The organism is Streptomyces sp. NPDC006691 (genome assembly GCF_042869955.1).
In the GTDB taxonomy this organism is placed as follows: domain Bacteria; phylum Actinomycetota; class Actinomycetes; order Streptomycetales; family Streptomycetaceae; genus Streptomyces.
On the sequence record NZ_JBIAGW010000009.1, the window covers coordinates 1 to 57,671 of the forward strand.

At 71.6% G+C, this 57,671-nt stretch carries 44 protein-coding genes and 1 pseudogene; 22 read left to right on the forward strand and 23 right to left on the reverse strand.

Annotated elements, in window-relative coordinates:
* The first annotated feature begins 611 nt into the window (after positions 1-611).
* The 3 genes from ACFYNP_RS20735 (at position 612) to ACFYNP_RS20745 (ending at position 4,593) form a co-directional block, all read left to right on the forward strand.
* Positions 612-1,346 carry a 4'-phosphopantetheinyl transferase family protein gene (locus ACFYNP_RS20735; protein ID WP_388787042.1) on the forward strand — a complete coding sequence of 245 codons (735 nt, stop codon included), beginning with the start codon at positions 612-614 and terminating at the stop codon, positions 1,344-1,346.
* 506 nt (positions 1,347-1,852) lie between these two features.
* A complete protein-coding gene (locus ACFYNP_RS20740) occupies positions 1,853-2,626 on the forward strand; it encodes an ABC transporter ATP-binding protein (RefSeq protein ID WP_388787045.1) in 774 nt (257 codons plus the stop codon).
* Positions 2,626-4,593 carry an FtsX-like permease family protein gene (locus tag ACFYNP_RS20745; protein ID WP_388787048.1) on the forward strand — a complete coding sequence of 656 codons (1,968 nt, stop codon included), beginning with the start codon at positions 2,626-2,628 and terminating at the stop codon, positions 4,591-4,593. Before ACFYNP_RS20740 ends, ACFYNP_RS20745 begins: the two co-directional genes overlap by 1 nt.
* A 162-nt stretch (positions 4,594-4,755) precedes the next feature.
* Here the strand turns inward: ACFYNP_RS20745 and ACFYNP_RS20750 are convergent, their stop codons facing one another.
* The 3 genes from ACFYNP_RS20750 to ACFYNP_RS20760 form a co-directional block, all read right to left on the reverse strand.
* Positions 4,756-6,738 (reverse strand): BTAD domain-containing putative transcriptional regulator, encoded by a 1,983-nt coding sequence (locus ACFYNP_RS20750; protein WP_388787050.1) that lies wholly within the window; start codon positions 6,736-6,738, stop codon positions 4,756-4,758.
* A gap of 396 nt (positions 6,739-7,134) precedes the next feature.
* On the reverse strand, positions 7,135-10,125 hold the full coding sequence (locus ACFYNP_RS20755; RefSeq protein ID WP_388787053.1) for a BTAD domain-containing putative transcriptional regulator: 2,991 nt from the start codon (positions 10,123-10,125) through the stop codon (positions 7,135-7,137).
* Between the two features lie 249 nt (positions 10,126-10,374).
* Positions 10,375-11,172 (reverse strand): hypothetical protein, encoded by a 798-nt coding sequence (locus ACFYNP_RS20760; RefSeq protein WP_388787055.1) that lies wholly within the window; start codon positions 11,170-11,172, stop codon positions 10,375-10,377.
* A gap of 308 nt (positions 11,173-11,480) precedes the next feature.
* Between ACFYNP_RS20760 and ACFYNP_RS20765 the strand changes: the two genes are divergently transcribed.
* Positions 11,481-11,777: a hypothetical protein gene (locus ACFYNP_RS20765; protein WP_388787058.1), complete on the forward strand. Its 297-nt coding sequence runs from the start codon at positions 11,481-11,483 to the stop codon at positions 11,775-11,777.
* 30 nt (positions 11,778-11,807) lie between these two features.
* On the opposite strand, the gene ACFYNP_RS20770 is transcribed toward ACFYNP_RS20765, so the two are convergent.
* Positions 11,808-13,886 carry a UvrD-helicase domain-containing protein gene (locus tag ACFYNP_RS20770; RefSeq protein WP_388417724.1) on the reverse strand — a complete coding sequence of 693 codons (2,079 nt, stop codon included), beginning with the start codon at positions 13,884-13,886 and terminating at the stop codon, positions 11,808-11,810.
* 360 nt (positions 13,887-14,246) lie between these two features.
* Here ACFYNP_RS20770 and ACFYNP_RS20775 point away from each other — a divergent pair, with 360 nt between their 5' ends.
* Positions 14,247-18,644 (forward strand): hypothetical protein, encoded by a 4,398-nt coding sequence (locus ACFYNP_RS20775; protein WP_388787061.1) that lies wholly within the window; start codon positions 14,247-14,249, stop codon positions 18,642-18,644.
* Positions 18,641-19,519, forward strand: a complete 879-nt coding sequence (locus ACFYNP_RS20780) for a hypothetical protein (protein WP_388787064.1) — start codon at positions 18,641-18,643, stop codon at positions 19,517-19,519. Before ACFYNP_RS20775 ends, ACFYNP_RS20780 begins: the two co-directional genes overlap by 4 nt.
* Positions 19,520-19,601: 82 nt before the next feature.
* On the opposite strand, the gene msrB is transcribed toward ACFYNP_RS20780, so the two are convergent.
* The 4 genes from msrB to ACFYNP_RS20800 all read right to left on the reverse strand — a co-directional run bounded on the left by msrB (position 19,602) and on the right by ACFYNP_RS20800 (position 22,980).
* Positions 19,602-20,009 (reverse strand): peptide-methionine (R)-S-oxide reductase MsrB, encoded by a 408-nt coding sequence (gene msrB / locus ACFYNP_RS20785; protein ID WP_388417716.1) that lies wholly within the window; start codon positions 20,007-20,009, stop codon positions 19,602-19,604.
* Positions 20,010-20,048: 39 nt separating this feature from the next.
* Positions 20,049-21,443: a UDP-N-acetylmuramate--L-alanine ligase gene (gene murC / locus ACFYNP_RS20790; RefSeq protein WP_388417714.1), complete on the reverse strand. Its 1,395-nt coding sequence runs from the start codon at positions 21,441-21,443 to the stop codon at positions 20,049-20,051.
* A 98-nt stretch (positions 21,444-21,541) separates the two neighbouring features.
* Positions 21,542-22,009, reverse strand: a complete 468-nt coding sequence (locus tag ACFYNP_RS20795) for an indole-3-glycerol phosphate synthase (RefSeq protein WP_388417711.1) — start codon at positions 22,007-22,009, stop codon at positions 21,542-21,544.
* Between the two features lie 152 nt (positions 22,010-22,161).
* Positions 22,162-22,980, reverse strand: a complete 819-nt coding sequence (locus ACFYNP_RS20800; RefSeq protein ID WP_388417708.1) for a pyrimidine reductase family protein — start codon at positions 22,978-22,980, stop codon at positions 22,162-22,164.
* Here ACFYNP_RS20800 and zapE point away from each other — a divergent pair.
* The 3 genes from zapE to ACFYNP_RS20815 all read left to right on the forward strand — a co-directional run bounded on the left by zapE (position 22,979) and on the right by ACFYNP_RS20815 (position 25,540).
* On the forward strand, positions 22,979-24,085 hold the full coding sequence (zapE, locus tag ACFYNP_RS20805; protein ID WP_388787066.1) for a cell division protein ZapE: 1,107 nt from the start codon (positions 22,979-22,981) through the stop codon (positions 24,083-24,085). The genes ACFYNP_RS20800 and zapE overlap by 2 nt on opposite strands.
* Before the next feature lie 66 nt (positions 24,086-24,151).
* Positions 24,152-24,577, forward strand: coding sequence for an OsmC family protein (locus tag ACFYNP_RS20810; protein ID WP_161251737.1), 426 nt, complete (start codon positions 24,152-24,154; stop codon positions 24,575-24,577).
* A gap of 78 nt (positions 24,578-24,655) precedes the next feature.
* On the forward strand, positions 24,656-25,540 hold the full coding sequence (locus ACFYNP_RS20815) for a PPK2 family polyphosphate kinase (protein WP_388787069.1): 885 nt from the start codon (positions 24,656-24,658) through the stop codon (positions 25,538-25,540).
* A 120-nt stretch (positions 25,541-25,660) separates the two neighbouring features.
* Here ACFYNP_RS20815 and ACFYNP_RS20820 read toward each other — a convergent pair whose 3' ends face one another.
* The gene (locus tag ACFYNP_RS20820; RefSeq protein WP_388417697.1) at positions 25,661-25,828 is read right to left on the reverse strand and encodes a hypothetical protein; all 168 of its coding nucleotides are present in this window, start codon (positions 25,826-25,828) and stop codon (positions 25,661-25,663) included.
* 21 nt (positions 25,829-25,849) lie between these two features.
* The gene (locus ACFYNP_RS20825) at positions 25,850-25,990 is read right to left on the reverse strand and encodes a hypothetical protein (protein ID WP_388787071.1); all 141 of its coding nucleotides are present in this window, start codon (positions 25,988-25,990) and stop codon (positions 25,850-25,852) included.
* Positions 25,991-26,061: 71 nt separating this feature from the next.
* Here ACFYNP_RS20825 and ACFYNP_RS20830 point away from each other — a divergent pair, with 71 nt between their 5' ends.
* Positions 26,062-26,949 (forward strand): polysaccharide deacetylase family protein, encoded by an 888-nt coding sequence (locus tag ACFYNP_RS20830; protein ID WP_388417694.1) that lies wholly within the window; start codon positions 26,062-26,064, stop codon positions 26,947-26,949.
* A gap of 35 nt (positions 26,950-26,984) precedes the next feature.
* On the opposite strand, the gene ACFYNP_RS20835 is transcribed toward ACFYNP_RS20830, so the two are convergent.
* The 4 genes from ACFYNP_RS20835 to ACFYNP_RS20850 form a co-directional block, all read right to left on the reverse strand.
* Positions 26,985-27,191, reverse strand: a complete 207-nt coding sequence (locus ACFYNP_RS20835) for a hypothetical protein (RefSeq protein ID WP_388787073.1) — start codon at positions 27,189-27,191, stop codon at positions 26,985-26,987.
* Positions 27,192-27,266: 75 nt separating this feature from the next.
* Positions 27,267-27,944: an ABC transporter gene (locus ACFYNP_RS20840; protein WP_388787076.1), complete on the reverse strand. Its 678-nt coding sequence runs from the start codon at positions 27,942-27,944 to the stop codon at positions 27,267-27,269.
* Positions 27,941-28,765 carry an ATP-binding cassette domain-containing protein gene (locus ACFYNP_RS20845; protein ID WP_388787080.1) on the reverse strand — a complete coding sequence of 275 codons (825 nt, stop codon included), beginning with the start codon at positions 28,763-28,765 and terminating at the stop codon, positions 27,941-27,943. Before ACFYNP_RS20845 ends, ACFYNP_RS20840 begins: the two co-directional genes overlap by 4 nt.
* A complete protein-coding gene (locus tag ACFYNP_RS20850) occupies positions 28,762-29,439 on the reverse strand; it encodes an AIM24 family protein (protein ID WP_388787083.1) in 678 nt (225 codons plus the stop codon). The genes ACFYNP_RS20845 and ACFYNP_RS20850 overlap by 4 nt, the downstream gene beginning before the upstream one ends.
* 70 nt (positions 29,440-29,509) lie before the next feature.
* Here ACFYNP_RS20850 and ACFYNP_RS20855 point away from each other — a divergent pair, with 70 nt between their 5' ends.
* The 6 genes and pseudogenes from ACFYNP_RS20855 to ACFYNP_RS20880 all read left to right on the forward strand — a co-directional run bounded on the left by ACFYNP_RS20855 (position 29,510) and on the right by ACFYNP_RS20880 (position 36,169).
* A complete protein-coding gene (locus ACFYNP_RS20855) occupies positions 29,510-30,259 on the forward strand; it encodes a peptidyl-tRNA hydrolase (RefSeq protein ID WP_388787086.1) in 750 nt (249 codons plus the stop codon).
* A gap of 290 nt (positions 30,260-30,549) precedes the next feature.
* Positions 30,550-31,143, forward strand: a pseudogene (locus ACFYNP_RS20860) (DUF4142 domain-containing protein); the annotation flags it as partial.
* 217 nt (positions 31,144-31,360) lie between these two features.
* The gene (locus ACFYNP_RS20865; protein ID WP_388787089.1) at positions 31,361-32,641 is read left to right on the forward strand and encodes a DUF692 domain-containing protein; all 1,281 of its coding nucleotides are present in this window, start codon (positions 31,361-31,363) and stop codon (positions 32,639-32,641) included.
* Positions 32,642-32,821: 180 nt separating this feature from the next.
* Positions 32,822-33,631 (forward strand): DUF4142 domain-containing protein, encoded by an 810-nt coding sequence (locus ACFYNP_RS20870; RefSeq protein WP_388787092.1) that lies wholly within the window; start codon positions 32,822-32,824, stop codon positions 33,629-33,631.
* A gap of 74 nt (positions 33,632-33,705) precedes the next feature.
* Positions 33,706-34,464 carry a TIGR04222 domain-containing membrane protein gene (locus ACFYNP_RS20875; protein WP_388787095.1) on the forward strand — a complete coding sequence of 253 codons (759 nt, stop codon included), beginning with the start codon at positions 33,706-33,708 and terminating at the stop codon, positions 34,462-34,464.
* A gap of 106 nt (positions 34,465-34,570) precedes the next feature.
* A complete protein-coding gene (locus ACFYNP_RS20880) occupies positions 34,571-36,169 on the forward strand; it encodes an alpha/beta hydrolase (protein ID WP_388417666.1) in 1,599 nt (532 codons plus the stop codon).
* A gap of 63 nt (positions 36,170-36,232) precedes the next feature.
* Here ACFYNP_RS20880 and hemQ read toward each other — a convergent pair whose 3' ends face one another.
* Both hemQ and hemG read right to left on the reverse strand, forming a co-directional pair.
* The gene (gene hemQ / locus ACFYNP_RS20885) at positions 36,233-36,949 is read right to left on the reverse strand and encodes a hydrogen peroxide-dependent heme synthase (protein WP_388417663.1); all 717 of its coding nucleotides are present in this window, start codon (positions 36,947-36,949) and stop codon (positions 36,233-36,235) included.
* 4 nt (positions 36,950-36,953) lie between these two features.
* Entirely contained in the window at positions 36,954-38,384 is a 1,431-nt protein-coding gene (hemG, locus tag ACFYNP_RS20890) for a protoporphyrinogen oxidase (RefSeq protein ID WP_388787098.1), read from the reverse strand.
* A gap of 206 nt (positions 38,385-38,590) precedes the next feature.
* On the opposite strand from hemG, the gene ACFYNP_RS20895 reads away from it, so the two are divergent.
* On the forward strand, positions 38,591-39,967 hold the full coding sequence (locus tag ACFYNP_RS20895; RefSeq protein WP_388787101.1) for an FAD-dependent oxidoreductase: 1,377 nt from the start codon (positions 38,591-38,593) through the stop codon (positions 39,965-39,967).
* A gap of 53 nt (positions 39,968-40,020) precedes the next feature.
* Here the strand turns inward: ACFYNP_RS20895 and hemE are convergent, their stop codons facing one another.
* Positions 40,021-41,088: a uroporphyrinogen decarboxylase gene (hemE, locus tag ACFYNP_RS20900; protein WP_388417654.1), complete on the reverse strand. Its 1,068-nt coding sequence runs from the start codon at positions 41,086-41,088 to the stop codon at positions 40,021-40,023.
* Between the two features lie 377 nt (positions 41,089-41,465).
* On the opposite strand from hemE, the gene ACFYNP_RS20905 reads away from it, so the two are divergent.
* The 5 genes from ACFYNP_RS20905 (at position 41,466) to ACFYNP_RS20925 (ending at position 48,657) form a co-directional block, all read left to right on the forward strand.
* Complete coding sequence (locus ACFYNP_RS20905) at positions 41,466-42,119, forward strand: DUF3000 domain-containing protein (RefSeq protein ID WP_388787103.1); 654 nt, start codon at positions 41,466-41,468, stop codon at positions 42,117-42,119.
* Between the two features lie 261 nt (positions 42,120-42,380).
* On the forward strand, positions 42,381-43,043 hold the full coding sequence (locus ACFYNP_RS20910; RefSeq protein WP_100576041.1) for a response regulator transcription factor: 663 nt from the start codon (positions 42,381-42,383) through the stop codon (positions 43,041-43,043).
* Between the two features lie 78 nt (positions 43,044-43,121).
* Positions 43,122-44,405, forward strand: a complete 1,284-nt coding sequence (locus tag ACFYNP_RS20915) for an HRDC domain-containing protein (RefSeq protein WP_388787106.1) — start codon at positions 43,122-43,124, stop codon at positions 44,403-44,405.
* An 896-nt stretch (positions 44,406-45,301) separates the two neighbouring features.
* Positions 45,302-46,528, forward strand: coding sequence for a thiolase family protein (locus tag ACFYNP_RS20920; protein ID WP_388417644.1), 1,227 nt, complete (start codon positions 45,302-45,304; stop codon positions 46,526-46,528).
* Positions 46,525-48,657 (forward strand): 3-hydroxyacyl-CoA dehydrogenase NAD-binding domain-containing protein, encoded by a 2,133-nt coding sequence (locus ACFYNP_RS20925; RefSeq protein WP_388787108.1) that lies wholly within the window; start codon positions 46,525-46,527, stop codon positions 48,655-48,657. The genes ACFYNP_RS20920 and ACFYNP_RS20925 overlap by 4 nt, the downstream gene beginning before the upstream one ends.
* A 220-nt stretch (positions 48,658-48,877) precedes the next feature.
* On the opposite strand, the gene ACFYNP_RS20930 is transcribed toward ACFYNP_RS20925, so the two are convergent.
* From ACFYNP_RS20930 to ACFYNP_RS20955, 6 genes are all read right to left on the reverse strand, one after another.
* Positions 48,878-50,029, reverse strand: coding sequence for a hypothetical protein (locus ACFYNP_RS20930; RefSeq protein ID WP_388787111.1), 1,152 nt, complete (start codon positions 50,027-50,029; stop codon positions 48,878-48,880).
* A gap of 201 nt (positions 50,030-50,230) precedes the next feature.
* The gene (locus ACFYNP_RS20935) at positions 50,231-51,727 is read right to left on the reverse strand and encodes an ArnT family glycosyltransferase (RefSeq protein WP_388417634.1); all 1,497 of its coding nucleotides are present in this window, start codon (positions 51,725-51,727) and stop codon (positions 50,231-50,233) included.
* A 72-nt stretch (positions 51,728-51,799) separates the two neighbouring features.
* A complete protein-coding gene (locus ACFYNP_RS20940; protein ID WP_388787113.1) occupies positions 51,800-53,293 on the reverse strand; it encodes an amino acid permease in 1,494 nt (497 codons plus the stop codon).
* Between the two features lie 149 nt (positions 53,294-53,442).
* Complete coding sequence (gene dxs, locus ACFYNP_RS20945) at positions 53,443-55,368, reverse strand: 1-deoxy-D-xylulose-5-phosphate synthase (RefSeq protein WP_388417628.1); 1,926 nt, start codon at positions 55,366-55,368, stop codon at positions 53,443-53,445.
* A gap of 177 nt (positions 55,369-55,545) precedes the next feature.
* Positions 55,546-56,850: a sugar ABC transporter permease gene (locus ACFYNP_RS20950; RefSeq protein WP_388787115.1), complete on the reverse strand. Its 1,305-nt coding sequence runs from the start codon at positions 56,848-56,850 to the stop codon at positions 55,546-55,548.
* On the reverse strand, positions 56,847-57,635 hold the full coding sequence (locus ACFYNP_RS20955; protein ID WP_100576034.1) for an ATP-binding cassette domain-containing protein: 789 nt from the start codon (positions 57,633-57,635) through the stop codon (positions 56,847-56,849). Before ACFYNP_RS20955 ends, ACFYNP_RS20950 begins: the two co-directional genes overlap by 4 nt.
* Positions 57,636-57,671: the final 36 nt, after the last annotated feature.

The window sequence follows — 57,671 nt, forward strand, 5'->3', positions numbered from 1 at the left end:
CATGAATGTTTACCCGTAATCGGGTGCACACATCACGTAAGAGCGGGACGGAACCACCGGAATAAGGCGGCCCGTCCACAGCGTCCTCGCTGTGTTGTCGCCTGCCGGTCACAAGGACCGACAGGACTTTTCAAAGGAACCTCGATCCGCCGGAGCGGATACGGGGTTGTCAATCTGGCGTTGACTTTTGGCACGCTGTTGAGTTCTCAAGGAACGGACGCTTCCTTTGTACTCACCCTCTCGGGCTTTCCTCCGGGCGCTTCCCTTCGGTATTTCGTGTTCCCGACTCTATCAGACTCTTTCGTGTCCGATTCCCCGTCGAGTGGGGTTGCCCTCCCGGCCGTTGGGCCGTTCCGACGTCCCGAACTCTAGCGGATTTCCCCGGCCGATTCATAATCGAGTCTTCCGGTCCGACCGAATAGAATTCCGGCATACCGAAATTCATCCCGGGCGGGAGATCGTGCTGAGTTGGGGTGCCGCAGAATCTGCGGCGGACGGTTGTCGCAGAACCGATACGGCTCCGTGGCAACCCGAAGAACCTTACGGACCAGAACTTCCCGCGTCAACTTAAACCCCGGCCCCCGCCTCCTTCGAGGCGGTAGCGTTCCTTCGTGACCTTGATCCTTGAGACCAACACCGCCGTCGCGCACGCCTGGTGGTGGCGTACGGGAGACGGCCCCGTAGCTCCGACCGATCTGGCGCTGCTCAGCAACGAGGAACGCGCTCGTGCCGCGCGGTTCGTGCACCAGCGGAGCGCGGTGAGCTTCGTCGCGGCGCGGGCGGCGAGCCGCCGGATCCTCTCCGGGCTGCTCGATGTGGCGCCCGAGGAGATACGCCTGGGGCGTCGGCCCTGTCCGGGCTGCGGCGACCCGTTGCACGGTCCGCCAGCGGTCCTCGCCCCGGCCACACCCCTGTGGATCAGCATTTCGCACACCCACAGCTGCGGCATGCTCGCCGTGGCCCGTGTTCCGGTGGGCGTGGACGTGGAGGCCGTACGGGACTTCTCGGTCGCGGACCTCGCCTCCTCCACCCTGACCGAGTCCGAGCGCCACGTCGTGCTCGGCATCGAGGAGGGTGCGGCCCGCACCCGGGCCTTCCTGCGCTGCTGGACGCGTAAGGAAGCCGTACTCAAAGCGGTCGGGGTCGGGATCGCCACCGATCTCACCATCGTCGAGACCCGGCCGGAACACTCCGGCCCCGCCGTCGTGGCCACCGGGGTGCCCGGAACGCCCTCGTCCTGGGTGGTGACGGACCTGGCCGTGCCGGACACCTGGGCCGCGGCCCTTTCCGTACCCGCCGACGCCGACGGCAGCCGTCCCGAGATTCGCCTCCACCAGCACGTGTAGGTCGGTGCGTTCAGGTCTGCACGGGGTGAGCCCGCGGGATGCGGCCTCGGCGGGGCACGATGGGCCTCCTCCTGCCCTGCCGAGGCCGGCTGCGGTCATCCATCCTTCGGGTCCGCCGCCCAGGAGTGCCCGAGTCCCTCAGCTCCCGCGGCCTCCCTTGGCCCCCTCAACTCCCCCGGCCTCCTTGGCCCCCTCAGCTCTCCTCCGCCCGCCTCAGCCAGGGCCCTATAGGACACCCGCAGTCGTGACGCGAGCGGCGTACAGGAATTTCGTAGATCTCGGCAGGTTCCCGGGGCGAGACTGGCGGCTCCGGCCCGCTTCCGCGCCGGAGCCTTCCGCGCCGGTACTCACCTCGCCGGTGCGTTCCTGACCGGCCCGGCCGGCGCTCCCTATGGAACGGGCGACCTCGGGAAGATCTCTCGGCCCAGTCGGGCGGGTGCTGAACTGCCGTGCCCGGCGCATGAGTTCATCCGACCCGCACGACATCACTTGACAGGCGTTGAGGCATGGAAAACGACCAGGCAGTCAGGCTCGAACAGGTCAGCAGGTGTTACGCGTCCGGATCGTCGGCGGCGGTGCGCGCCCTCGACGGGATCACGGTCGGTTTCGACCGCACGACCTTCACCGCGGTCATGGGCCCTTCGGGCTCGGGCAAGAGCACCCTGTTGCAGTGTGCGGCCGGTCTCGACCGGCCCGACGCCGGCCGGGTGGTCGTGGACGGCGTCGAGCTGGGCCCGCTCGGTGAGAGGGCGCTCACCGAACTGCGCCGGGACCGGATCGGCTTCATCTTCCAGGCGTTCAATCTGCTGGGCGCGCTGACCGCCGAGCAGAACGTGGGGCTGCCGCTGCGGCTCGCGGGGCGCCGCCCCCGGGCGGCCGAGGTACGGGCCGCGCTCACGCAGGTCGGCCTGGGCGAGCGCGGCGGGCACCTGCCCTCGCAGATGTCGGGCGGCCAGCAGCAGCGGGTGGCCATCGCCCGCGCTTTGATCACTCGGCCGAAGGTGCTGTTCGCGGATGAGCCGACCGGCGCCCTGGACAGCGGCTCCAGCCGTACGGTCCTGGAGTTGCTGCGTGCCCTGGTGGATGAGCAGGGTCAGACCACGATCATGGTGACGCACGACCCGGTCGCCGCCTCCTATGCGGACCGGGTGGTCTTCCTCGTCGACGGCCGGCTCACCGACGAGATGCACCGGCCGACGGTCCAGCGGGTCGCCGAGCACATGGCGCGGCTGGAGGCCGGCGCGCAGTCGCAGCCGGTCGGCACGAACGGGGGCCGGTGATGGGCGAGTTCGGCCTGCTGATTCCGGTGGCGGTCGCCACCCTGCGCAAACGGTGGCTCGGCTTCGTCGGCTCGTTCGTCGCGCTCACCCTGGGCGTGGCGCTGATCGCCGCGGCGGGGCTGCTGGTCAGCACCTCGGCGGGGCTTGAGAACGACGACCCGTCGGCGCCGTCCCTGAAGAAGCTGCTCATTTTCATGGCCGGAATGTCCGGCTTCGTGTCCGTCTTCGTCGTGGCGTCCACGTTCGCCTTCGCGGTCGCCGGTCGGCGGCGCGAGACCGCGCTGCTGCGGGCGGTGGGTGCGACGCCCCGGCAGGTCCGGTCGCTCGTGCTCGGTGAGGCGGTCGTCGTCTCGCTGGTCGCCTCGGTGTGCGGCGCTCTGCTCGGCCTCGGAGTGGCACCGCTGTTCGCGCGCTGGCTGGTGTCGCGGGGCGCCGCCCCCGAGGGCTTCACCGTGGACCCGGGTGCCGGTCCGCTGCTCGTCGCCGCCGCCGTCGAGATCGCCGTCGCGGTGCTCGGCGCCGCCGCGGCGGCCCGTCGGGCCGGCCGGGTCCGGCCGGTGGAGGCGCTCGGCGACGCTGCGGTGGACGGCAGGGTGATGACGCTCGGCCGCTGGCTGTGGGCCGTCGGGTACCTGGTGGTCTTCGCCGCCGTACTGCTCCTGTTCCTGACCATGCCGACCGCGATGCAACACGATCCGCAGTTGCGCGATCCGCAGAACATGCCGGTGTGGTCGCTGCTCATTGACGTGATGGCGATCATGGCGGTCGCCCTGTTCGCTCCACTGCTCGTGCCGCCGCTGGTGCGGCTGCTCACCCTGCCGGTGCCGCTTGCGTCCGGCGCGGTGGGCCTGCTGGCCCGGCAGAACGCCCTCAAGGCGGTCCGGCGGACCGTTTCCACGGCGACCCCGATGTTCCTGGTGGTCGGCCTCACCGGCACGGTGGTCGGCTCCACCCTGACCTTCGGGGATGCCCGGAGCATCCAGTCCCGGGCGGTCCTCAGCGCCCAGTACGTCGTCGAGCCCGAGAGCGGGGCGACCCTTCCGGCGGGCGCGGTAGGACAACTGCGGGCGCTGCCCGGCGCTCACACCACCACGGTCCGCACCACGCTGCTCACCGGCCTCGACGGCGTCAACTCCGCCTCCGCCGGGGCCACTTCGGGCACCATCGCGGCGACCGCGATCGACGGGGACGCGGCCATCACGTGGAAGCTCCCCACGGATTCCGGTTCGCTGGGCCGCCTCCGCGGATCCACGGTGGCCGTTTCCGAGGCGCTCGCCCGTTCCAACGGCTGGCAGGTGGGCGACCGCCTCACCGCCTCGCTCGCCGACGGAACACCGGCGACCCTGACGCTGGTCGCCGTGGTCAGGACGCCGTTGAGCCTCTCCGAGGTCCTCCTTCCGTACGCCGCGGTGGCCGGCCATCTGAGCGGAGACCCGCAGCCCACCGCGGCCTACGTCTCCACCCGCCAAGGCGCGGCGCCCGAGGCCGCGGGCACCAAGGTCACACCGGCCGCTGCCTGGGGCAGCGGCGACAACGACCCGCGGGCCCGGTCCGACTGGGTCGCGATGCTCGCGATCCTGGGGCCCGCGCTGCTCTACGCGCTGATCGCGATCGTCAACACGATGACGATGTCCACCGGCGACCGGCTGCGCGACTTCGCCACCCTGCGTCTGACCGGCGGCAACGACCGCCAGGTCCTCTCCATGGTGGGCATGGAGGCGGTGCTCACCGCGGCAACCGCCACCGTGCTCGCGCTGCTCGTCACCACGGGCACCCAGGCCGCCACCCTGATGCTCGTCAACCGCCGCATCCTGGACGCCGGTTCGCCGCTCTCGCTGGGCCTGCCCTGGCCGGCGATCGCGGCGGCCGCGACGGCCGGGCTCGTCCTCGCACTCGTCTCCAGTCTCGTACCGGCCCGGCTCGCGCTGCGCACCCGCGCGCTCGATTTCGCCGGGTCTCGCCAGTGAACGGGTAGGAACCGACATGCGTGGACCGTGGCGTACGGGGGCCGCCGGGGCGGGGCGTGGGGGTGCGCCCCGAGACCATCTGCCGCCCTCGCGTACGGAGTGTCTCCGGATATGCCGCAACTCAGATGCAGAGAACCGTAGTTGAGATCAGCCGTCCGGCGCTCAGCCGGCCTGGACCAGCGTGACCCGTGCAGGACGGCCCACGGGCAGGGACTGGACGTACAGCAGTACGAGGGGGTGGAAGCGGTAGAGGGGGTGGAAGGGGTGAGGGAAGGCGGCAGGGGCGCCTGTCCCGGCATCGGCCTCGCTCATCGGGCGGACGATCTCCAGGAGCGCCCCGTCGGCGAGCCGCTCCACCAGGTCCTCGGCACGCCGGTCGGGCAGCCCGAGCACGGCGGCGGCCGAGGCGGCGGAGAACGGCCGCGCGCCGAGCGCCGACAGGCGGGCCAGGAGGCGTCGGCTCTCCTCGTCGGTGTGCGCGAGCCAGTTCGCCAAGGAGGCCGTCAACTCCATCTCTCCGAAAGAGAGTTCGTGGAGTCTGGTGTCGGTTTCGGCGAGCCGGGCGGCCAGCCGGGCGAGCGACCAGTGGGACCGGGCGGCGAGCCGGGCTCCCGCGAGGCGCAGCGCGAGCGGCAGTCCCGCGCAGTGGTCGGCGATCGCGCGCGCGGCGCCGGGCTCGGCTTCCGTGCGGGCCCTGCCCGCCGTGGCGGCGAGCAGATCGACGGACTCCTCGGGGCTCAAGGGTTCGACGCCGAGGGTGACGGCTCCCACGGTGACGGCGAGCGGGGCGCGCCCGGTGACCAGCACGGCCGCCTCCGCACCGGACGGCAGGAGCGGGGCGAGCCGGCGGCCGTCCGTCGCGTTGTCGAGCAGGACCAGGATCCGGCGTCCCGCCATGCTGGTGCGATAGACGCGGACGAGTTCGTCGAGGTCGTACGGGACCGCCCCGGAAGGCTGCTCGCCCAGCGCGCGCAGCAGGTGGGCCAGGATGTCGCGGGGGTCCTTGGCGGTGCCGTCCGGCGCGGCGAGGTCCGCGTAGAGCTGGCCATCGGGGAAGTGCCCGCGGTTCTCGTGCGCGGCGTGCACGGCCAGTGCGGTCTTGCCGATGCCGGTCATGCCGGTGATCAGACAGCGGCGGGGCGTCGCGCGGCCGTCGGGAGTGAGCAGACGGCGCAGAGCGGCGAGTTCCCGGGCTCGGCCGGTGAATCCGGCGGTGGCGGGCGGCAGCATGGCGGGGGCGCGGACCACGGACGCGCCGAAGGGCGGCCGAAGGGCGGCCGGCTCGGGCTCGGCGGTGTGGACGGCGGCCAGGTTCGCAGTCCTCCGCCCATCGGGCTCCGGACCCAAGTCCACGACCCGGCCCCGGTCCACGACCCTGCCCCTGCCCGGGTCCAGGTCCAGGTCCAGATCCAGGTCCAACGTGCCGCACAGTACGGCCTGGTGCGTGTGCGCCAGGTCGATGCCGGGGTCGACTCCCAGTTGCTCGGCGAGCACCGTGCGGCCCTCGTGGAAGACGTGCAGGGCGTCGGCCCGGCGGCCGCAGCGGTACAGGGCGGTCATCAACTGGGCCCGCATCCGCTCGCGCAGGGGGAAGTCCGCCACCAGGCGGGTCAGTTCGGCGACGATCCGTCCGTGCCGGCCGAGCGCCAGCTCTGCCTCCATCCGATTCTCCAGCGTGGCCGCGCGGTCCTCCTCCCACTGCGGAGTCTCTTCCTCCGCGAGGAATTCCGTGACGTTCCCCAACAGGGGTCCCTGCCAGAGTGCCAGCGCATTCCGCAACAGGTTTCCGGCATCCTCATATCGGTGCTCCTGGAGCGCTTGACGGCCGAGCCGGTCGAGACGCTCGTACTCCACGATGTCCACCAGGCCGTCACCGGTCCTGAGCGCGTAGCCGGGCGGTCGGCGCTCCACGGTGGCCTCGGGCTCCAGGAGTCTGCGCAGCCGCGAGACGTACGTGTAGATCTGCGCGCTCATCGTCGCGGGCGGGGCGGCGCCCCAGAGCAGACGGCTCAGCCGGGCGTCGGGCACCACACGGCCCCGGGCGAGCACCAGGGCCGCGAGGAGGGTGTGCGCCTTCGGACCCGAGAGCGCGATCCGCTGGCCCGCGCGTCTGACCTCGACCGGGCCGAGCAGGTGGAAGTCCATGGTTCCCCGTTCAACGGTGGGCGTGGTGTCGGCTGTGCGCCCACCTTGTCCAGCCGCTGTGTCCCGCCGATTTTGAATCGATTTCCTCGGCCGGAGATGGGAGAGCCGTTCGTCGACCGCCCGGCCGCCCCGCCGCCCGGCCGCCCCGGACCGCCCCGGACCGCCCCGGCCGCCTCGCCGTCGCCGATCACCCCGACACGTCGGCACCCCGACACGTCGGCACCCCGACACGTCGGCACCCCGACACGTCGGCACCCCGACACGTCGGCACCCCGACGCGTCGGCACCTCGGCACCCGGCACCCGGCACCCGGAACCTACCGGTGAGAATCTCTGGAGCCCGACCCCCCGCACTCCCCCAAAGTTGGCCAACATCCGCCACGCTCGGCCGAGTTGCTCAGCCGTCGAGCAACCCGGCCAACTGCCCGGCCGACACCCGGGCGCCCGGTGCGGCCGATTCGACCAGCGCGATCAGCCGGTCGGCACGCTCCTGCCAGGCCTTGGCGGCGACCGACGTGAACGCCTGGCGGGCCCGTTCGAACCGGTCCACTGCCCCGGCCCGGCCCGCCATCGCGTCCGTACACCCGAGGTCGATCTCGATCCGCCCCCGCAGCAGGTCGTCGGACAGCTCACCCGCGATACCGAGGGCCTGCTGCAACATGTCCTGAGCCTGCGTCAACTCGCCCTGGCGCCAACTGGTTTCACCCAGCAGACGCAGTGCGTACATCTCTCCGACCCGGTCGCCGCCCGCCCGGGTCAGCGCGATCACCTGCCGGCCCGCCCGGCACGCGTCGTGTGTCCGGCCGTCGCGCAGCAGCGTGTCGGCGAGCCAGTAAAGGCTCTGCGCCTCGGCCCGCCAGAAGCCGCCCTCACGGCTTCTGGCCACGGCCCGCTCGGTCAGTTCGATGGCGTGGGGGAGGTTTCCGCGCTGGCTCTCGATCTGGGCCAGCAGGCCCATCGAGTGCAGGGCGCTGCGGACCTCCCCGATCCGCAGCAGGGCCTCCATCGCCGCCTCGTAGTGCTCGGCGGCGCTGTCCAGGTCGCCCTCGAAGTGGGCGCAGATGCCGAGCAGCCGGCGCACCCGTGCGGCGCCCGATTCGTCGCCGGTCTCCCCGCACAGCCGCAGAGCGGGCACCAGGCGTTCCACGGCGGCCTCGTAGCGTCTTTGATTGATGGCGAGCGAGCCGAGCGAACGCAGCATCATCGCCTCACCCGTCCGGTCGTCGGCGCCTCGCGCGGCGGCCAGCGACTGTTCGGCGCACGACTGCCAGTCCTCCAGGCAGTGCCGGGTCTCGAACAGGGGGGTCGCCGCGGCGGTGAGCAGCCAGCTGACGGCCGGTTGCGAGGACTGGGCGGCCTGTCCGATGACCCCGGCCATGGCCGATCGCTCCTCCTCGAACCATCGCATGGGGTCGGCGAGGAGTTCCTCGACCAGTGCCTGCGGCAGCGCGGGCCGGTCGGGCCTGCGGCCGAGGCCGCCGTGCCCCTCGACCCTGCGGTGGGCCTCCTCGGCGAGCGCGAGCCAGTCACCGAACGCCCTGTCCAGGGCCTTGGTACGGTCCGCCTCGCCGTCCTCGGCGAGCGCGAGTTCCCAGGCGTACAGGCGCAGCAGGTCCTGGAAGCGGTAGCGGGCCGGCCTGCCCGGCGGCCCCGGGACGGCTTCGAGGAGCTGGGCGTCCACCAGCTGCTCGATGAGGTCTTCGGCCGCCCACAGGTCGGTGTCCAGTACGGAGGCTCCGACCCAGGCCGCGAAGTCGGGGACGTTGAGCAGGCCGAGTCTTCGGTACATGCGGGCCGCGGCCGGGTCCAGATCGCGGTAGCTGAGCCAGAGCCCGGCGCGCACTCCGCCCTGGCCCGGGCTGAGTTCGTCGAGTCGGCGGCGCTCGTCGGCCAGGCGGCCGACCAGGGACCGCAGCGACCAGTGCGGGCGGGCGGCGAGGCGGGCCCCCGCGATGCGCAGGGCGAGCGGCAGCCGGTCGCAGAGCTCGCTGAGCCGGGTCGCGGCGGCCGGATCGGCGGTGAAGCGGTCGGGCCCGGCCACCTGGGCGAGCAGCGCGGTGGCCTCGCCCGGGGCGAGGGTGGGCAGGGCGAGGCGCAGTACGTCGTAGTCACCGGTGAGGTCGTCGATGGCGTCCCTGCTGGTGATCAGCACACAGCACCTTCCGGCGCCGGGCAGCAGGGAGCGCACCTGCTCGAAGGAGCGGGCGTTGTCGAGCAGGATCAGCATCCGCCGGGTGTCGAGCACGCTGCGGTAGAGGGCGGCGCGGTCGGCGGTGTCGGCCGGGATCTGCGGGCCGGGCACGCCCAGGGAACGCAGCAGCCGGTCCAGGGCGGCGCCCGGCGAGACGGGGTCGTCCTTCTCGTCGTACCCGCGCAGGTCGATGAAGAGCCGCCCGTCGGGAAAGCGGGCGGCGACCTGGTTGGCCCAGTGCACCGCCAGGGCGGTCTTGCCGACGCCGGCGACCCCGGCGACGACCCCGACGGCCAGGGGGCGCGAGCCGTAGCTGTCGTCCAGCATCCGGTCGAGGCGGGCGAGTTCGTCCAGGCGGCCGGTGAACGCCGCCGCGTTGGCGGGGAGTTGGGAGGGTACGGCCGTGACCGGGACGGTCGGGGCGTCGACCGCGGGCTGCGCCAGGTCGGGAGAGTCCTGGAGTACGAGGTCGTGCAGGGCCCGCAGCGCGGGGCCGGGCTCGATGCCGAGCTGACCGACCAGGATGTCGCGCCCCTCCCGGAAGATCTCCAGGGCTTTCGCGCGGTGCCCGGAGCGGTACTCGGCCAGCATGAGGAAGCCGCGCGCCTGCTCGCGGAGCGGGTTCTCCCGTACCAGCGCGGCCAGTTCACCGATCAGCGCCTGATGCCGGCCGAGCTGGAGCTGTAGCCCGGCCCACTCCTCGCGCAGGTCGAGCCGGAGTTCCTCCAGGCGGGCCGCGGCCGATTCGGCGGGCTCGCCCTCGATGCCGTCCAGGGCGCGGCCGCGCCACAGGCCGAGCGCCTCCTCCACCAGGGCGCCGGCCTCGGCCGCCCGCCCGCGCCGGGCGGCGTCCCGGGCGCGGCCGGCCAGATCCTCGAACTCCCGCGCGTCCACGCGGTGTCCACCGGTGGAGAGGAGGTATCCCGGGTGCGAGGTGACGATCAGTTCGTCGGCCCCCGCGGCATCCTTGAAGATCTTGCGGAGTGCCCCGACGCAGATGGCGATCTGGTTGCGCGCGGTGGTCGGCGCCCTGCCGTGCCAGACCGCCTCGATCAGGCCGTCCACGGAGACCACGCGGTCCGGCGCGAGCAGCAGCGCCGTCAGGACGATCCGCTGCCGTGCACCGCCGAGGGCGATCCGCTCGCCGTCGACCCGCACATCCAGCGTGCCGAGCAGTCCGAACACGATCCTGCGCACAAGCCCGCTTCCCCCCAGCTCCGGCCTCCCCCAAGATCATTCGACCATCACGCGGAGCCGGGCCGGCGGACAACTCCGAAGACCAAGCATGCGCCTCGGTCGTCGTGGAGCTTCACACGAACCCCCGGCCCCCTCCGGAGGGAGGCCGTCCGCGTCCCGGGCACGGCTGGGTACGGGACAGCTCGATCGTGGGTGCGGTTCCTCAGTCGGGTGCGCACCAACGGGCGCGTGCGACGGCAGGTCGAGGCATCACGTGTCGAGATGGTCGACGAATATGCCGATCAGGATACGACCCTGCAACCGAGGGTCGGGGAGGCTGAAATGGATACGGTTGCGCTTGACGTCCTTCTTGCCGTGCCACTCGCAGCGGTACGCCTCTCCCTCATGCTCGACATCCCGTTGTTTCATGGCTCCCCTGTTGGCATGCGTCTTGGAGCTCTCAGGTGAGAGGTTGAGCCCTCTGCTCCCCAACTCTGCCTGAATGTCGTTGGGTTGGCCCGCGTGTTTCACCAGGGCGACCGAGAAATAGTCGTTCAGCACGGACAGCGCCTTCACCACCCAGTCACGCATCTCGGCGTACGAACCGTCGAACTTGCCGAAGGACAGCGAATCAGCGAACACAAGGCCCGGATAAGCATCCTCGGCGCGGTCGAAGAAATCCGCTTCCGCAACGTCCTCCTTGGCGAACAGGGACCGCCAGAAATCGAGGAGTTCCAACGGCTGCGCCAGGAAGTACACGTGGCCCGAACCGGAACCCACATGGGTGCCTTTGACCGGAGAGACGGGATGCCAGCCGTGCCGGTCAGCCGTCGGGAAAACGAGACATCCGACGTGGTGCCCCCGGGTCGCGTGCAGCCAGGCGTATCCGACGGACCAGGCCAACTCCTGGACGTTTTCGCTGATCTCCACCTGGTCGGGCAGGCCGGGCAGTTCGGTGTCCCACGTCGGACAGCGGTCCATCAGGCCGGCCATGCGCAGCCGGGCGTCACGCCCCACCTGTGGCGTCCCGCCTTCGTAGAGGACGTCGTAGAGCTCGCGTCCATCCACGCACTCCGTGTCGAACCACCATGGCGAGACCGCAACTGTGTGCTGCTCCCCCAGCTCCGCCAGTGTGTCGTTGAAATCGCTCAGCAGGTCCGTCAGCTGGTCCTCCGTGAGCCCCCGGAAATTCCCTGCTCGTGGCCGCGTTCGGTCTGCGGCACGTCGTGTGCCTTGATGCGGCATCCCGGATGCCGGTCTCCCGGGTCACGACGGTACCGTCCTTGCGCGGTCGGCCCGGCCCGCACCCGCTCGCAGCGCTCACAGCGCACTTGCCCCGAGCCTGGCGGCCCGCCCCGTTGGTTCCCGCGCTGCACGTGCCGGAGCAGGTACGCAGACTTCTCAACCCCCGGCACTTCACGGTCGCCGATCCCGGCGGGGTCGCGGGCCGCCATGTGTGCGTGCTGGAGGACACTTGGGTACGGGGCGGACACGCACAGTCCGCCGCCGCGGCTCTCGCCGCAGCCGGGGCCGCCGACGTCACGGTTCTGACGATCGCCCGGCGGCTGGCGCCCTCCTACGCGCTGAACCGCGCTTTCATCGAAGGCACGCGGCAGGACTACGCACTGGACCACTGCCCGGTTTCCCCCGGCCCCTGCTCGGCCCCCGACTGATGCCTTCCACCCCTGTCGTCCGGAAGCCGGTCACCCTCCGGATGCCGAGGACGGGGCAGTGCCAAGCCACAAACGGTCGCGGGCCCGCGTCATGGCGACGTACAGCTGGGTGCTCACCAAGTCGTGCCGCTCACGGGCGGCTGCCTGAACGCCTCCGGCCCCGTCGGCCCGGCTGCTCGTGGGTCCGTTCAGAGCGTCGGTGTAACGGGGCAGGAAGACGTGCTTGAAGTCGAGCCCCTTGGCGCGAGTGTAGGTGCCCAGTTTCACCGCCTCCGTCGCGTTCCCGTCGTAGTCCTCCAACAGGCACACGGGAATTCCGTTGCCTTCCAGGAGCCGCTTGTAATGGCCGACTGCGTATCGAGTGAAGCAGAGCACGGCGGAGCCCGCGTGGTCGTCGTTGGCTTTCAGAGCCCGTACGAGTTCATGGTCGTGCTCCTCCGCACTCCCCCGGTCGACCTTGGTGACTACCCCGTCGTGACAGGTCAGTTCGATCTCCCTCTCGCCCTTCCCCGAGGTGTCGTCGAGGTCGTCGAAGGCAACGTCCGCCACGATCTCCAGCGCGGTGGCAAGGATCTGCGGTGCGTTGCGGTAGTTGGTGCGCAGCACCTGCCCCCGGTCACCCCTGACCTCGACACCGGCATCACTGAGCCGGAACCCTCCCGGGTAGACGGCCTGTTGGCCGTCTCCGACGAGCAGGAGCCCGTTGGGAGCGTCTCCCACGAGGGCGTGCAGCATCTGGACGGCGACCTGCGGCAGATCCTGAGCCTCGTCGACGACGACGGACGCATACGGCGCGGTCTCAGCGGCTCCGTTCCGCAGCTCCGCCAGCGCCATCGTCAGCACGTCCTGGAAGTCGTGGACACGGGCCTGGGTCCTGAACCTTTCGTACGTCTCGAAGAGCTCCCATACTGCCTCCCGGTCCTTCAGCTGAGGGACGGTACCGCGCCCTCGGCCGCGCCGAGTGAGACCTGCGTACGTATCGAATTCGGTGATGCCCCGGCCCTTGATCACGTACTGGATTTCCTGGTCCCAGTAGCGCGAGTCCGGAACGAGTTCGTTCAGCCGACCGTCCCTGCCCGCCCTGAGCCAAGCGCGGCTGAAACTGGTCTCGGCCTTGGCTCGGTCGAGGCGTACCTCAACGTCGTGCTGCCGAAGGAACTCCAATGCGAATCCGTGCAGGCTCCGGAAGTCCACGCGGTCGCTGACGTACGGAGCCATGGTGTGCAGAAAGGTCTGCTGCACCCGCGGAAGGTTGTTGGCGAAGGTTACGTACAGGATCCGCCGGTCCGTACGTTGCGCCAGGTGAGCGGCGCGGTGCAGCGCCACCACCGTCTTGCCCGTGCCGGCCGGGCCGCTGATGCGTGCTGGACCGTTCCAGTTTCTGCGGACCAGGGAGAGCTGGTCGGGAGCGAGGAAGGTCATCCAGTTTTCGATGGGACCGCGCTGCGCGGCCTGCAACGCCTCGTCCCTGACGGAGTCCGCCGTGAACAGGCCGTCTGCCTCCTCCCCCGTGGGAACCGTCGTCCGGTCCTCATCCATGCGGACGAGCTCGTACTGGGGAAAGGTCCTCGCGAGGTGCTCTGCGATTGCCCTCGCCTGCGCCGGGTTCAGTCGCTGCCGCTCAGCGATCAAGGCCGACAGTACGTTCCGGGTGTCCAGGAGGCGGACCTGGCCGCTCGGCTCATCCGCGCTGATGAGGGTGAACACCACCACGGGGCGCACCGCGACGGGCGTCAGCCCGAGTTCTGCCGCGGATTTCGCCACTGCCCTGTTCATCGCCCACAGGGCAGTGGTCCCGTCGGCCGGGTCCCCCGGCCCGGAACGGTTGCTGACGTCCACGACGAAGATTCCTCCCGGGCCGACGAGTAACATGTCGGCGGCCTCCGCACGGGGCCACCCGCCGGTCCGTGGCCACTGCCGGTCCACCAGCAGGTACCAATGCAGGCGAGTGAGGGTCAGGAAGTGGCCCGCCACCTGTATCTCTCCACGGCCCGCCGTCCCCCAGCGGGCAGCCGCAGCAGCGTGCGCCATCTGCCACCTTGTGTCCACCCTCCGCTCCTGCGTGCGTTGCTGCCGTGCTCGACGCGAGAAACCCGGCCCCGTAGTCATCCGGCACCGCCCCCATTCACTCGGTGGATCACCGCAGCATAGGCATCGCGGGGATCGAGAAGGTAGGTCGCATTCCACCCGGAGGGAGCGCTCGGCATCGTGCGCCGCCCCGGGTGCGACGAGGCGGCGCGAAAGCAGCAACTCGGTTTCTGGCGCGGGACGATGGAAGCCGATCGCTCCTTGCCCGCTCGGATGCCGGTGGCGGGTCCTTCGAACCGGGGCTGGAGACATCCCGTCCACCGGTGAAGGACCGGAAGTGGCTGGAGCGGTGTCCGGCTCCGCTGGATACCGTCTCGAAAACAGCCTTCAGCTGGCACAATGCAGCGAAAATGCGCGGGAGTTGACGGGGCGGGATGTGCGATGCGACATCAGGCGCTGGTGGTCGGAGTCGAAGGACCGGCCGTGGACCCCGCCGAGGAGTCACCCCCGCAGTGGCAGCCGCTCCCCTATGCGGACTCGCACGCGCGACGGGTGCGCGAGACGCTGGAGAAGCGGTACGGCTACGTTCCGCTCAAGGCCGTCCAGGACCCCGTGACCACTGCCGCCGCGCTGGAGGACGCCCTCACGCAGGCGGTCAGGAGCGAGGCCGACTTCACCGTCATCCATCTCCTTGCCCATGGGGAACCCATGCGCAACGGCTACGACGTACAGGCTGTGGGCGGGGATGGCCAGCTCACCGAGCCCCTCACCCGCTGGGTCAACATGGCGGAGGCCCGGCCAGCCGACGGCATGGGCGATCCGGCCGTCCTGCTGATCCTCGACCTTTGCCATTCCGGGGCTGTGGTGACCGAGCACCTACGGTCGCTGGTCCGGCCGGAACGCCGTCGTGTCTGGGTGATCGCCGCCTGCCACTCTGATCAGAATGCCTATGACGGCCGTCTGAGTGTCGCCGTCGACGAGGTACTCAGCGGTTTCGCCTCCGGGGCTCTGAAACTCGACGCGTCGATGCCGTACATCCCGATCGGCAAGTTCTGCCGCGAGGTAGCCCGCCAGGTGGAGTCCCGGAGCACGGCCGGGTATGAGCAAACAGTCGAACGGCCCCTGGTCCCGCTCGGTGCGGATCTTTCCCACCTGAAGTTCTTCCCCAACCCTGGATACGAGCCGGCCCGCCCAAGCCGGATCCGAGGCGTGGATGCTGCCGTGTTCAGGCTTCTCGATGAAGTGGCCGACGCCCGCCACTTCGTGATCCGGGCCCATGGCGCCGACAGCGCCTTCGGCGACCTCGGAGCTCCGTCCTTCACAGGCCGCAGCGATGAACTGCGGGAACTGGCAGGGTGGCTCGAAGGCCGAGGGCCCTCCTTGCGCGTCGTCACCGGCGTACCTGGCGTCGGCAAGTCCGCCCTGATAGGCACCTTCGTGTGCGCCGCGCATCCGGTACTCCACGAGGCCACTGAGCAGCTGTGGCGACCATCGGGTGGCGACATACCCGAAGCCACCGACGGTCTTGCGATCGTTCACGCCCGGCGACGCAACGTACAGGAGATCCTTGCCTCGCTCGCCGCCCAGTGGAAAATCGACGCGCCCGAGACTGCCACGCCATGGACGACGGACCAGCTCATCACTGCGCTGAGGGCCGAGCCCGAACCGCCCTGCCTCGTCATGGACGCAGTGGATGAAGCCGAGTACCCGGCCGACCTCGTGAGCGCCGTGCTGCTGCCGCTGGCCTCCAGACAGCGAATGGATGGGAGGCCGCTGTGCAGGATGCTCGTCGCGACACGACCCGAGGCGGCACCGGGGCCACTCATCGAAGTCGCCCGTGCGCAGGGCGGGTTGACGGATCTGGACAGGGTGCCGCCCTCACAACTCCGCAAGGACCTGGTCCAGTTCGTACGACGTGTGCTGCGGCCGCTGGGCCCCGATGCAGCTCCATGGTGTTCGCTCACGGCCGCCGAGAGTCTGGGCAACGCGCTGGCCGACACCTTGTTGAGAGGATCACGCGAGTGGGGCGAGTTCCTCGTCACCGGGCTCTACCTACGGCTCCTCCAGGAGCGGGGGACACCACCTGAGACGGCCGGTCGAGCCGCAGCGCTGGGCAGTGCCGTACCCCAGACCCTCGACGCGGTTCTCGACCTCCACCTACGCCGGGATCCCCGGCCCGGCCTGCACGAGTTGCTGGCGGCACTGGCCTGGGCCGAGGGCGCGGGGATGCCCGAGGATCTCCTGGCCCACGTGGCGAACCCCGGACCGGAGCTGTCCGCAGAGGATCGGACGACCACCGCTGAGATGCTGCGGGCCGCGCGCTTCTACATCCGCCGCAACGTCGACGGCGAAGGCACACCGCTCTACCGGCTCTTCCACCAGGGTCTTGCCGACCGGCTCCGCGAACGTCCCGTCCTGGACGCGTCCACCGTCTGGGAGCGCCTTCTTTCAACCGTGGGCACGAGCAGCTCCGGCCGGCGTCGGTGGGAGAGCGCGGAGCCTTACCTGTTGAGGCACGCCGCCCGCCACAGCGCGCTCGCCGGCAAACTCGGCGAACTCCTCGAAGACGGCGACTACCTGGTCCACGCGGCGCCCGCCCCACTGGCCGAGGAGCTGTACCACCGGGAACACGGCCCGCACGGAGCCGTCTATCTGACGTCCTATGGTGCTCACCACAGGAGTCCGCCCGACCAGCGGCGCGACATCCTCGCCGTCGACGCGGCCCGACACCAGCAGTGGCGTTTGGCCACCGACCTCACGCGGGACACAGGACGTCGCATTGTCTGGACCGCCGGCCGGCCGCTCCACTCCGGCCTCCTGACGACGCTGACCGGTCACCGCGGCAAGATCTGGGACCTGACGACCCTCAAGATGAACGGTCGGCCCCACGTCCTGACCGCCGGCCAGGACGGCACGGCCCGGTTGTGGGACATCGACTCGGGGGCGATGACGCTCGAACTGGACCATCGAGGCTCTCCGGTGGGCGGGGTGGTCGCCGGCGCGGCCGCCAACAACGCGCAGCTCGCCGTGACCGGCTGCGACAGCGGCGAACTGCGGGGGTGGGACCTGTCCACGGGCCTACTCCTCTGGACGGTCCAAGCACATCGCGGGCCGGTCTGGTCCATGGTGGGCCTGCGGTACGAGCGGATACCCGCAGTGGCCAGCGCGGGAGAGGACCGGACGATCCGCTACTGGGATATCGCTACCGGGAAGCCGCTGGCCACCACCGAGTTGACGGCCATCAACGGCCATGTGTGGCAATTGTCCCGCGTATCGGTCGACGGCAAGGGCGATTGTGTCGTCGCCTGCTACGACGACTGGGTCAAGGTCCTGAGCATCCACGGCGAAGAGGTGGATCTGCCGCACACCGACCGTGGACGACTGTCGTGCTATCGCTATCTCGATCTGGGAGAGGGCCCCGAACCCGTGGCAGGAGATCGGGACGGGATCATCTGGGTCGGTACCGACGAGGGCCTTCAGCTCCTCAACGAGGACCACCCCCATGCCGACGCCGTTACCGACCTCGCTGCCGTGACGCTGGACAACGGCACGTACATCCTCAGTGCGAGCGAAGACGGAGTCGCCCGGCTGAATCCGGTGTCCGGTGTCGGCCGCCGACGGCAGGTCGCCAGCCACACCACGGCGATCAGCCGGATCGCCGTGGTGGCCGGTCACGATCGAACCCGCATCCTCACCGCGGGGAACGGTGGGACCGTCCGCATCACGGACGCCTCCATGAGGGAGGTCCCGCAGCGCCATTCCGGACACACACACGCCATCAACGCGCTGGCCATCCTCCCCGACGGCCGTCCGATCTCGTGCAGCGAGGACGGAACGATGGTCTTGTGGTCGGCAGACGGTGGCATCGAACGGCGGGTCGCCCTCTGGTACCAGGCGGACTACCCGATGCCGGACGCAGCCACAGGCATCGCGCTCATGGAATCCGGCGAGCATCCGCGCGTGCTCGCCTCGTGCGCATACGGCGGCGTCGCCCTGTGGGACTTGAAATCGACGGATGAGAGGCTTGAGGAGCGCGTTCTCGGCGTCGTGGGCTCATCCGCGGCGATCGCGAGTACCGCGGTGCGTGGAACCACCTACGTCATCCACGCGAGCGCCCGTGGCGAAGTCGTCGTGTCGAGCGCCGACGATGTAGACACGGCGGCCAGGTGGCCGGACGTCGACATCAGCGACCCTGCGTGGGCAGAGGGCTCCGAACGCACCTTGCTGTCACCCTTTGAACGGGTGCTGACGGAAGGTGACATGTCGGACCCGTCGTGGGCGCGAGAGGAGGAGCGCGCCCTGCCCACCTCGGCCGAGTCCGCGCAGTGCTTGTGCCTGGCGGCCACCCCCTCCCATGTCCTCGCCGGATACGGCTCCGGCCACGTCTGGTCCGCCCGCCTCCTGGGCGCGCCCCGCCCGCGGCTCCTCACCCGGCACCCGGTCGCTGTCCACACCGTCACCGCCCTGGCCATCGACAAGCGGCCCTACGTTGCCAGCGGTGACGCCCGAGGTGAAGTGCGCGTCACCGCTCTCGACACCACACGGACGTTCACGCTGAGTGGCCATACCCGGGCGGTCTTCACCTCGGCACCGGTTCTCCTTGACGGCCGCCCTCACCTCTTCACCGGTGGACTCGACCGCTCCCTACGTCTGTGGGACGTAGGGAGCGGCAGCCAGGTCGACATCTTCTGGTTCCCCGACACCGTGTTCGCCATCGCCGTCGCTCCCGACGGCGCGCTGTACATCGGGGTCGGCCCCGACATCGTCCACCTCGCACCGGACGGCCGACGCCTGCCGTACCCGGATCCGACCTCCGAGCAAAGGACCATCATCCGATGACTGCCATGGTGGCCGTGCACGGCGTGGGCCACTTCCTCTCCGCCGTCCCGCCGGAGGAGATCGTCACCGCGCGCTCGGCGGCCTGGGCCAAGGACCTCGCAGCCGGCCTCGGCACAACCGCCGAACACCTCCCCGTCACCTACTCCTACTATGCCCACCATCTCCACCGGGGCAGGCCCGTCTCGCAGGGCGTCGCCGACGACCTCGACACGTTGGTGCGCGAGCACCCGGGCCTGACCGAAGGCGTTACCCACTGGGCCGAATCGCTGGGCGAGGCCCTGGACTTGGAGCTGCCGCCACCCGCGACGGCTCAGGGTCGCCTGGCCGTTCCACTCCGGCAACTCGTCGCCATGATCTCCGAGAGCCTGAGTCTCGACGGCCGCCTGACCCAAGCGTTCATCGCCACCTTCTTCCGGGACGTCACTCGCTACCTAGGAGACAAGAACGGCTCCACCCGCGCGGCGGCCCGAGAGGAGGTCGCCGGCACCATCGCCTCAACCGGCGCCCGTGTGGTGATCGCTCACTCCCTCGGCAGCGTCGTGGCCTACGAGGCCCTCCACGCCCATCCAGAGCTCGAAGTCGATCTGCTCCTGACGCTCGGCTCCCCACTCGCCCTGCGCCACGGCGTCTTCGACCTTCTGTCACCGGCCCCGGTCGACGGCACCGGGCGCCGTCCTCCCGGTGTACGTCGGTGGGTCAACCTGAGCGACCACGGAGACATCGTGGCGATCCCCCGGCCGTTCAAGCAGCGCTTTCCCTCGGTCGATCTCGATCTGACGGACAGCATCGCGCCGTTCGACTTCCACCGCGCGTCCCCCTATCTGAGGTCCGCTGCGGTGGCCTCGACGCTGGCGCCCTATCTCCCCACCTCCTGACACACAGCCTGATAGAACGCGAAAATGCCCGCACAGAACTACCTGTGCGGGCATCAGCCGGACCGTCGTCAGCCGCTCAGGATCAGCCCTCGTCCGGCGTCAGCCGCAACGAGATCGAGTTGATGCAGTACCGCTGATCCGTAGGCGTCGGGTAACCCTCGCCCTCGAAGACATGGCCGAGGTGGGAGCCGCAGCGGGCGCAGCGGACCTCGGTGCGGAGCATGCCGTGGGTGCGGTCCTCGATGAGTTCGACCGCGTCGGTGTCCTTCGGGTCGAAGAAGCTCGGCCAGCCGCAGTGCGACTCGAACTTCTCGCCGGAGGTGAAGAGTTCGGCTCCGCAGGCGCGGCACTCGTACACGCCCTCGGTCTTGGTGTCGGTGTACTCACCGACGAACGCGGGCTCGGTGCCGGCCTGGCGCAGGACCTGGTACTCGGCGGGGCTCAGCTCCGCGCGCCACTGCTCGTCCGGCTTCTCGACGTCGTACGCCATGGGGTGCTCCTCGCTCGGATCGGGTCGCTTCGGGACGGGTCAGTTCGACAGGCGGGCCAGGATGGCCGGGCCGAGGTCCGTCACGTCGCCCGCTCCCATGGTGAGAACGAGATCGCCGGGGGCCGCCATTCCCGCGACGACGTCCGGGACCGTCTCCTTGTCGTGGACGGCGGTGACCTGGGCCCCCGCCGCCCTGGCCGCGTCGATGATCAGCTCGCTGGTGACACCGGGGACCGGGTCCTCGCGGGCCGGGTAGATGTCGAGGACGACGGAGAGGTCGGCGAGGGCGAGGGCCTGGCCCATCTCCTTGCCGAGTTCCTGGGTGCGGGAGAAGAGGTGCGGCTGGAAGACCACGAGGAGGCGGGAGTCGGATGCCGCGCCGCGCATCGCCTCCAGGTCGGCGGTCATCTCGGTGGGGTGGTGCGCGTACGAGTCGATGACCTGGACGCCCTTGGCCTCGCCCTTGAGCTGGAGGCGGCGCTTGACGCCGGTGTACTTGCCGAGCGCGGAGGCCAGGTTGTGCGCGGGGATGCCGAGCGCGACGCCGGCGGCGAGGGCGGCCACCGCGTTGTGCGCGTAGTGGCGGCCGGGGACCGAGACCGTGAAGGTCAGGAACTTGCCGTTCAGGAGGACCGTCACCTCGGAGGTGAGGCCGCGCGGGGTGACCTTGTGGACGCGTACGTCCGCCGTCCCGGACTCGCCGTAGGTGACGACCTTCAGCGACGACAGGTCGCGCACGCGCTGGGTGAGCTCGACCGCGCCGGGCTGGTCGGCCGCGATCACCAGGGTGCCGCCGGGGCGGACCTTGCCGACGAAGGTCTCGAAGGAGTCGTAGATCTCGTCCATCGAGGCGTAGTTGGCGTGGTGGTCGAGCTCGACGTTGAGGACGATGGCGACCTCGGGGTCGTACTTCTGGAAGCTGCGGTCGCTCTCGTCGGCCTCGGCCACGAAGATGTCGCCCTCGCCGTGCCGGGCGTTGGTGCCGGGCCCTTCGAGGTCGCCGCCGATCGCGTACGACGGGTCAAGACCCAGCTCGGTCAGGGCGACGGCCAGCATCGAGGTGGTGGTCGTCTTGCCGTGCGTGCCCGCCACCGCGATGGCGCGCAGGCCGCCCATGAGCGAGGCGAGCGCGTCGGAGCGGTGCACGACGGGCACGGACAGCTCGGCGGCGCGGGTCAGTTCGGGGTTGTCGGCGCGGATCGCGCTGGAGACGACCACGCAGGTGGCGTCGTCGGCGAGGTGGCCGGCCGCGTGCCCGATGTGCACGGTGGCGCCGAGGGCCCGCAGCGCCTCGGCGGTGGCGGACTCCTTCGCGTCGCTGCCCGCGACCCGGGCCCCGCGCTGGGCCAGGATCTTCGCGATGCCCGACATGCCGGCACCGCCGATGCCGATGAAGTGCGGCCGTTCCATGGCGGTGGGAATGGCGGAGGCCATGCGGTTCTCTCCCGGGGTGCGACGTACAGAAGGAGCCCCCACCCTAATTCCTGTGGGGGCTCCGGCCGCGACACGGCTCCCGGTGGGGGCCGCGGGGACTACTCGCTGTGGGCGAACAGCTTGAGGACGGGCACGCCCACCTTGTGCCGGGCGCGCGAGGCCCAGTCGCGGTGGAAGAACTCCTCCACGTAGTGCGGCGCCGTCAGGACGATGACCTCGTCGGCGCCCACCTCGTCGACCACGCCCTTCAGCATGTCCAGGGGGTGGTCGTCGACCACCTGGCCCACGGCCGTGCTGCCCGCGTTCCGCAGGGACTGAAGGGAGTGCTGGAGGGCCACTTCGGCGGGGCCCTGTGCGGCGGAGCCCTCCGGTTCCTCGCCCTCGTGGACGGCATCGTCGAGCTCGCCGAGCGCCACGTCGTCGATCGCGCGCAGGAGCCGGTCCTGGTCCCCCCTGGGCTGCATCAGGACGACGAAGGAAATGGGCTCGTCCCCGTGCAGAGTGGTGACGAATTCCACGTCGACGGAGGTCAGGGGCTTCTCGATCATCAATACGCTCGTGAACACGACAGGCGCCCTTCTGTTCTCTCCATGGCCGCCGCCACCGTAAGTGGCGGGTCCGGCCTCTGCGGAAACCATCCTTCCCCGTATCCGCACGGGGTCTGCGTGAATAAGTGTGCCCAGCGTGAGCTAACCGGAACGATAAATTCCGCCGATCGTCAGATCCGACGGTAACGCGTGTACAGGTACCCGGCGTCCTCCAGTACGGACGTCGGAGCGAACCGCCGCGGGACCTCGACCGCGGGCCCCGACGCGATCCGCGGGGCGTCGCCCGCGGTCAGGGTCGGCGAGATGGTCAGGCACAGCTCGTCGAGCACCCCGGCGGCCACGAACTGGCCGAGCAGCCGCGGCCCGCCTTCGGTGAGCATCCGCGGCAGGCCGCGCTCGGCCAGCGCCGCGACCATCCGGCGGGGCTCGACGCCGGCCCCCTCGCCCGCGACCACCACCTCGCAGCCCGCCCGCTCGGCCTGCCTCACCCGGTCGGGGTCGGCGGCCGCCCCGGTCAGGATCAGCGTGGGCACGAGCGGCGAGGTGAACAGCGGCAGCGTGAAGTCGAGGTCCAGGCTCGCGGTGACGACGGCGATGACGGGAGCGGGGCCCTGCCCGGCGGCCTGGCGCCGCTCGGCGAACCCGGCCCGCGCCCTGGCCGGCCGGTACCCCTCCAGGCGTACCGTTTCCGCACCCACCACCACGACGTCCGCGAGGGCGCGCAGGACGCCGAAGATCCGCATGTCGGTGTCGGAGGACAGCGGCTGGGAGCGGCCCTCGTGGTGGCCGGCGCCGTCGAGCGAGGACACCATGTTGGCCCGCAGCCAGGGGCCACCGCCCCGGGGGTAGGCATAGGCGTCGGCCAGCCGGTCGAGCGGCCATTCGGTGCGTGCGGCGTGTTCTGTGGGGTCGGCGCCCTCGGCCGGTCCGGCGGCCCGGACGTCTTCGGCCGTCGGTGTCTGGTCGGTCACAGGGAACAGTTGTCGCATGCGGTGCAGTCTGGCACGGCGCTTACAGTGGGGAACTGTGTCGACCAGCCCCATAACCGAAGCGGCCCCCGTGTCGCTCTGCGCCCGCGCGCCGCATGTCCCCGCCGACCGTCTGGTCGCCGAGATGGTGCCGCCGCCGCGGTTCGACTCGGTGCGCTTCGAGACGTACGTGCCGGACCCGAACCAGCCCAGCCAGAGCGAGGCGGTCACCGCCCTGTCCTCCTTCGCGGCGGGGCTCGGCGGCGCGCACGCCGTGGGGGCCAAGCGGCGCTGGTTCGCGAAGAAGCCGGCCGCCGCGCCCGGGCCGCGCGGGGTGTACCTCGACGGCGGTTACGGCGTCGGCAAGACGCACCTGCTCGCGTCCCTGTGGCACGCCACCCCGGCCGAGCCGGCCCTGAAGGCCTTCGGCACGTTCGTCGAGCTGACCAACCTGGTCGGCGCGCTCGGTTTCCAGCAGACCGTGCAGACGCTGGGCAACCACCGGCTGCTGTGCATCGACGAGTTCGAGCTCGACGACCCGGGCGACACCGTCCTCGTGTCCTCGCTGCTTCGCCGGCTCGTCGAGCAGGGCGTGGCGCTCGCCGCGACCTCCAACACGCTGCCGGGCAAGCTCGGCGAGGGCCGGTTCGCGGCCGCCGACTTCCTGCGCGAGATCCAGGGCCTGTCCGCCCACTTCCGGCCGCTCAGGATCGACGGCGAGGACTACCGCCACCGGGGTCTGCCCGAGGCCCCCGCCCCGTACACCGACGAGCAGGTCACCAAGGCCGCGTACGTCACCGAGGGCGCCGCCCTCGACGACTTCCCGCAGCTGCTCGACCACCTCTCGCGCGTCCACCCCAGCCGGTACGGCGCGCTGACGGACGGGGTGCGGGCGGTGTGCCTGACCGATGTGCGCCCGGTGCCCGACCAGTCGACCGCGCTGCGGCTCGTGGTGCTCGCCGACCGCCTGTACGACCGCGAGGTGCCGGTGCTCGCCTCCGGGGTCGCCTTCGACCGGCTGTTCAGCGACGAGATGCTGAACGGCGGCTACCGCAAGAAGTACTTCCGGGCTATCTCCCGTCTGACCGCGCTGGCCCGCGACGCGAAGGGCCTTGTGGGGCAGTAGGTTTGGGGCCGAGGGGGCTCATGCTGCATCCGTCCACCGCCCCCTCGGCCACAGAAGGGAAACATCATGGCCACCACGCGCACGGCGCACACGGTCTGGGAAGGCGAGCTCCTCAAGGGCTCCGGCACCGTCAGCTTCGACTCCTCGGGTATCGGCTCGCAGCCGGTCTCCTGGCCGTCCCGCGCCGAGCAGGCCAACGGCAAGACCAGCCCGGAGGAGCTCATCGCAGCCGCTCACTCCAGCTGCTTCTCGATGGCCCTTTCGCACGGTCTGACCGGCGCCGGCACCCCGCCCACCCGCCTGGAGACCAAGGCCGACGTCACCTTCCAGCCCGGCGAGGGCATCACCGGCATCGTCCTGAGCGTGCGCGGCGAGGTCCCCGGCCTGGACGCGGACGCCTTCCAGGCCGCCGCCGAGGACGCCAAGAAGAACTGCCCCGTGAGCCAGGCCCTTTCGGGGACGAGCATCTCGCTCAACGCCGAGCTCGTCTGAGGCTGCCGCCAGCGGTAGCGCCGGCCGCCGTTCCATCGCACGATCGAGGGAACGTGAGGCGGCCGGAAGGGGTGCGCAGTGGCCGGTAAGGGCAAGGCCCGCAAGGGCGCAGACAAGCCCGGGCAGGACCTGCGCGAGCTGCTGCGCATCCCCGAGGGCGACCGCGTCACCCTCTCCTCCTACGCCACGGACGCCACCCCCGGCGGTCCGAAGGACAAGGCGGCGGGCCTGGCCGCCACCGCCCGGATGGGTGAGCGTCTCGCCGATCTCCAGGAGCGGCTGTACGCGGCGAGCACCGCCGGCGACCGGCGGCGGATCCTGCTGGTGCTCCAGGGCATGGACACCAGCGGCAAGGGCGGCACGGTCAAGCACGTCATCGGCCTGTTCAACCCTTCGGGCTGCCGCATCAAGGCCTTCAAGGCGCCGACCCGCGAGGAGCTCGCGCATCCGTTCCTGTGGCGCGTCTCCAAGGCGCTGCCGCAGCCCGGCGAGATCGGCATCTTCGACCGCTCGCACTACGAGGACGTGCTGATCGCCCGGGTACGGGAGCTGGTCCCGCGCGCGCAGATCACGCTGCGCTACGGCCACATCAACCGCTTCGAGCAGTCGCTGGCCGACGACGGCGTGACCGTGGTCAAGGTGTTCCTGCACCTCGGCCACAAGGAGCAGCGGCGCCGGCTGCTCGCCCGCCTCGACAACCCGGACAAGCACTGGAAGTTCAACCCCGGGGACATCGACGAGCGCGCGCTGTGGCCCGACTACCAGGAGGCGTACGAGATCGCCCTGGAGCGCTGCTCGACCGCCGCCGCCCCTTGGTTCCTGGTGCCGGCCGACCGCAAGTGGTACCGCAACTGGGCGGTCAGCAAGCTGCTCCTGGAGCATCTGGAGGCGCTGGATCCGCAGTATCCGCCGGGCGACTTCGACGTCGAGGAGTGCAGGCGCCGACTGCTCAAGGGCGCCTGATCCAGGGCGAGTTGAGACCTCGGCGAGTCGAGACCTGGGTGAGGCGAGGCCTGGGCGAGTTGAGACCTCGGCGAGTCGAGACCTGGGTGAGGCGAGGCCATGGCCAGTCGGGACCTTGCCTCAGGAAGGCCGACTCATCAGGCCCGAGATGTCGACGGCATCGGCGGCGGCCGGAGTGGCGGTCGGCACCGGCTTGTCGAAGCCGTCGAAGCGTACGGTCGCGTCGGGTGCCGCGGCGCCCCGGGTGACGGTGAACCGCACCGGGTAGGGCTTTCCGGTCGCGGCCACGTCGAGGGTGTAGGTCCGGCCCTAGGTACCCGCGCCCGAGCCCAGGTCGCCCTGGGCCGTCACGTGCAGGGACCGGGCGCCGAGCAGCGCGCCGTAGGCCCCCGGGCCGAGGATGCCGGGGCGGTTCCGCTGGGACGACCCGCGTGCTGGGCCGTGCGGCATTGGCCGGAATCTCGGGGACGGCCGGGAGTGCCGTAGGCAAATAGGCCGATACGATCGGCTACTTTCCGTTTGTGACCATTACTGCGCGAAAACTGCTCACGGTTGCCCTGCTCGGTGCCGCCCTCACGGCCTGTGGCTCCGACCCCGCCAAGCCCCCGCACCAGGCCGCCGACAAGGCCGCACCCTCGGCGCCCGCCGGGGCCGGGGCCCCCAAGACGACGAGTGCCGCGACCCTGGCGCCCGGGCCCGGCGGACTCACCCCGGTCTTCGAGCGGGCACCCCAGAATCCCCAGGGCGAGAAGGTCGTCGCGCTGAGCTTCGACGCCGACATGACGGCCGACCAGGGCCCGCGCGCGGCGGGCGGCGAGCGCTTCGACAACCCGGCGCTCATCGCCGACCTGAAGCGCATGAAGGTGCCGGCCACCGTGTTCATGACCGGCCGGTGGGCGCAGGAGTACCCGGCCGAGGCCCGTGCCATCGGCACCGACCCCGACTTCGAGGTCGGCAACCACTCCTACAGCCACTACGCGTTCAAGACGGACTGCTACGGGCTGCCCGTCGTCGAGAAGGACGCGATGCGGGCCGACGTGGAGAAGGCGACGGCCCAGTTCAAGGCGGCCGGGGTGACCAACGCCGTGCCGTACTTCCGCTTCCCCGGCGGGTGTTACGACGACGAGACGCTGCGTGCGCTCGCCCCGCTGAAGATGACCGCCGTCCAGTGGGACGTGGTGAGCGGGGACGCCTTCGCCAAGGACGCGAACGCGGTGGCCGAGCAGGTCCTGGCCGGCGTCAAGCCCGGGTCGCTCGTGGTCATGCACTGCACCCGCAGCGCGGCACCCGTCACCGACACGGCGCTCCAGCGCATCGTGCCGGAGCTGCGCAAGCGCGGCTACCGCTTCGTGAAGGTCTCCGATCTGATCCGCGACACCGCGCAGCACACCCAGCACGCCCAGCACTGACCGGCGCCGCACAGCGGGTCCGGCTCGTCCCGGGCTCAGCCGGAACAGGCCGCGCGCTGCGCCTCCTGCCACTCGCACACCGGGCAGAGCGTGCTGCCCCTGGTCGACTCCGGGTACTCGGTCGGCGCCCGGCACAGCACGCACTCGGCGAAGGGCCCCTCGTACGCTCCGGGCGCGGGGGCCCCGTCCAAGAGGGCCGCCTCGCAGTAGGTCGTGTCGTCCTGCGGCTGCGTCTCGTCCATGCGTCCGAGCCTAATCGGCGTACGGGACCGGCTCATCGCCGTACGGGACCCGGCTCATCGCCGTACGGGGCCGGCTCATCGGCGTCGCGCGCTGAGCGCGCAGACTCCGGCGGCGGCCGACCCCGCGAGCGCGAGCGCCGCGCCCAGCGGTACCAGGGCCAGGTGCACGGCTCCGGTCCGTGAGCCGGTGACCAGGCCGAACACCGCGTACTGGGCCGGTGAGGGGGCGAGGACCAGGGCGAGCAGCGCGGCCAGGGCGGTGAGCGCGAGGGACCAGCCCCGGGCGCGCAGCACCGGACGGCTGCCCAGGGCGCCGACCACCGCTCCCGTCAGGACGCAGACCCCGGCGGCGATCAGACCGGCCGCGCACGCGGCACCGAGCGGCACCGGGACTCTGCGGTCGCCGCTCACCGGATCGCTCACGGCGGCGACGTACGCCATACCGACGACCCCGAGCAGGGCCGCGCAGCCCACCGCCGACAGGAGCGACGCGAGGTGCACCCGGGCCGGGCCCGCCGTGGCGGCCGCGCAGGCGCGGGCGGCCTCCGGTTCCTGGGTGACGCAGATCCGCACGAGCCAGGCCGCGACCGGCAGCAGGCCGGCCGCCGCGTACCCCATCGAGTCCAGGACCGGCTGCCCCTGCTGTACGCCGATGCCCAGCAGGGCGGCGTACAGCAGAACGGGGGCGAGCCAGCGCTGGGAGCGCAGGAGCAGGGCGCTCTGATAGCGCACGAGGGGGACGAGTGGGCTCATGTGCCGCGCACTCCTCGGATGTGCCAGGGCGGCTCGGCCGCGAGCAGGGCACGCAGCAGATCGTCCGACCGGTCGGCCGGTACGCGCAGTGTGCGCAGGCCCTCGCTGGACGTCAACTCCTCTGGCGCACCCGGCAGTTGGGACGGGAGCGGCCCGGTTCCGGTGATGTCGACGAGAGTGAGCGCGGCGTGCGACGGTCCGGCCACGGCATGCAGCCCGGTGCCCGCGACCGCGTACCGGGCGTCCTCGCGGCCGGCCAGCCGGGCGGGGTCGTGGTCGACGAAGACGACCGTGCCGCCCGCCGTCACGCGCTCGCGCACCGCCCGGTCCAGCTCGGCCCGGGCCGCGGTGTCCAGGCCGGTCCACGCCTCGTCCAGGACGAGGAGTTCGGGTTCGGCGAGCAGCGCCTGGGCCACGGCGACCTTCTGGCTGGTGCCCTTGGAGAGCTCGGCGAGCGGGGTGCCGGCGTGCGCCGCCGCGCCGAACCTCTCCAGCCACCGCCCCGCGCGCTGCCTCGCCGTGCGCCCCGGCAGGCCGTGCACACGGCCGAGGTGTGTGAGGTATCCGGCCGCCGTGAAGGGCAGCGCGGCGGGGAAGCGTTCGGGGACGTAGGCGGTGCGGGGGCGGCCGGTGATGCCGCCCTCCGTCGGGGCGTCGATTCCGGCGATCAGCCTCAACAGGGTTGATTTCCCGGTGCCGTTGGTGCCCTCGATCCGTATCAGGGCGGCCGCGGGCAGGTTCAGGTCGACGGCGCGCAGCACCCAGGGACCGCCGATGCCGTACCGGCGGCCGACCCCGCGCAGGTTCCGGACGGTGCTCAATGCTGCTGGGGCTTCTGCGGCGTCGCCTCGCTCGGGCGCACTATGACGTAGCCCTCGCCCTGGAGCATCAGCTGGACGGCCTCGCCGGAGCCGCCGCGCAGCATCGAGCCGATGGACTGCGAGCGGTGCAGGGAGGTCTGGAGGTTGGCGGTCCAGCCGACCACCGCGTCGGTGTCGACGTAGACCGGCAGCTGCGGGGAGACCGGGATGACCAGCGGGTTGCCCTCGCAGACCAGGCCGAGCCGGCCGTAGCCGGTGAAGACGCTGTTGAAGAGGCCACCGCCGGCGATGCCGGAGCCCTTGACCGTCTTGATCTCGTAGCTGAGCGAGGCGTCGAAGCACAGCACGTTGCGGCCGTTGATGGTGAGCGCGTCACCCTGCTCGATGTCGACGATGAAGCAGTTCTGCGCCTCGTGCGCGAACCAGGCCTCGCCCTGGCCGGTGACCGCCATCAGCGGCAGGCCCTCGCCGGTCACCGCGCGCTTGAGCATGCCGCCGATGCCCTGGCCGCGCCGCTCGAACTGGAGGCTGCCGCGGTAGGCGATCATCGCACCCTGGCGCGCGAGCATCTCGCCGTTGACCGCGTACTTGATGGACTTGGCGTTCTCCAGCGTCATTCCGGCGGCGGCCGCGGGCTGGGCCATGTTCTCGATGGCGAAAAGGTCGCTCTTCATGCGCGCATCCTGTCCCGGAACTCTTCATTCCGCCAAGAATCACCGATTCGGCGGCTGGCAGACTGGTGGAGTGAGCACCGAGGACACCCAGAACCCCGCTTCCGACAGCCCCTTTCACGACGCCTCCCCGCGCGACGAGGCGCGGCAGTACGTACTGCCGCTCGTCGTCCACATCGAGAAGGCCGATCCCCCGGCGCGCACCGACGCCCTGGAGACGGCCGCCCGCGCGGTGCTCGTGATGCTCTCCGACGAGCGGTCGCTGGGCGAGGGGGACGACGAGGGCGAGTGGGCCCGGGTGATGCGGGACTGGCAGGACGCCCGGATCCGCAAGGTCGTGCGGCGCGCCCGCGGCGCCGAGTGGCGCAAGGCCTCGGCGCTGCCCGGCATCACGGTGACCGGCAAGTCGGCGGAGGTGCGCGTCTTCCCGCCGGTGCCGCTGGACGGCTGGCCCAAGGAGCTGGCCAAACTCCAGGTCTCGGGTACGGACCTGGACGACCCGGCCGATCCGGACACCCCCGATCCACTCGCGCCGGTGCTCTGGCTCAACCCCGACCTCGACATGTCCGCGGGCAAGGCGATGGCCCAGGCCGGACACGGCGCCCAGCTCGCCTGGTGGGAGCTGACCGGCACCGAGCGCAAGGCCTGGCGCGAGGCGGGCTTTCCCCTCGCGGTACGCCCCGCGGACCCGGCCGCCTGGCGCGACCTGACGCTCAGCGGGCTGCCGGTGGTCCGCGACGCGGGCTTCACCGAGATCGCCCCGGGGTCCTGCACGGTGGTCGCCGACCATCCGGCCCTGCGGGCGCGTCTCGCGCGTGGCTGAGAGTGGCGCATCCACCCTCGCGGACACGGCCGGTGCGCGGCCGAGGGTGGCGCATCCGTCGTATCCGTCCCAGCGGACCGTCTCGCGCGCGGCTGAGGGTGGCGCTTCCACCCTCGCGGACGCGGCCGATGCGTGGCCGAGGGTGGCGCATCCGGACAGGTCTTCGCCCCGCTGAACACACCACCCGCCCCATCCGTACCTCCCGGTACGCCGAGCAGCGCTCGTGCTCTCAACTGGCCGTCCCTGGAGGCATCTTGTCGCGTGGAATAGTCCGCTCCAGCCGTTTCGCCCTGCGCCACGTGAACGGGACGGGGCTGCTCATCGCGGTGCTCGTGGCGACCATCGGCGCGCTCGCCTTTCCCGTGTGGTCGTACGCCGACCGCTCCAGCACGCCGCAGGCCAACCTCGACTCCTCGTCCACGCCCACTCCTTGGGGCCCGCTGTCCGCCACGGACCGGGAGTTCGTCACCAAGGTGCGGCTCGCCGGGCTGTGGGAGGGGCCGGCCGGACAGCAGGCGCAGGAGCGGACGCCCAGCGCCGCGATCAAGGCGGCCGGGGACCACCTCGTCATGGGCCACGCCGCGCTGGACAAGCACGACCGGGACGTCGCCGCGAAGCTCGGCATCGAGCTGCCGAACCAGCCCAACGCCCAGCAGCAGGGCTGGCTGCGCCAGCTGACCGCGGACACCGGCACCGCCTACGAACGGGACTTCGCGAACCTGCTGCGCGCCGCCCACGGCAAGGTGTTCGCCCTGGTCGCCCAGGTCCGGGCGACCACGCGGAACTCGCTGGTGCGGGACCTGGCGACCGACGCCAACAACACCGTGCTCGACCACATGACGATGCTGGAGGCCACCGGTCTGGTGGACTTCGACGCGCTGGCCACCCCCAGCTGACGCGGCCGCCCCGCACCGGGCATGGCTGTTCGCGCGCCTCCCCGCGCACCTCGACCCGCCCTCAGGGGCGCATCGCCGCCGCCTGTTCGCGCGCTTCCCCACGTCCTTGCCGGGACCGGGGCCGGGCGGAGCGGAAACCTCAAATCAAGCTCTGAAGGTGACCCGGCCAGGGTTCGTCGCCGGAGCCGGGGGCCATGACCTGTCCATGAAGCATTTGGGCATCGGCATCGGCTGGCGGCCGGAGATCGCCGGGGCGGTCGAGGGGCTCGACGGCATCGACTGGGTCGAGGCGGTCGCGGAGAACCTCTGCCCCGGGCACCTCCCCGACTCCCTGCTCCGGCTGCGCCAGCGCGGGGTCACCGTCGTGCCGCACGGGGTCTCGCTGGGCCTCGGCGGGGCCGACCGGCCGGACCCGCGGCGCCTGGCCGACCTCGCGGCCCGGGCCGAGGCGCTCGGCTCGCCCCTGGTCACCGAGCACATCGCGTTCGTGCGCGCGGGCGGCGAACTGACCGCGTCGCCGCGCCTGGAGGCCGGTCATCTGCTGCCGGTGCCGCGCACCCGCGACGCCCTGCGGGTGCTGTGCGAGAACGTGCGCATCGCGCAGGACGCCCTGCCGGTGCCGCTCGCCCTGGAGAACATCGCGGCCCTGATCGACTGGCCCGACGAGGAGTTGACGGAAGGTCAGTTCCTGTCGGAGCTGGTCGAGCGCACCGGGGTCGGGCTGCTCATCGACGTGGCCAATCTGCACACGAACCGGGTGAACCGCGGCGAGGACCCCGCGAAGGTCCTGGCCGACCTGCCCCTGGAGGCGATCGCGTACGTGCACGTGGCGGGCGGTGTCGAACGGGACGGCGTCTGGCACGACACCCACGCGCACCCCGTACCGCAGGCGGTGCTCGACGTCCTGGCCGACCTCGCCGCCCGCGTCTCACCGCCGGGGGTGCTGCTGGAGCGCGACGACGCGTTCCCGCCGGCCGAGGAGCTTGCGGCCGAACTCGGCGCCATCCGGGACACGTTGGCCGTGGCCGAGCCGCCCGCTCCGGTGACGGGTCCCCCGCCCGCGGCCGTCACCGAAGAGGCCGGCGCCGGGTCCCGGGACCGGCTCGCCCTCGCACAGGCCGCCCTGCTCTCCTCGCTCACCGCGGGCACGCCCGCGCCCACCGGGTTCGACGGGCGGCGGCTTCGCGTACAGGCCCGCTCGCTCGCGGCCAAGCGGGCCGATGTGGTGGCCAAGGTCGCGCCCGAGCCGGCGGCGCTGCTCGGGCCAAACTACCGGGAGGCGTTCCTGGGATACGCCAAGTACCGCCCCATGCAGGGGGGTTACCGCCAGGACGCGCTCGACTTCGTCCGGTTCCTGCTCGACACGGGGCGGCCCGCCGACGCGGAGGCGCGCCGGGCCCTGGCCCGCTGGTGGAAGGAGCGGTCGGGACCGAGGCCACCGGGGCGCGCCGCGCGGCTGCTGCGCACGCTGACCCGGGCGGCCTGACCCGGCCCGCCCCGCGAAGCGGATATGACGGCGGGGCAACCTACCCCACCCACAAGGGAGTTGGTGCGGACTCCCGCATCACGTGACGACCCCCACACCACCCGGCCACCCACTTCACCGAACCGCCTCCGAAACCAGCGGCATCCGCACTACCGTGCGGCACCGCACCAGGAGGCATCCATGCGTCGCTTGTTGTCCGGTACCGGACTCGTCGTCATCGCGTTGGCCGCGACTCTGCTCGCGCTGCTCTTCCCCGTCTGGTCGTACGCCGACCGCGCGGGCACCCCGCTCGCCGACTTCAACGCCGGTACGGTACGCACCCGTTGGGGTCCACTGACGGCCGCCGACCGGGACTTCGTCGTCCGGGTGCGGCTGGCCGGGCTCTGGGAGGGCCCGGCCGGGCGGCAAGCCGTCCAGCGGGACCCCAGCGACGCGGTCAGGGCGGCCGGGCAGCACCTCGTCGACGGGCACGCCTTCCTCGACGCCCGGGTGCGCGAGGTCGCGGCCCAGCTCGGCATGGGGCTGCCGGACCAGCCCAACGCCCAACAGCAAGGCTGGCTGCGCCAGTTGACCGCGGATTCCGGCGCCGCCTACGAGCGGGACTTCGCGAACCTGCTGCGCGCCGCCCACGGCAAGGTGTTCGCCCTGGTCGCGCAGATCCGGGCCAACACCCGCAACTCGCTGGTGCGCGGGCTCGCCGACGACGCGAACACGACCGTCCTCGACCACATCAAGATGCTGGAGGCGACCGGGTTCGTCGACTTCGACGCGCTCGCCCGGGACGCCGCCGCGGCGGCGACGGCGAACCCCACCGGTCCCCCACCGCCCACCCCCGGGGCGACACCGCCGAGCGCCGTGCCGCTCCCACCGGAGCCCGCCGACAGCGCCGAACCGCCCACCGGGTCCGAGCCGTCGTTCCCCCTGCCCCCGGCCGCCTCCCGCCCGAGGGACGAGGCGTCTCCCGCACCCGGGGCACTCCACACTCCGTAACGAAGCGATAACCCGGCGTCCAGATTGTGGACAGACTGTGGCGGCGAAGCGTCAACTTCGCATAGAACTCGGCCATGTTCTGGGTCCTGTTCCTTCTGCCCGCGATGGTCGCGGCCGGGTTCTCCTGCGGCCGGCTCTGTCTGGCCGCCGTCGCCGCCGCACGCCCCCGGCCGCGTACGGACGACGGGCGGGGCCTGTCCTGCTACGAGGCGGCGTTCCTGGCGGGCGGCCCCTACCGGGTCGTCGACCTCACCCTCGTCTCCATGCACCGGGCCAGCCGGCTGCTGCTCGCCCACACCGGCTGGGCCACCGTCGTCGACCCCGAGGGCCGCGACGACCTGGAGCGCTCGGTCCTGACGGCGATCGGCCCGGGCGGCCAGGAGCGGATCGAGGCGATACGGTCCGGCACCGCCGCCGCCGAAGCGGTGCGCGCCCTGGCCGACCGGCTCGCCGGCGCGGGCCTCGCGGTCCCCGACGCCGTACGGTCCGGGGTCAGCGCCTCGGTGAAGTCGGTGCGCGGCGCCGCCCTGCTCATCACCGCGCTCGCCTGCGCCGCCCTGTTCATGCCGGGCGAAACGGGCACCGGGCGCCCCGAGATCGCGGCCTGGTTCGCGCTCCCGCTCGTCCTCACGCTGGGCTGTCTGGCCATCGCCCGGGTGGAGATCCACCCGTACACCCGCTGGGCCTCGCCGGACGGGCAGGCACTGCTCGGCGGGCTCGACGCGGCGGGCGACCCGCTCACCGCGGTCGCCGTGCGCGGGCTGCGGGCCGTGGAGGACCCCCAGCTGCGCAGCGCCCTGACGAACGGCCGCTTCGCGCATCGGAGTCAATGACCGCGCCCGGCGCGGCCCCGCTGCTTTACTTTCACTCGTCCGAAGTATCCCCTTCTGGTCTGTATGTACTTCCGTAGTACCGCAGCACGAAAGGGATGTACCGGCGATGAGAGCTGTAGCCCTGTACGGGACCCTGGGTTCCCTCGTCCTTTCCGCCCTCGTCGCCGCCCCCGCGGGCAGCGCCGACCCGCTGACCGCCGAGGCCCGCGGTGTCACGGCCGCCGCCCAGCGCGCCGCCGCCAGGCCGATCGCCTTCGGCCGGTGCCCCGAGGTGGAGGCGCTGCCCCCCTCCGTGCAGTGCGGAACGGTCCAAGTCCCCCTGGACTACAGCCATCCGACGGGCCGTCAGATCTCGCTCACCGTCAGCCGGACCAAGGCCAAGGGCAAGCCCGCCGAGCGGCAGGGCGCCCTCGTCTTCAACCCGGGCGGGCCCGGCGCCTCCAGCATGTACTTCCCGATGGTCGCCGGGCTCTCCGACTGGAAGCGGATCGCCGGGGCGTACGACCTGGTCGGCTACGCCCCGCGCGGGGTGGCCCGCTCGGCGCCGCTGTCCTGCCAGGACCCGGCCGACTTCGCCAAGGCGCCCACCGAGTCGCCCACCTACCCCTCCGAGTCGTACAAGCTGGAGCGGATCGCCCAGGCCCGGGCGTACGCCGAGGGCTGTGCGCGCAACGCCGGGGACGCGCTGCGGTTCTACACCAGCATCAACAACGCCCGTGACCTGGACGTGCTGCGGGCGGCGCTCGGCGAGAAGAAGCTGACCTTCATGGGCGCCTCCTACGGCACCTACTTCGGGGCGGTGTACGCGACGCTGTTCCCCTCGCACATCCGCCGGATGGTCTTCGACTCGGCGGTCGACCCGGACCCGCGGCAGATCTGGTACCGCAACAACCTGGACCAGTCACGGGCGTTCGAGAACCGCTGGGCGGACTTCCGCGCCTGGGTCGCCAAGCACGACGCGGTCTACCACCTGGGCAGCACGGCCGAGGAGGTGCTGGGGAGCTACGAGCGGGTGCGGGCCCGGCTGACCCGCGAACCGGCGGGCGGCACCGTCGGTCCCGCCCAGTTGCAGGCCGCGTTCCTCAAGGCCGGGTACTACGACGACTACTGGTCGAGCCGGGCCACCGCGCTCTCGGAGTACCTCAAGGGCAATGAGCGTCCACTGGTCCAACAGGCGTCGCCCAAGCCGGAGTCGGCGGTCGACGACGAGAACGGGAACGCGGTGTACACGGCCGTCGAGTGCAACGACGCGCCCTGGCCCAGGGACTTCACGACGTGGGACCGCGACAACACCGGGCTCGCGGTGACCGCGCCGTTCGAGACGTGGGACAACGCGTGGATGAACCTGCCGTGTGCCTACTGGCCGGCCCCGCAGCAGAAGCCGGTGGACGTCGGCGCGCGGCCGGGGGCGCTGCCGACGACGCTGATCCTGGCGGCCGAGCGGGACGCGGCGACGCCGTACCCGGGGGCCCTGGAACTCCAGCGGCGGCTGCCGGGCTCCGTACTGATCACGGAGAAGGACGCCGGTACGCACGGCATCGCGGGTGGCTCCAACGCCTGTGTGAACGGCTATGTGGAGGACTACTTGCTGAACGGCCGGACGCCGGTGCGGCGCGCTGTGTGCGCGCCGCACCGGGAGCCGAACCCGGTGTCGCTGGACGAGCGGGCAGCCGGCAGGCCGGGGCGTGTGTTGCCCGCTCTCTGATCTTCCGGGTCAGGGATGACCGGGGTCCGCTCGCGTGGCGCGGGCCCCGGTCACCTGGTCTTGCTAGGCCAGGCCCGCCACGAGGTCGGCCACGCTCTTGCGGCGCCCCGTGTAGAACGGGACCTCTTCGCGGACGTGCATCCGGGCCTCGGAGGCGCGCAGGTGGCGCATGAGGTCGACGATGCGGTGCAGTTCGTCGGCCTCGAAGGCCAGCAGCCACTCGTAGTCGCCGAGCGAGAACGAGGCGACCGTGTTGGCCCGCACGTCGGGGTAGCCGCGGGCCATCTTGCCGTGGTCGGCGAGCATCCGGCGACGGTCCTCGTCGGGCAGCAGGTACCAGTCGTAGCTGCGCACGAACGGGTACACCGACACGTAGTCGCGCGGGTTCTCGTCGGCCAGGAACGCCGGGATGTGCGCCTTGTTGAACTCGGCGGGCCGGTGCAGCGCCATGTTCGACCACACCGGTTCGAGCGCGCGGCCCAGCTTGGTGCGGCGGAACAGGTTGTAGGCGCTCTGGAGCTCGTCGGAGGTCTCCGCGTGCCACCAGATCATGATGTCGGCGTCCGCGCGCAGACCCGACAGGTCGTAGGTGCCGCGGACAGTGATGTCCTTGGCGGCGAGCTGGTCGAACAGCTCCTGGACCTCGTCGGCGTAACCCGACCGGTCCTCCGGGAGTACGTCGCGCAGCTTGAAGACAGACCACAGGGTGTAGCGGATGACCTCGTTGAGGTCCTTCGCCTTCTTCCCCGCGTTGGGAATCTTTTCCGGAGCAGCACTCATGTGGCTATTGTCCCGCGTCACTCCGGGTGTTCCGCGCCAGGGTCGACGTGGCAATGATCTCGTCCGCGGCGCGCCGGGCGCTCGCGACGCACGCGGGGATGCCGACACCGTCGTAGACGGCGCCGCAGACCCGCAGTCCGGGCAGCTTGGCGACCTCCGCGCGGATGCGGGCGACCTTGGCGAGATGGCCCACCGGATACTGCGGAAGGCCGCCGATCCAGCGGTTGACGCGGGTCGCGACGGGCCGCGCCGACAGGCCGATGGCGTCGCCGAGATCGCCGAGCGAGACGTCCACGAGGTCGGCGTCGTCCCAGTCCAGATGGCGCTCCTCGCCGTAGCGCCCGATCGAGGTGCGCAGTACGAAGAGGTCCGAGCCGCGCTCCTTGACCCAACTCCACTTGTACGAGGAGAAGGTGGAGGCCTTGATGGTGCGGCCGTCCACCGGTGGCACCAGGAACCCCGAACGCTCCTCAAGACCGGCCAGATCGGCCCGCCGGAAGGCGAGGGTGACCAGGACCATCGAGGCGTACTCGACCTCGGCGAGCTCGGCGGCGGCGGCCGGCGCCTCGGCGCCGAGCAGCTCGGAAGCGGACCAGGCGGGGTTGGACAGGATCACGCCGTCGGCGGCGATCAGCTCGGCGTCGGTACGGATCCGCCAGCCGTCGGCGGTCCGGGCGAGCCCCAGGACGGGGGCCTCGGTGCGGATCTCGCCGCCCTGGGCGCGTACCGCGTCGGCGACCGCGGCCGGCAGGGTGCCCATGCCGCCGTCCAGGCCGGCGAACACCGGCCCGGTCTGCGCTCTCGCGGCGGCCCTGGCCTGGATGTCCTGGACGCCGTCGAGGAGCGAGCCGTGGGTGCGGGCCGCCTCGTAGAGCTGGGGCACGGCGGCCCGCATCGAGATCTTGTAGGCGTCGCCCGCGTAGACCCCGCCGAGGAGCGGCTCCACCAGCCGGTCGACGACCTCGCGGCCGACCCGCTTGGCGACGAACTCGCCCACGCCGATGTCCTCGCCGACCTCGCTCGGGGCGAGCTCACGGTCCTGGGCGACCCGGGCCAGGCCCTCGGCGGAGAGGACGCCGTGGAGGGTGCCGGGCTCGGCGGGAACGCCCATCACATGGCCCGTGGGCATCGGCCGCAGCGCGCCGCGGGTCCAGATGGCCGCGCCCCCCGCGGCGGGTGCCTGGATCCGGTCGCCGAGGCCGACCGCGCGGGCGAGGTCCACGCCCTCGGGGCGGCGGGCCAGCATCGACTCGGCGCCGAGATCGACGGGCGCGCCCTCAATCTCCCCGGCGAGCAGCTTGCCGCCGAGCACCGCGCTGCCTTCGAGGACGGTCACCCGGGCACCGGACGCGAGCAGCCGGTGGGCGGCGGCGAGGCCGGAGATACCGCCTCCGACGACGACGATGTGCGGGGCGCGGGCGGGGGCGTTGTCCATGCCTCCACTGTCTCAGACCCCCGCCGACCACCGGAAACGAGCCCCGCGGCGCACGGCGGGGGACCTCAACCCGGGCTTCCGGCAGGCGAGTTGAGGCCCGCCCTCGGCCAACACCCGGGCCGCTCCGCCGCGGGCGGGGAATACCGCGCGTCCCCCGTACGTATCGTCACCAGGAGCAGCGACCCTCACGAGCGGAGGCAACACCCATGGCGGCGGAGCGACTGGTGGTCATCGGCGGTGACGCGGCGGGCATGTCCGCGGCCTCCCAGGCCCGCAGGCTGAAGGGCCCCGAGGAACTGGAGATCGTCGCCTTCGAGCGGTCGGACTTCACGTCGTACTCCGCCTGCGGCATCCCGTACTGGGTGGGCGGCGACGTACCGACCCACGACGACCTGATCGCCCGCACCCCCGAGGAGCACCGCGAGCGCGGCATCGATCTGCGGATGCGTACGGAGGTCACGGAGCTCGACGTGACGGGCCGCCGGGTGCGCTCGCGCGATCTGGTGTCGGGAGCCGAGGAGTGGACCTCCTACGACAAGCTCGTCATCGCGACCGGGGCGCGTCCGGTGCGGCCCGCGCTGCCGGGGATCGAATCGCCCGGGGTGCACGGGGTGCACACCATCGACGACGGACGGGCCCTGCTGGAGAGCCTGGCGGCGGCACGGGAGCGGCGCGCGGTGGTGGTGGGCGGCGGATACATCGGCATCGAGATGGCCGAGGCGCTGCTCGGCCGGGGCTTCGAGGTGACGCTCCTGACCCGCGGCGCCGAGCCCATGCACTCGCTCGACCCGGACCTGGGACACCGGCTGACCGAGGCGATGGAGCGCTCCGGGATCCGAGTGGTCACGGGCGCCGAGGTGACCGAGGTGCTGACCGGGGATTCCGGCCGGGTGCGGGCGGTCGCGACGGGGTCCACGGAGTACGCGGCGGACGTGGTGGTGCTCGGTCTCGGCGTCACCCCGGGTACGGATCTGGCCCGTGCGGCCGGGCTGCCGCTCGGGGAGTCCGGCGGACTGCTCACGGACACCTCGATGCGGGTGCGGGGGCACGCGGACATCTGGGCGGGCGGCGACTGTGTGGAGGTGCTCGACCTGGTCTCGGGCCGGCACCGCTTCATCGCGCTCGGCACGCACGCCAACAAGCACGGCCAGATCATCGGCTCCAACGTGGCCGGCGACTACGCCACGTTCCCGGGTGTCGTCGGCACCGCCGTGACCAAGGTCTGCGCTACGGAGGTGGCGCGCACCGGCCTCACCCAGCGGCAGGCCGACGAGGAGGGGCTGCGGTACGTCACGGCGACCATCGAGTCGACCACCACCGCCGGCTACTACCCGGGCGCGGCCCCGATGACCGTGAAGATGCTGGCCGAACGGCGCACGGGACGGCTGCTCGGCGTGCAGATCGTGGGCGGCACGGGCGCGGCCAAGCGGATCGACATCGCGGCGGTCGCCCTGACCGCCCGTATGACGGTGGATCAGATGACCGCCCTCGACCTCGGCTACGCCCCGCCGTTCTCCTCGGTGTGGGACCCGGTCCTGGTGGCGGCGCGCAAGGCGGTGTCGAAGGTGCGCGCCGCCGGATAGCCGGAGCGTGCGCGCCGCCGGGCAGCCGGAGCGAGCGCGCCGCCGGGCCGTCGCTACTTGGCGGTCTGCTCGTGGACGTACGCGACGAGGCGGGTCAGCGAGTCCGGGTCCATCGAGGGCAGCACGCCGTGGCCGAGGTTGAAGATGTGGCCCTCCAGGCCCGCGGCCGCGTCGAGCACCTCGCGGGTCTTCTCCTCGACGGCCGCGGTCGGCGCGAACAGGACCGCCGGGTCGAGGTTGCCCTGGAGCGCCTTGCCGGGGCCGACCCGGCGGGCCGCCTCGTCCAGCGGGACGCGCCAGTCGACGCCGACGACGTCCGCGCCGGCCTCGCCCATGAGGCCGAGCAGCTCGCCGGTGCCGACGCCGAAGTGGATGCGGGGCACGTCGTAGGGGGCGACCGCGTCGAAGACCTTCGCCGAGGCGGGCAGGATCGAGCGGCGGTAGTCGGCGGGGGCGAGCGCGCCGACCCAGGAGTCGAAGAGCTGCACCGCGGAGGCGCCCGCCTCGATCTGCACCTTGAGGAAGGCTGCGGTGATCTCGGCGAGGCGGTCGAGCAGGTCGGCCCACAGCTCGGGGTCGCCGTACATCATGGCCTTGGTGTTCTCGTGGTTGCGGGACGGGCCGCCCTCCACGAGGTAGCTCGCGAGCGTGAAGGGGGCGCCGGCGAATCCGATGAGCGGCGTGGAGCCGAGCTCGCCGGTCAGCATGCCGATGGCCTCGGTGACGTAGTGGACGTCCTCGGGGGTCAGGTCGCGCAGCCGGGCGAGGTCGGCCCGGGTGCGGATCGGCTCGGCGACGACGGGGCCGACGCCGGGCTTGATGTCCAGGTCGATGCCGATGGCCTTGAGCGGGACGACGATGTCGCTGAAGTAGATGGCCGCGTCGACCTTGTGCCGGCGCACCGGCTGGAGCGTGATCTCGGTGACCAGCTCGGGCCGCATGCACGACTCCAGCATGGGGATGCCCTCGCGCACCTTCAGGTACTCCGGCAGCGAGCGCCCCGCCTGGCGCATGAACCAGACCGGCGTGTGCGGGACGGCTTCCCGCCTGCACGCCTTGAGGAACGCGGAGTCGTGCGTCTTGCTGTTCGGCTGGCCCAGAGGGCGGTCGTTGGCGCTCACGACCAGAATCTTCGCATGTGCCCGCAAGCCGCTGTCCCGGGCCGGGTGTCCCCACCGGCACCGGGCGCACGTTCCGCCTCGGGTCTGTCCGGCGGACCTGGTCGCCGTCGAGATGCCTCGGCCCTGCGGTGCCGGTGAGCTCGGCCTTGCGGTGCTGGTGAGCGGGGGCCCGGTGCGTCCAGCCGCACGGCGGAGGAGGGCGACGACGCGATGGGCGTCCCCTGTTCGAGCGGAGCCGAGCACTTGGGCCTCGGCAGCCGACAGCAACGCCGCAGAAGCAGGGATCTCCCCTGCTCCAACGAAGTTGAGCGCCTGGGGAAGTGCCGGGCCCGCGCGTCCCGGACAAGATCCGCCGGACAGGCCCTAGTCTTCCCCGCATGGCTGCCGCTCAGGGACGAACTTCGGATGGCGCTGACGGCAGGGAAGCCGCGGACGGGACGACCGTTCCGATCCCCTTCCGTCGGGCCGTCGACGCACTGCGCACGGCGCGACTGCGCCCCGAGATCGAGGTGGACGAGACACGTCCGCCCCAGCGTCTGGCGCCGCACGCCTACGCCGTGGAGGCGGCGGTCGTCGAGGGCGAGGACGATCTGGCCGACGGGCGGCTCGTCCTGCTTCACGACCCGGCCGGACATGACGCCTGGCAGGGCACCTTCCGTCTGGTCACCCTCGTACGGGCCGAACTGGAACCGGAGATGGCGGCCGACCCGCTGCTCCCCGAGGTGTGCTGGTCGTGGCTGACCGGCGCCCTGGAGGCGCGCGGGCTGTCCTACGGGGAGGCCAGCGGCACGGTCACCCGGGCCGGATCGCACTACTTCGGCGGCCTTTCGGAGCGGCTTCCGGCCACCCAGATCGAGATCCGGGCCTCCTGGACCCCGCGCGAGGGGCACGGCGGGGTGCCGGACACGGCGGGTCATCTCGCCGCCTGGTGCGATCTGCTGTGCCAGATCGCCGGCCTGCCGCCGGCCACGGGCTCGACCGAGGGGGGCAGCGGGGTGGTGACCCTGCCCCAGCGGCGCGATCCCCGCTGACCTGGCGTTTCCTGTCGCCCCGCGCCCCGCTTCGGCGGGGCGCGGGGCGTTTTCGTCGCGCTCCCGAGGCGGCCGTGCGCCCCGCCGATTACTCGACGATCGAGCGCCTGTCCGAATTGCCCTAAATGTTTCTCACCAAATCGTGATCATTCTCTAAAGGCCGAGGGGTTTGGTGCCGAAGAGGTTTGTGACCCTAACTGCACGGTTCGCCCCGGCTTCATCCCCGAGCCGGCTTCGTCCCGCACCTTTCCAGGAGGCCTGGTGTCCGTTCTTCTTGAGCAGCCCGCAAGCCTGGTCGCCTACCGCCCGAACAAGCCGACGGCCATGGTCGTCGTTGCCGACCCCCGAGTCCGCTCCACCGTCACCCGGCACCTGTGGGCGCTCGGAGTACGTGACGTCATCGAGGCGTCGTCCATCGCGGAGGCCCGTCCCCGCGTCGGCAACCCGCGCGACATCTGCGTTGCCGACGTCCACCTGCCCGACGGTTCCGGGCTGACCCTGCTGTCCGAGACCCGAGCCGCCGGCTGGCCCAACGGCCTGGCCCTGTCCGCGGCCGACGACATCGGCGCCGTGCGCAACGCCCTCGCGGGCGGTGTGAAGGGCTACGTCGTCACCGGTACCCGTACCAACATCGGGCACCCCGGCCGCCCCGGCGCCGCCCCCATCGGCTCCGCCGCCGCCCGTATGCACCGCCGCCCCCCGGGTGCCCCGAGCCACCCGGGCGGCTACCGCGAGCTCTCCGGCCGTGAGGTCGAGGTGCTCCGGCTCGTGGCGGAGGGCCAGTCCAACAAGGCCATCGGCGTCTCGATGGGCCTGTCCGCCCTGACCGTCAAGTCCCACCTCGCCCGGATCGCACGCAAGCTCGGCACGGGTGACCGCGCCGGGATGGTGGCCGTCGCGCTGCGGACCGGAATCATCCACTGACCGGTTTACGACCCTCACGCGCCCGTCGACGGAACGTTCCGTCGACGGGCGCGGTGCATACACAGATACCCTTGACAGGTGACCGACGCCCATAAGACCGCAGCAGAGACAGCACTGCGAACCACCGGGGGCGCTCCCCCGGACGACGTCGAGAAGGCGCCGATTCCCTTGCTGGAGCCCCGAGAGGGCATTCCGCCCGTCGTTGCCACCGACGAGGCCCTGGCCGAGGTGGTCGCGGCCTTCGCGGCCGGCACCGGCCCCGTCGCCGTCGACGCCGAGCGCGCGTCCGGCTACCGCTACGGGCAGCGCGCCTATCTGGTGCAGATGCGCCGGGAAGGCGCGGGCACCGCGCTCATCGACCCCGTTGGCTGTCCGGATCTCTCCGCTCTGGGAGAGGCACTTTCGGACACCGAGTGGATCTTGCACGCCGCTACGCAGGACCTGCCGTGCCTGCGCGAAATAGGCATGGTTCCCTCCCGGATCTTCGACACCGAGCTGGCCGGCCGGCTCGCGGGCTTCCCGCGGGTGGGACTGGGCGCGATGGTCGAGAGCGTGCTGGGGTACGCCCTGGAGAAGGGCCACTCGGCCGTCGACTGGTCGACCCGGCCGCTCCCCGAGCCCTGGCTGCGGTACGCGGCCCTGGACGTGGAGCTCCTCGTCGATCTGCGCGACGCGCTGGAGAAGGAGCTGGACCGGCAGGGCAAGCTGGAGTGGGCGCACGAGGAGTTCGACGCGATCGCCTCCGCCCCGCCGGCGCCGCCGCGCAAGGACCCCTGGCGCCGCACCTCCGGCATGCACAAGGTGCGCAGGCGCCGCCAGATGGCGGCCGTGCGCGAGCTGTGGACCGCGCGGGACAAGGTGGCGCAGCGGCGTGACGTCTCGCCGGGCAAGGTGCTCAGCGACTCCGCGATCATCGAGGCCTCGCTGGCCCTGCCCGCCCATGTGAACGCGCTCACCGCGCTGCCCGGATTCGGGCACCGGATGGGGCGGCGTCAGCTGGAGCAGTGGCAGGCCGCCGTCGACCGCGCGAAGGCCCTGGCGGAGGCGGAGCTGCCGCAGCCCGGACAGGCCTTGCAGGGGCCTCCCCCGCCGCGCGCCTGGGCGGACAAGGACCCGGCCGCCGCGGCCCGGCTCTCGGCGGCGCGGGCTTCCGTCTCCGAGCTTGCCGAGCGGCTGAACATGCCGCAGGAGAACCTGATCACTCCGGACACCGTGCGGCGGGTGTGCTGGGAGCCGCCGGGGGACCGCTCCTCGGCCGCGGTGGCCGCCACGCTGGCCGCCCATGGCGCCCGGCCCTGGCAGATCGCCCAGGTCACGCCGCTGCTGACCGCGGCGCTCGCGGCGACCCCCGCGAAGCCCTGACCGACGGCGAAGCCCTGGCCGGCCGCGGGGCTCTGACCGGCCACGAGGCCCTGACCGGCCGACGAATTCCGGCCAGATTCCGGGTGCGGCCGCGCGGATGACCCTGGGGCTCCGGTCCTGGGGCTCCGCCCCAGACCCCGGGTGCGCCCCTCCCCACCCCTTCCCGCAACCCTCCGGGGGTGTGAGGAGGGTGCCGGGTATGGAGGGATGCCGGGCTTGGAAAGGGTGCCGGGGTACGGAGCGGTGCCGGGTACGGCTGCGGGCCGTGCGTGGCCGTTCGCGCAGTTCCCCGCGCCCCCAACCCCAGTCCCGGCTGCGGACCGTGCCCGCTTCTCGCGCAGTTCCCCGCGCCCCTGAACCCCTACCCCGGCTGCGGGCCGTGCGTGGCCGTTCGCGCGGTTCCCCGCGCCCCCAACCCCAGTCCCGGCTGCGGACCGTGCCCGCTTCTCGCGCAGTTCCCCGCACCCCTTGAACCCCTACCCCGGCTGCGAGCCGTGCGTGGCCGTTCGCGCAGTTCCCCGCGCCCCCAACCCCCGTCCCGGCTGCGGACCGTGCCCGCTTCTCGCGCAGTTCCCCGCGCCCCTTGAGCCCCTACCCCGGCTGCGGGCCGTGCGTGGCCGTTCGCGCAGTTCCCCGCGGCCCTCGGCGGTGCCGGTGCTGGCCCATATCGGGGCATTTAGGTGCATCTTGGGGTCCCCCTGCTCCTTGCGAGTTTTGGGGCGGGTGGGCAAATCCGCCGGGGTCCGGGGCGGAGCCCCCGTAGGTGTGACGTTCGCCGCTCCCGGCCCCGGGGGTGGGCATGCTGGTTACTCGTAAGTAGCATGGGTGGAGTGAGCGCGCGCTCAGTCGCGTGCGCAGCAGTGCAGTGCCACCCCGCACCCTGGAGGAGAGCCATCGTGCCTCGTACCGTCAGGGACGTCGTCTTCGTCGACGGCGTCCGCACCCCGTTCGGCAAGGCGGGCCCGAAGGGCATCTACCACGAGACCCGGGCCGACGATCTGGTCGTCAAGGCGATCCGCGAGCTGCTGCGCCGCAACCCGGCCCTCGACCCCGCGAAGATCGACGAGGTCGCCATCGCGGCGACCACCCAGATCGGCGACCAGGGCCTGACCCTGGGCCGTACGGCAGGCATCCTCGCGGGCCTCCCGCAGTCCGTGCCCGGCTACTCCATCGACCGCATGTGCGCGGGCGCCCTGACCGCCGTGACCTCGGTCGCCGGCTCGATCGCGTTCGGCGCGTACGACGCCGTGATCGCCGGTGGCGTCGAGCACATGGGCCGCCACCCGATGGGCGAGGGCGTCGACCCCAACCCGCGGTTCGTCAGCGAGAAGCTGGTCGACGAGTCCGCCCTCTTCATGGGCATGACCGCCGAGAACCTGCACGACCGCTACCCCACGATCACCAAGCTCCGCGCCGACGAGTACGCGGTGCGCTCGCAGGAGAAGGCCGCCAAGGCGTACGCCGACGGCAAGATCCAGCAGGACCTGGTCCCGATCTCGGTGCGCAACACCAACGCCGAGGTCGGCGAGACCGGTTGGGGCCTCGTCACCGCCGACGAGCCGATGCGCCCGGGCACCACCCTGGAGAGCCTCGCGGGCCTCAAGACGCCCTTCCGCGTGCACGGCAACGTCACCGCGGGCAACGCGGCCGGTCTCAACGACGGCGCCACCGCGTCGATCATCGCGTCCGAGGAGTTCGCGCGGGAGAACAACCTCCCCGTCAAGATGCGCCTCGTCTCCTACGCCTTCGCCGGTGTCGAGCCCGAGGTCATGGGCTACGGCCCGATCCCGGCCACCGAGAAGGCGCTGGCCAAGGCGGGTCTGTCCATCGGTGACATCGACCTCTTCGAGATCAACGAGGCGTTCGCCGTCCAGGTCCTCGCGTTCCTGGAGCACTACGGCATCGCCGACGACGACGCGCGCGTCAACCAGTACGGCGGCGCCATCGCCTACGGCCACCCGCTCGCCTCGTCCGGCGTACGCCTGATGACGCAGCTGGCCCGGCAGTTCGAGGAGCAGCCGGAGGTCCGCTACGGCCTCACCACCATGTGCGTCGGCTTCGGCATGGGCGCCACGGTCATCTGGGAGAACCCGCACCACAAGGACGCCGGAGGCAGCAAGTGAGCACCACCACCGCTGAGCTTCTCAAGGGCGCGGCCGAGCTGTTCCCGGACGAGGTCGTGACGTCCGCGCACGTACGCCACCTCGAACTGCCCTACGGCGCCGGGCGCTTCGCGCTCATCACGCTCGACAACGGCTTCGACCACACCAAGCCGACCACCTTCGGCCCGGGCTCGCTCGCGAACCTGAACGCCGCCATCGACCAGGTGGAGAAGGAGGCGGCCGAGGGCTCCATCGTCGGCGCCGGCGTCACGGGCAAGCCGTTCATCTTCGCGGTCGGCGCCGACCTCAAGGGCGTCGAGATCCTGAAGCGCCACGAGGACGCGCTCGCCATCGGCAAGAGCGGCCACGAGGTCTTCAAGCGCCTCTCCGCGCTGGCCGTGCCGACGTTCGCGTACTACAACGGCGCCGCCATGGGCGGCGGTGTCGAGGTCGGTCTGCACTGCACCTACCGCACCGTCTCCAAGGCGCTGCCCGCGTTCTCGCTGCCCGAGGTCTTCCTCGGTCTGGTCCCGGGCTGGGGCGGCTGCACGCTGCTCCCCAACCTGATCGGCGCCGAGAAGGCCGTCTCGGTCATCATCGAGAACTCGCTGAACCAGAACCGCCAGCTCAAGGGCAAGCAGGTCTTCGAACTCGGCATCGCCGACGCCCTGTTCGAGGGTGCCGACTTCCTGGAGCAGTCCCTCATCTGGACCGCGAACGTCCTGAAGGGCGACGTCACCGTCGAGCGCCCCGAGGTCGACCGGGGCGAGGCCTGGGACCAGTCCGTCGCCAAGGGCCGCTTCATCGCCGACTCCAAGGTGCACGGCGCGGCCCCGGCCGCCTACCGCGCCCTCGACATCATCGCGGCGTCCAAGGACGGCGACCTCCAGGCCGGCTTCGACGCCGAGGACGGCGCGCTCGCCGACCTGATCATGGGTGGCGAACTGCGGTCCGGCATCTACGCGTTCAACCTGGTCCAGAAGCGCGCCAAGCGCCCGGCCGGCGCGCCGGACAAGAACCTGGCGCGCCCGGTGACGAAGGTGGGTGTCGTCGGCGCCGGCCTCATGGCCTCGCAGCTGGCGCTCCTCTTCCTGCGCCGCCTCGAAGTGCCGGTCGTCCTGACCGACATCGACCAGGAGCGCGTCGACAAGGGCGTCGGCTACGTCCACGCCGAGATCGACAAGCTGCTCGCCAAGTCGCGGATCAACCAGGACAAGGCCAACCGCCTCAAGGGCCTGGTCTCCGGTGTCCTCGACAAGGCCGAGGGCTTCTCGGACGCCGACTTCATCATCGAGGCCGTCTTCGAGGAGATCGGCGTCAAGCAGCAGGTGTTCGCGGAGGTCGAGGCGGTCGCCCCGGCGCACGCGATCCTCGCCACCAACACCTCCTCGCTGTCGGTCACCGAGATGGCGTCGAAGCTGAAGCACCCCGAGCGGGTCGTCGGCTTCCACTTCTTCAACCCGGTCGCGATCCTGCCGCTCCTGGAGATCGTCCGCGGCGAGCGGACCGACGACGTCTCGCTGGCCACGGCCTTCGGGGTGGCGCGCAAGCTGAAGAAGACCGCGGTCCTGGTGAAGGACGCCCCGGCGTTCGTCGTCAACCGCATCCTGACCCGCTTCATGGGCGAGATCCAGAACGTCATCGACGAGGGCACCCCGGTCGCCGTCGCCGAGAAGGCGGTCGAGCCGCTCGGCCTGCCGATGTCGCCGCTGGTCCTCCTGGAGCTGGTCGGCCCGGCCATCGGTCTGCACGTGTCCGAGACCCTCCACCGCGCCTTCCCGGACCGCTTCACGGTCTCCGAGAACCTGGCCGCGGTCGTCAAGGCCGGCAAGCGCGGCTTCTACGTGTACGACTCCGGCAAGCCGGAGCTGGACCCGGAGGTCGCCGCCCTCCTCCAGCAGGGTGACGTCGCCCTGACCGAGGAGCAGACCCGGGACCGCGTCCTGGACGCGGTGGCACAGGAGATCGGTCTGATGCTGGACGAGGGCGTCGTCGCCGAGGCCCAGGACATCGACCTCTGCCTGATCACGGGCGCCGGCTGGCCCTTCCACCTGGGCGGCATCACGCCGTACCTGGACCGCGAAGGCGTCTCGGAGCGCGTGAACGGGAAGAAGTTCCTGGCACAGGGCGTCGCGAGCGTCCCCGCGTAACGCCGCTCGCCCGTACGACAGCGGCCCCGCACTTCGGTGCGGGGCCGTTCTCGTGGCCATGTACCGTGCCGGACACCTCAGTTGACGGATCGTCATACATGCGGCTGGCGGTTGGGCTGTCCCTGCCGGTCATCGCGCGGTCAAGAGGTCCGCGGACGCACGCGCGAAGGCCCGGGACCGTTGGTGTGGTCCCGGGCCTTCGTGTGCGCTCGTCGTCGCGTCAGACCTGCTGCCAGGCCTCCAGGGCCAGGCCCCGCTCGTCGGTGCGCTGGCGGGTGATCCGCAGGCCGCCGTCCGGGGTGAACACGCCGAGGACGATGCGGCCCTCCGCGTCCAGGGTCAACGCCGGGGCGCCCGCGCAGACTTCGCCGGTGGGTGTCCAGCTGACCCCGGCGCTCTCCTGCTCGGTGGGGTAGGCCGCTATCGCGGGCCGCCCGTCGCGGTCGCGCTGGGCGAGCACCGTGCAGTCGACGCCGTCGATCTCCTTGCGCAGCACCGCGACCGGACCCGTGCCCTTGCCGCCGAGCGACTCGACCGGGCCGTCACCGCGCCAGGCGCGCACCTCGCCGGACTTCGCGTCGCGCAGGAAGAAGGTGACCCGGCCGTCCTCGCCGGTCTCCAGGCCGGTGACGGTGGCCGTCTCCGGGGTGCCCGGCAGCTTCTCGATCCGCTCGAACTTGGCGTCCGCCGCGGCCCGTTCGAAGCGCATGATGCCGTTGTCGGACGGGGCGTGGATGACCATCCGGCCGCCCGCCGACGCGACGACCGATATCGAGCGGTCGGCGCCGTTGCCGTTGAGGTCGGCCCAGCCGGCCCACTTGCCCGACGGCTCCTGGCCGCGCGCGGAGACGCCGCCGAAGGCGTTGCGCACCACGATCTGCGCGTTGCCGTTCGAGTCCACGCCCACCGAGGGGTGGCCCATCTTTAGGCCGAGCTTCCAGTCGCGCCGCGGGTAGGGCGAGCCCACCACGGCCCAGTTCTTGACCGGGCGGCCCGACTGGTACTGGATCGCGTGGACCAGCTCGGTCCAGGTGGCGCCGTCCTCGATCGGGGTGTGGCGCAGCGCCGCCAGGTGGACGTAGCCGTCGGCGCCCTGGGCGATCGAGAGGTGGCCCTGGAGGCCCTTGCCCGGTGCGACGAGTTCGGGGCCGGTCCACGCGCCGCCCGGCCGGGACTCGGTCCAGCGGGCCACGCCTTCGCCGGCGGGAGCGTACGCGGTGAGCCGGCCGTCCTTGCCGAGCCGGAGCCAGTCGGTGACCGTGGGCCGGCCGTCCTCGGCCACCACGACAGGGGTGGCGGCGACCGGCGCGGTGACGATGCCGCCCGCCCTCGCGGGCTGTGCGCCCGATGCCTGTCGAGACCTCTGTGCCATGGTCCGCGACCACCTTTCCCCACCGGATCCGCGCGACGCGTCCGGGTCCAGCAAACCAGCGACTTTCAGCGACCATAACACTGGTCACGGCCCCCGATTTCCCCGGGATTTCCGTCCCGACGTGCGGCTTTTCGCCACCGGTCACCGGCGTCCGGCCCCCGCTCCACCCGTCGCCGTTCGCCCGGCCGGGTGAGGCGGCGCTCAGCGCGCGCGCACGTAGAGGACGGCCCCGTCCACGACCGCGGCGCGCTGGTACCGGGAGTCGAGGAAGCGCCGCAGGCTGGGGAGGTGGTCGGGTGCGAAGGGCAGGCCCCGCGAGTCGTCGACGACGAGTGCCGGGGGGCGGCCGGCGAGTTCGCCGCGGAACACCGGCCAGGCCCCCGCGACCCCGTACCTCTCGCCCACCTGGGGGCCGTCCCGGCCGCCGCTGTAGTTGGTGAGGAGGCCCGCGGTCAGATAGCGGCTCGCGGGGGCGCGGCCGGCCAGCCAGTACGTCTCGGGGTGTATGCCCCACACCAGGACCCGGTCGGCGGGGCCGGTGCGGGCCTCGACGGCGGCGGCGAGGCGCTCGGTGTGGGCGAGGTCGGGGCGGGGGGCGAGCAGGCCCCACAGCAGGAAGAGCGCGCACGCGCAGGCCGAGGTGAGCAGGGCGCTGGTGAGCCGGTACGGCGGCAGGATCTGGAGGGCGCCGGTGGCGAGCAGCACCAGGGGCGGGATGAGCTGGAGGTAGTAGTGCCCGAAGAAGTGGAAGCCGAGCAGCACCGCGCCGGCCGACGCGAGCAGCCAGAGCCACAGGTCGACGGCGCCGGTCCGCGCGATGCGCAGCACCCGTACGACCGGCGGCAGGAGCCCGGCGCAGCCCGCGGCCAGAATGAGGGTGTTGGTCAACCCCCTTGCCAGGACGTGGAGTTCGGATCCGGTGAAGGAGGCGTACGACGAGGATCCGGTGACCGTCCAGAACAGGAAGCGGGAGGGGCCGGTGAGCAGGGCCGTCGCGACGACGGGGAGCACCACCCCGACTCCCGTACGCAGCAGGGCGTTTGGGCGTCCGTACGGGTGCCGGTACAGCAGCCACAGGACGGGGGCGAGGGCCGCGCCGCCGGTCTGTTTGGTGAGGCAGGCCCCGGCGATCGCGAGGCCGGCCCTCGTCCACTGGCCGCGGTCGGCGCAGCGCACCGCGGCCGCGGTGAACGGCAGCATGAACACCTCGAAGGTCGCGGCCTGGGCGTCCTCGGGGTTGAGCCCCACTGAGACGAGCAGATACAGCACGCCCGCGGCGCGGCCCGCGCGGTCGCCCCAGCGGCGGCGCGCGGTGGAGGCCAGCGCGAGCGCGGTGAGGAGCTGGGCGGCGACGGCGGCCAGGCGCAGCGGGCCGAGCGAGCCGTCGCCGCACAGCGCGAACGCGGCCTCGTACAGCCAGGGCAGCAGCGGCGGTTTGCGGTCGACGACGGTGGCGTACAGGGTGCCGCCGCTCGCCAACTGCCGTGCCTGGACGGCGAGATAGCCCTCATCGGGGTTCCACAGCGGATGCCGGAACGAGGGGACGCGGGTGACGAGGGCGAGCACGGTGAGGACCGGGAGCAGCCGCCGCCAGTAGGGGGCCGGGGCGGGGCCGGTCGGGCCGGTGGGGCGGTGGCGCTGGCCCGGCAGCACGCTCGTGGTCACGGATCGTAGTGAGGGTGACGGCTCGGCGAGCATGCGTGCCACCCTATGCGGCCCCGTACGCCCTGATCACGCGGACATACGGGGCCGCGTGGAATCGGGCGCCGGTTACGGAGCGTCGCGCGCGGCGCGCTTTTCGACGATGCTGTGCCGGCGGCCGTAGGCGAAGTAGATGACGATGCCGATCGCCATCCACACGGCGAACCGGATCCAGGTCTCCGCCGGCAGGTTGATCATCAGCCACAGCGAGGCGGCCGCCGCGAGTCCGGGGACCCACGGCACCAGCGGGGTGCGGAAGGCGCGGGGCAGGTCGGGGCGGGTGCGGCGCAGGATGACGACGCCGATCGAGACGATGACGAAGGCGAACAGGGTGCCGATGTTGACCAGTTCGGCGAGTTCGCTGAGGCTGGTGAAGCCGGCCACGATCGCGATGATCACGCCGAGCAGGATCGTCGGCCGGTGCGGGGTGCGGAAGCGCGGGTGGACGTGTGAGAAGAACCGGGGCAGCAGCCCGTCCCGGCTCATCGCGAAGAACACCCGGGTCTGGCCGAGCAGCAGGATCATGCACACCGTGGTGAGGCCCACGGCGGCGCCGAAGCTGATGACGCCGGCGAAGACGGGGTGTCCGACGGCCTTGAACGCGTCGGCGAGCGGCGCGTCCACCGAGAGCTCGGTGTAGTGCTGCATGCCGGTGACGACGATGGACACGGCCACGTAGAGGACCGTGCAGATCAGCAGGGAGCCGAGGATGCCGCGCGGCATGTCCCGCTGCGGGTTCCTGGTCTCCTCGGCGGCGGTGGCCACGACGTCGAAGCCGATGAAGGCGAAGAAGACGACGGAGGCGGCGGTGAAGATGCCCATCACGCCGAAGTTGGTGGGTGCGTACCCGGACATCAGCTGGATGAGCGGCGCCTTGAGGTCGCTGCCCGCGCTCTGCGGCTGCGCCGTGGGGATGAACGGCGAGTAGTTGGAGGACGTGATGAAGAACGCCCCCGCGACGATCACGATCAGGACGACGACGACCTTGACGGCGACGACGACCGAGGTGACCCGGGCCGAGAGCTTCATGCCGAGCACGAGGATGACGGTGAGCACGAGGACGAGGGCGGCGGCCAGGATGTCGAAGCCGAAGCCGTGTGCGCCGTCCCGGCCGCTGAGCGCCTCGGGCAGGTGCCAGCCCGCGTTGTCCAGGAGCGAGCGCACGTATCCGGACCAGCCGACCGCCACCACCGCCGTGCCCAGCGCGAATTCGAGCACCAGGTCCCAGCCGATGGTCCACGCCGGGAGCTCGCCGAGCGAGGCGTAGGAGAAGGTGTAGGCCGATCCGGCCACCGGCAGCGTCGAGGCGAACTCGGCGTAGCAGAGCGCGGCGAGCGCGCACACCACGCCCGCCACGACGAACGCGATGGAGACCGAGGGCCCGGCGTTCTCCTTGGCCACCTTGCCGGTGAGGACGAAGATGCCGGTACCGATGACGACTCCGACCCCGAAAACCGTCAGGTCGAGCGCGGACAGGGACTTCTTGAGCGCGTGTTCTGGCTCCTCTGTGTCCTGGATTGACTGTTCGATCGATTTGGTCCGGAACAGACCTCTACTGGCCACCCGTGCACCTCCGCTAGCTCATCGTCCTCGCCATGATCGGGAGGAGGGGAGGTACGGGTACCGGGCTGGGCGCGTTTTTCACGCGAACGGGCCGGACCAATCACCCGTACAGGCAGATCGGTCCGGCCCTTCGGCCCGTCGTCGCATGATCAGTCGCGGGCGGGCTCCACCGCGGCGCGGCTCTCCTCGTAGCGGCCGTCCAGCTTGGAGACCAGACCGGTGACCTGACGTGCGATGTCCGGCGCGGTCAGACCGATCTCCGTCATGACCTCGCCGCGCGAGGCGTGGTCGAGGAAGCGCGGCGGGATGCCGAAGTCGCGCAGCGGGACGTCCACGCCCGCGTCGCGCAGCGCCTGGCTGACGGCCGAACCGACGCCGCCCACCCGGCTGTTGTCCTCGACGGTGACCACGACGCGGTGCTTCTCGGCGAGCGGCGCGAGCGCCTCGTCGACCGGCTTGACCCAGCGCGGGTCGACCACGGTCGTGGAGATGCCCTGGGCGTCGAGCAGGTCGGCGATCTCCAGGCACATCGGCGCGAGCGCGCCGACGGAGACCAGGAGCACGTCCGGGCGGACGGCACCGGCTGCGGGCTCCCGCAGCACGTCCATGCCGCCGATGCGGCCGACCGCCTGGACGGCCGGGCCGACCGCGCCCTTGGAGAAGCGCACCACGGTCGGCGCGTCCTCGACCTCGACGGCCTCGCGCAGCTGGGCGCGGACCTGGTCGGCGTCGCGCGGGGCGGCGATCCTGAGGCCCGGCACGACCTGAAGGATCGACATGTCCCACATGCCGTTGTGGGAAGCGCCGTCGGTGCCGGTGACACCGGCCCGGTCGAGCACGAAGGTCACCCCGCACTTGTGCAGGGCCACGTCCATCAGGACCTGGTCGAAGGCGCGGTTGAGGAAGGTGGCGTACACCGCGAAGACGGGGTGCAGACCGCCGGTGGCCAGGCCCGCGGCGGAGACCGCCGCGTGCTGCTCGGCGATGCCCACGTCGTAGACGCGCTCGGGGAAGGCCTTGGCGAACTTGTCGAGGCCGACCGGCTGGAGCATGGCCGCGGTGATCGCGACGATGTCCTCGCGCTCCTTGCCGAGCTTGACCATCTCCTCGCCGAACACCGAGGTCCAGTCGAGGCCGGAGGTCGACACCGGCAGGCCGGTGTCCGGGTGGATCTTGCCGACCGCGTGGAAACGGTCGGCCTCGTCCGCGAGCGCCGGCTGGTAGCCGCGGCCCTTCTCGGTGAGGCAGTGCACGATGACCGGGCCGCCGAAGCGCTTGGCGCGCTGGAGGGCCGACTCCAGGGCGTCGATGTCGTGGCCGTCGATGGGGCCGACGTACTTGAGGCCCAGGTCCTCGAACATGCCCTGCGGGGCGATGAAGTCCTTCAGGCCCTTCTTGGCACCGTGCAGGGTCTCGTACAGCGGCTTGCCGACGACCGGGGTGCGCTCCAGGAGGTCCTTGCCCTTGGCCAGGAAGCGCTCGTAGCCGTCGGTGGTGCGCAGGGTGGCCAGGTGGTTGGCGAGGCCGCCGATGGTCGGCGCGTACGAGCGCTCGTTGTCGTTGACCACGATCACCAGGGGGCGGTCCTTGGCGGCGGCGATGTTGTTGAGCGCCTCCCAGGCCATGCCGCCGGTGAGGGCGCCGTCGCCGATGACGGCCACCACGTGGTCGTCCTTCTTCAGCACCTCGTTCGCCTTGGCGAGGCCGTCGGCCCAGCCGAGGACGGTGGAGGCGTGGCTGTTCTCGATGACGTCGTGCTCCGACTCGGCGCGGGCCGGGTAGCCGGACAGACCGCCCTTCATCTTCAGCTTGGAGAAGTCCTGCCGCCCGGTGAGCAGCTTGTGGACGTAGCTCTGGTGTCCGGTGTCCCACAGGACCCGGTCCCGGGGCGATTCGAAAACGCGGTGCAGCGCGATGGTCAGTTCCACCACGCCGAGGTTCGGACCGAGGTGTCCGCCGGTCTTGGAGACCGCGTCCACCAGGAAGGTCCGGATCTCTGCCGCCAGCTGGTCGAGCTGCTCCGGGCTGAGCCGGTCAAGATCGCGCGGTCCCCTGATACGGGTAAGCAGCGGCACCCGTGCCTCCTTGCATCCGTGCTGGTCGAGCATGCCGATCCGTTGAGTCTAATGTTCCGCCCGTGGCCGCGGGCCCGGGGCGGTGCGTTGTGTGTCACCCGGGTGGCTGACGGGCACTCGCACACACGGACGTGCCCGGCGCCTCCTGGGCACCGGGCACGTCGGGAAGCGGGCAGGTCAGGCGCGGCCCGCGGACTTCTGGGTCTTCCGGGTGATGGCGTCGATGATCACGGTGATCAACAGCACGCCGCCGGTGATCATCTGCTGGATCGCGGCGGCGACGCCTTCGAGGGCGAGGCCGTACTGGATCGAGGTGATCACCAGGACGCCCAGCAGGGCGTTCCAGGTGCGGCCGCGGCCGCCGAAGAGGCTGGTGCCGCCGATGACGGCCGCCGCGATGGCGTTCATCAGGAGGTCACCGCTGCCCGCGCCCTGGTTGGCCGCGCTGATCTTCGAGGCGAGGAAGAGGCCGCCGACGGCCGCGAAGGTGCCGGAGATGGCGTAGACCGAGGTGCGGACCATCACGATGTTGATGCCGGCCCGGCGCGAGGCCTCGACGCTGCCGCCGAGCGCGAAGATCATGCGGCCGTACGAGGTGCGGCGGAGCACGAAGTCCGTGAGGATCAGCACCGCGAGGAAGATCACCACGGCGAGCGGCAGGCCCTTGTTCTGGTTGAACATGTAGGCCACCGCGAAGGCCACCACGGCGAGCAGCGCCGTGCGCAGCACGATCTCGCTGAGCGGCCGCGACGGGACGCCGGCGGCCTCGCGGCGGCGGCTGTCGAAGAACGCGGACAGGAAGTACACGGCGACGGCCACCAGGGCCGCGCCGTAGGCGACCGCGACGTCGCTGAAGAAGTAGTTCGACAGGTTGTAGAAGACGCCGGAGCCGCTGGTGTTGATCGTGCCGTTGTCGCCCAGGATCTTCAGCATGAAGCCGTTCCAGAACAGCAGACCGGCCAGCGTCACGGCGAAGGCGGGGACGCCGATGCGCGCGAAGATGAAACCGTGGATGGCCCCGGCGACCGTACCCGTGAGGACGGCCAGGATCAGCGCCAGCCACTCGGGCGTGCCGTGCAGGACGCTGAGCACCGCGAAGGACGCGCCCGCCACACCGCTGACCGAGCCGACCGACAGGTCGATCTCGCCGAGCAGCAGCACGAAGACGATGCCGACCGCGATCATGCCGGTACCGACCATCGCCACCGAGATGTCGGACAGGTTGCCCGCGGTGAGGAAGTTCGAGTTCAGGCTCTGGAAGACGATGCAGATGATGATCAGGCCGACGATGACGGGCAGCGCGCCCAGCTCACCGGCCCGTACCTTGCGCTTGAGCTCGCCGAGGTAGCCGGCGAAGCCCTGCTCGCGCACGAGCAGGCGCGGGTCGACCGCGGCGGAGGCGGCGTCCGCGGCGGGCGGCGCGTCGACCGGGGCCGTGGCCGGCTTGCCGAGGTCGGTCGGGGAGGTCTTGTCGGTGCTCACTTCTGAACCTCCGCGTTGCGCGCCGCACGGCGGGTCACGGCGTTGTCCGTGGCCCCGGTGATGGCGGAGATGATCTCTTCCTGCGAGGTGGTCTTCACGTCGAAGACACCGTTGTTCCGGCCGAGCCGGAGCACCGCGACCTTGTCGGCGACGGCCTTCACATCGGCCATGTTGTGGCTGATGAGGACGACCGCGTGGCCGCGCTGGCGCAGCCGCTCCACCAGGTCGAGGACCTGGGCGGTCTGCTCGACGCCGAGCGCCGCGGTCGGCTCGTCGAGGATGACCAGCTTGGGCTCGCCGAGCATCGAGCGGGCGATGGCCACGGTCTGGCGCTGGCCGCCGGAGAGCGAGGCGATCGGGATGCGCACGCTCGGGATGCGGATCGACAGCGTGGTGAGCAGTTCGCGCGAGCGGCGCTCCATCTCGACCTCGTCGAGGACGCCGCGCTTCTTCAGCTCGCGTCCGAGGTAGAGGTTGCCGACGACGTCGATGTTGTCGCACAGCGCGAGGTCCTGGTAGACCGTCGCGATGCCCAGGGTCTGGGCGTCGTTCGGCTTGCCGATCTGGACGGCCTTGCCCTCCCACTCGATGACGCCGTCATCGATGGGGTGCACGCCGGCGATCGTCTTGACCAGCGTGGACTTTCCGGCGCCGTTGTCGCCCACCAGGGCGACCACTTCACCGGCGTGGACCTCAAGCTCTACGTCGGTGAGCGCCTGAACGGCACCGAACCGCTTGGAGACCCCGCGCAACGCCAACACGGGCGTAGCGGACACGTGAACCATCTCCTTCGCCGCCTGACCGGCGGGGATGCCGCGCCC

What these genes read in the sequence shown, in the direction of transcription:
- ACFYNP_RS20740 (WP_388787045.1), top strand. Translation starts at nt 1,853, where the DNA reads ATGGAAAACGACCAGGCAGTCAGGCTCGAACAGGTCAGCAGGTGTTAC.
- ACFYNP_RS20745 (WP_388787048.1), top strand. Translation starts at nt 2,626, where the DNA reads ATGGGCGAGTTCGGCCTGCTGATTCCGGTGGCGGTCGCCACCCTGCGC.
- ACFYNP_RS20750 (WP_388787050.1), bottom strand. Translation starts at nt 6,738, where the DNA reads ATGGACTTCCACCTGCTCGGCCCGGTCGAGGTCAGACGCGCGGGCCAG.
- ACFYNP_RS20770 (WP_388417724.1), bottom strand. Translation starts at nt 13,886, where the DNA reads ATGACTACGGGGCCGGGTTTCTCGCGTCGAGCACGGCAGCAACGCACG.
- ACFYNP_RS20775 (WP_388787061.1), top strand. Translation starts at nt 14,247, where the DNA reads ATGCGACATCAGGCGCTGGTGGTCGGAGTCGAAGGACCGGCCGTGGAC.
- ACFYNP_RS20780 (WP_388787064.1), top strand. Translation starts at nt 18,641, where the DNA reads ATGACTGCCATGGTGGCCGTGCACGGCGTGGGCCACTTCCTCTCCGCC.
- msrB (WP_388417716.1), bottom strand. Translation starts at nt 20,009, where the DNA reads ATGGCGTACGACGTCGAGAAGCCGGACGAGCAGTGGCGCGCGGAGCTG.
- murC (WP_388417714.1), bottom strand. Translation starts at nt 21,443, where the DNA reads ATGGCCTCCGCCATTCCCACCGCCATGGAACGGCCGCACTTCATCGGC.
- zapE (WP_388787066.1), top strand. Translation starts at nt 22,979, where the DNA reads ATGCGGTGCAGTCTGGCACGGCGCTTACAGTGGGGAACTGTGTCGACC.
- ACFYNP_RS20800 (WP_388417708.1), bottom strand. Translation starts at nt 22,980, where the DNA reads ATGCGACAACTGTTCCCTGTGACCGACCAGACACCGACGGCCGAAGAC.
- ACFYNP_RS20810 (WP_161251737.1), top strand. Translation starts at nt 24,152, where the DNA reads ATGGCCACCACGCGCACGGCGCACACGGTCTGGGAAGGCGAGCTCCTC.
- ACFYNP_RS20825 (WP_388787071.1), bottom strand. Translation starts at nt 25,990, where the DNA reads ATGCCGCACGGCCCAGCACGCGGGTCGTCCCAGCGGAACCGCCCCGGC.
- ACFYNP_RS20835 (WP_388787073.1), bottom strand. Translation starts at nt 27,191, where the DNA reads ATGGACGAGACGCAGCCGCAGGACGACACGACCTACTGCGAGGCGGCC.
- ACFYNP_RS20840 (WP_388787076.1), bottom strand. Translation starts at nt 27,944, where the DNA reads ATGAGCCCACTCGTCCCCCTCGTGCGCTATCAGAGCGCCCTGCTCCTG.
- ACFYNP_RS20850 (WP_388787083.1), bottom strand. Translation starts at nt 29,439, where the DNA reads ATGAAGAGCGACCTTTTCGCCATCGAGAACATGGCCCAGCCCGCGGCC.
- ACFYNP_RS20865 (WP_388787089.1), top strand. Translation starts at nt 31,361, where the DNA reads ATGAAGCATTTGGGCATCGGCATCGGCTGGCGGCCGGAGATCGCCGGG.
- ACFYNP_RS20870 (WP_388787092.1), top strand. Translation starts at nt 32,822, where the DNA reads ATGCGTCGCTTGTTGTCCGGTACCGGACTCGTCGTCATCGCGTTGGCC.
- ACFYNP_RS20875 (WP_388787095.1), top strand. Translation starts at nt 33,706, where the DNA reads ATGTTCTGGGTCCTGTTCCTTCTGCCCGCGATGGTCGCGGCCGGGTTC.
- ACFYNP_RS20880 (WP_388417666.1), top strand. Translation starts at nt 34,571, where the DNA reads ATGAGAGCTGTAGCCCTGTACGGGACCCTGGGTTCCCTCGTCCTTTCC.
- hemQ (WP_388417663.1), bottom strand. Translation starts at nt 36,949, where the DNA reads ATGAGTGCTGCTCCGGAAAAGATTCCCAACGCGGGGAAGAAGGCGAAG.
- hemG (WP_388787098.1), bottom strand. Translation starts at nt 38,384, where the DNA reads ATGGACAACGCCCCCGCCCGCGCCCCGCACATCGTCGTCGTCGGAGGC.
- ACFYNP_RS20895 (WP_388787101.1), top strand. Translation starts at nt 38,591, where the DNA reads ATGGCGGCGGAGCGACTGGTGGTCATCGGCGGTGACGCGGCGGGCATG.
- ACFYNP_RS20905 (WP_388787103.1), top strand. Translation starts at nt 41,466, where the DNA reads ATGGCTGCCGCTCAGGGACGAACTTCGGATGGCGCTGACGGCAGGGAA.
- ACFYNP_RS20930 (WP_388787111.1), bottom strand. Translation starts at nt 50,029, where the DNA reads ATGGCACAGAGGTCTCGACAGGCATCGGGCGCACAGCCCGCGAGGGCG.
- ACFYNP_RS20935 (WP_388417634.1), bottom strand. Translation starts at nt 51,727, where the DNA reads ATGCTCGCCGAGCCGTCACCCTCACTACGATCCGTGACCACGAGCGTG.
- ACFYNP_RS20955 (WP_100576034.1), bottom strand. Translation starts at nt 57,635, where the DNA reads ATGGTTCACGTGTCCGCTACGCCCGTGTTGGCGTTGCGCGGGGTCTCC.